The 55,423-nt window shown below is 67.9% G+C and carries 56 protein-coding genes, 1 tRNA gene and 1 other RNA gene (2 of these 58 running past the window's edge); 19 read left to right on the forward strand and 39 right to left on the reverse strand.

Going from position 1 to position 55,423, the window contains the following annotated elements; genetic code table 11:
• Positions 1-597, reverse strand: partial view of a tyrosine--tRNA ligase gene (tyrS, locus tag C996_RS0102080; RefSeq protein WP_018865813.1) — the 5' portion only. 618 nt of this gene lie to the left of the window's left edge; 597 of the gene's 1,215 nt are visible here — the first part of the coding sequence; it begins with the start codon at positions 595-597; its stop codon lies off the left edge, out of view.
• A gap of 131 nt (positions 598-728) precedes the next feature.
• Here tyrS and C996_RS0102085 point away from each other — a divergent pair, with 131 nt between their 5' ends.
• On the forward strand, positions 729-1,877 hold the full coding sequence (locus C996_RS0102085) for an anhydro-N-acetylmuramic acid kinase (protein ID WP_018865814.1): 1,149 nt from the start codon (positions 729-731) through the stop codon (positions 1,875-1,877).
• 56 nt (positions 1,878-1,933) lie between these two features.
• Here the strand turns inward: C996_RS0102085 and erpA are convergent, their stop codons facing one another.
• The 4 genes from erpA to argC are packed head-to-tail and all read right to left on the reverse strand — an operon-like array spanning position 1,934 to position 4,636.
• Positions 1,934-2,308, reverse strand: a complete 375-nt coding sequence (gene erpA / locus C996_RS0102090; RefSeq protein WP_018865815.1) for an iron-sulfur cluster insertion protein ErpA — start codon at positions 2,306-2,308, stop codon at positions 1,934-1,936.
• A 57-nt stretch (positions 2,309-2,365) separates the two neighbouring features.
• A complete protein-coding gene (locus C996_RS0102095; protein WP_018865816.1) occupies positions 2,366-2,800 on the reverse strand; it encodes a polymer-forming cytoskeletal protein in 435 nt (144 codons plus the stop codon).
• A complete protein-coding gene (locus tag C996_RS0102100) occupies positions 2,797-3,552 on the reverse strand; it encodes a DUF6776 family protein (protein ID WP_018865817.1) in 756 nt (251 codons plus the stop codon). Before C996_RS0102100 ends, C996_RS0102095 begins: the two co-directional genes overlap by 4 nt.
• Positions 3,553-3,580: 28 nt before the next feature.
• A complete protein-coding gene (gene argC / locus C996_RS0102105) occupies positions 3,581-4,636 on the reverse strand; it encodes an N-acetyl-gamma-glutamyl-phosphate reductase (protein ID WP_018865818.1) in 1,056 nt (351 codons plus the stop codon).
• Between the two features lie 95 nt (positions 4,637-4,731).
• Here argC and C996_RS0102110 point away from each other — a divergent pair, with 95 nt between their 5' ends.
• Both C996_RS0102110 and C996_RS0102115 read left to right on the forward strand, forming a co-directional pair.
• Positions 4,732-5,247, forward strand: a complete 516-nt coding sequence (locus C996_RS0102110) for a peroxiredoxin (RefSeq protein WP_018865819.1) — start codon at positions 4,732-4,734, stop codon at positions 5,245-5,247.
• A 30-nt stretch (positions 5,248-5,277) separates the two neighbouring features.
• The gene (locus tag C996_RS0102115; protein WP_018865820.1) at positions 5,278-5,793 is read left to right on the forward strand and encodes a CopD family protein; all 516 of its coding nucleotides are present in this window, start codon (positions 5,278-5,280) and stop codon (positions 5,791-5,793) included.
• Between the two features lie 46 nt (positions 5,794-5,839).
• Here C996_RS0102115 and ptsP read toward each other — a convergent pair whose 3' ends face one another.
• Entirely contained in the window at positions 5,840-8,107 is a 2,268-nt protein-coding gene (ptsP, locus tag C996_RS0102120) for a phosphoenolpyruvate--protein phosphotransferase (protein WP_018865821.1), read from the reverse strand.
• A 20-nt stretch (positions 8,108-8,127) separates the two neighbouring features.
• Entirely contained in the window at positions 8,128-8,688 is a 561-nt protein-coding gene (locus C996_RS0102125) for an RNA pyrophosphohydrolase (protein WP_018865822.1), read from the reverse strand.
• Positions 8,689-8,852: 164 nt separating this feature from the next.
• Between C996_RS0102125 and C996_RS0102130 the strand changes: the two genes are divergently transcribed.
• On the forward strand, positions 8,853-9,530 hold the full coding sequence (locus C996_RS0102130) for an HAD family phosphatase (RefSeq protein ID WP_018865823.1): 678 nt from the start codon (positions 8,853-8,855) through the stop codon (positions 9,528-9,530).
• 293 nt (positions 9,531-9,823) lie between these two features.
• Here C996_RS0102130 and C996_RS0102140 read toward each other — a convergent pair whose 3' ends face one another.
• Complete coding sequence (locus C996_RS0102140; protein ID WP_018865825.1) at positions 9,824-10,270, reverse strand: hypothetical protein; 447 nt, start codon at positions 10,268-10,270, stop codon at positions 9,824-9,826.
• 83 nt (positions 10,271-10,353) lie between these two features.
• On the opposite strand from C996_RS0102140, the gene thiD reads away from it, so the two are divergent.
• The 4 genes from thiD to C996_RS0102160 all read left to right on the forward strand — a co-directional run bounded on the left by thiD (position 10,354) and on the right by C996_RS0102160 (position 14,045).
• Entirely contained in the window at positions 10,354-11,142 is a 789-nt protein-coding gene (gene thiD, locus C996_RS0102145; RefSeq protein ID WP_018865826.1) for a bifunctional hydroxymethylpyrimidine kinase/phosphomethylpyrimidine kinase, read from the forward strand.
• Positions 11,132-11,776 carry a thiamine phosphate synthase gene (gene thiE / locus C996_RS0102150; protein ID WP_018865827.1) on the forward strand — a complete coding sequence of 215 codons (645 nt, stop codon included), beginning with the start codon at positions 11,132-11,134 and terminating at the stop codon, positions 11,774-11,776. Before thiD ends, thiE begins: the two co-directional genes overlap by 11 nt.
• A gap of 81 nt (positions 11,777-11,857) precedes the next feature.
• The gene (gene hemL / locus C996_RS0102155; RefSeq protein WP_018865828.1) at positions 11,858-13,135 is read left to right on the forward strand and encodes a glutamate-1-semialdehyde 2,1-aminomutase; all 1,278 of its coding nucleotides are present in this window, start codon (positions 11,858-11,860) and stop codon (positions 13,133-13,135) included.
• Between the two features lie 91 nt (positions 13,136-13,226).
• Positions 13,227-14,045 (forward strand): sulfite exporter TauE/SafE family protein, encoded by an 819-nt coding sequence (locus C996_RS0102160; protein WP_018865829.1) that lies wholly within the window; start codon positions 13,227-13,229, stop codon positions 14,043-14,045.
• Between the two features lie 877 nt (positions 14,046-14,922).
• On the opposite strand, the gene C996_RS0102165 is transcribed toward C996_RS0102160, so the two are convergent.
• The 13 genes from C996_RS0102165 to aceE form a co-directional block, all read right to left on the reverse strand.
• Positions 14,923-15,864 (reverse strand): AEC family transporter, encoded by a 942-nt coding sequence (locus C996_RS0102165; RefSeq protein ID WP_018865830.1) that lies wholly within the window; start codon positions 15,862-15,864, stop codon positions 14,923-14,925.
• A 193-nt stretch (positions 15,865-16,057) separates the two neighbouring features.
• Positions 16,058-16,444 carry a thioredoxin gene (gene trxA, locus C996_RS0102170; RefSeq protein WP_018865831.1) on the reverse strand — a complete coding sequence of 129 codons (387 nt, stop codon included), beginning with the start codon at positions 16,442-16,444 and terminating at the stop codon, positions 16,058-16,060.
• 57 nt (positions 16,445-16,501) lie between these two features.
• Complete coding sequence (locus C996_RS0102175; protein ID WP_018865832.1) at positions 16,502-17,104, reverse strand: LON peptidase substrate-binding domain-containing protein; 603 nt, start codon at positions 17,102-17,104, stop codon at positions 16,502-16,504.
• Entirely contained in the window at positions 17,101-17,736 is a 636-nt protein-coding gene (locus tag C996_RS0102180) for a flavin prenyltransferase UbiX (RefSeq protein ID WP_018865833.1), read from the reverse strand. The genes C996_RS0102175 and C996_RS0102180 overlap by 4 nt, the downstream gene beginning before the upstream one ends.
• The gene (mpl, locus tag C996_RS0102185; protein ID WP_018865834.1) at positions 17,733-19,121 is read right to left on the reverse strand and encodes a UDP-N-acetylmuramate:L-alanyl-gamma-D-glutamyl-meso-diaminopimelate ligase; all 1,389 of its coding nucleotides are present in this window, start codon (positions 19,119-19,121) and stop codon (positions 17,733-17,735) included. The genes C996_RS0102180 and mpl overlap by 4 nt, the downstream gene beginning before the upstream one ends.
• On the reverse strand, positions 19,118-19,642 hold the full coding sequence (locus C996_RS0102190; RefSeq protein WP_026279165.1) for a hypothetical protein: 525 nt from the start codon (positions 19,640-19,642) through the stop codon (positions 19,118-19,120). The genes mpl and C996_RS0102190 overlap by 4 nt, the downstream gene beginning before the upstream one ends.
• Positions 19,639-20,427, reverse strand: coding sequence for a VacJ family lipoprotein (locus C996_RS0102195; RefSeq protein ID WP_018865836.1), 789 nt, complete (start codon positions 20,425-20,427; stop codon positions 19,639-19,641). Before C996_RS0102195 ends, C996_RS0102190 begins: the two co-directional genes overlap by 4 nt.
• 92 nt (positions 20,428-20,519) lie before the next feature.
• Positions 20,520-22,436: a diguanylate cyclase gene (locus tag C996_RS0102200; RefSeq protein ID WP_018865837.1), complete on the reverse strand. Its 1,917-nt coding sequence runs from the start codon at positions 22,434-22,436 to the stop codon at positions 20,520-20,522.
• A gap of 118 nt (positions 22,437-22,554) precedes the next feature.
• Positions 22,555-23,778: an argininosuccinate synthase gene (locus C996_RS0102205; protein ID WP_018865838.1), complete on the reverse strand. Its 1,224-nt coding sequence runs from the start codon at positions 23,776-23,778 to the stop codon at positions 22,555-22,557.
• A gap of 57 nt (positions 23,779-23,835) precedes the next feature.
• Positions 23,836-24,807 (reverse strand): OmpA family protein, encoded by a 972-nt coding sequence (locus tag C996_RS0102210; RefSeq protein WP_018865839.1) that lies wholly within the window; start codon positions 24,805-24,807, stop codon positions 23,836-23,838.
• A 6-nt stretch (positions 24,808-24,813) separates the two neighbouring features.
• On the reverse strand, positions 24,814-26,598 hold the full coding sequence (lpdA, locus tag C996_RS0102215; RefSeq protein WP_018865840.1) for a dihydrolipoyl dehydrogenase: 1,785 nt from the start codon (positions 26,596-26,598) through the stop codon (positions 24,814-24,816).
• A gap of 24 nt (positions 26,599-26,622) precedes the next feature.
• Complete coding sequence (gene aceF / locus C996_RS0102220; RefSeq protein ID WP_081618648.1) at positions 26,623-28,029, reverse strand: dihydrolipoyllysine-residue acetyltransferase; 1,407 nt, start codon at positions 28,027-28,029, stop codon at positions 26,623-26,625.
• Entirely contained in the window at positions 27,971-30,634 is a 2,664-nt protein-coding gene (gene aceE / locus C996_RS0102225; RefSeq protein ID WP_018865842.1) for a pyruvate dehydrogenase (acetyl-transferring), homodimeric type, read from the reverse strand. The genes aceF and aceE overlap by 59 nt, the downstream gene beginning before the upstream one ends.
• Before the next feature lie 297 nt (positions 30,635-30,931).
• On the opposite strand from aceE, the gene rnt reads away from it, so the two are divergent.
• On the forward strand, positions 30,932-31,618 hold the full coding sequence (gene rnt / locus C996_RS0102230) for a ribonuclease T (protein ID WP_018865843.1): 687 nt from the start codon (positions 30,932-30,934) through the stop codon (positions 31,616-31,618).
• 299 nt (positions 31,619-31,917) lie between these two features.
• Here rnt and grxD read toward each other — a convergent pair whose 3' ends face one another.
• From grxD to C996_RS0102280, 10 genes are all read right to left on the reverse strand, one after another.
• Positions 31,918-32,247: a Grx4 family monothiol glutaredoxin gene (grxD, locus tag C996_RS0102235; protein WP_017940669.1), complete on the reverse strand. Its 330-nt coding sequence runs from the start codon at positions 32,245-32,247 to the stop codon at positions 31,918-31,920.
• A gap of 81 nt (positions 32,248-32,328) precedes the next feature.
• Positions 32,329-33,423, reverse strand: a complete 1,095-nt coding sequence (ychF, locus tag C996_RS0102240) for a redox-regulated ATPase YchF (RefSeq protein ID WP_019592956.1) — start codon at positions 33,421-33,423, stop codon at positions 32,329-32,331.
• Positions 33,420-34,043, reverse strand: coding sequence for an aminoacyl-tRNA hydrolase (gene pth, locus C996_RS0102245; RefSeq protein WP_018865845.1), 624 nt, complete (start codon positions 34,041-34,043; stop codon positions 33,420-33,422). The genes ychF and pth overlap by 4 nt, the downstream gene beginning before the upstream one ends.
• A gap of 25 nt (positions 34,044-34,068) precedes the next feature.
• A complete protein-coding gene (locus C996_RS0102250) occupies positions 34,069-34,770 on the reverse strand; it encodes a 50S ribosomal protein L25/general stress protein Ctc (RefSeq protein WP_019592791.1) in 702 nt (233 codons plus the stop codon).
• Between the two features lie 152 nt (positions 34,771-34,922).
• On the reverse strand, positions 34,923-35,861 hold the full coding sequence (locus tag C996_RS0102255) for a ribose-phosphate diphosphokinase (RefSeq protein ID WP_196799341.1): 939 nt from the start codon (positions 35,859-35,861) through the stop codon (positions 34,923-34,925).
• 143 nt (positions 35,862-36,004) lie between these two features.
• Positions 36,005-36,128: non-coding RNA, RtT sRNA (locus C996_RS13945), on the reverse strand.
• A gap of 32 nt (positions 36,129-36,160) precedes the next feature.
• Positions 36,161-36,235 (reverse strand) — tRNA-Gln (locus tag C996_RS0102260).
• A 229-nt stretch (positions 36,236-36,464) separates the two neighbouring features.
• Positions 36,465-37,346: a 4-(cytidine 5'-diphospho)-2-C-methyl-D-erythritol kinase gene (ispE, locus tag C996_RS0102270; RefSeq protein WP_018865848.1), complete on the reverse strand. Its 882-nt coding sequence runs from the start codon at positions 37,344-37,346 to the stop codon at positions 36,465-36,467.
• The gene (gene lolB / locus C996_RS0102275; protein ID WP_018865849.1) at positions 37,343-37,987 is read right to left on the reverse strand and encodes a lipoprotein insertase outer membrane protein LolB; all 645 of its coding nucleotides are present in this window, start codon (positions 37,985-37,987) and stop codon (positions 37,343-37,345) included. The genes ispE and lolB overlap by 4 nt, the downstream gene beginning before the upstream one ends.
• Positions 37,988-38,001: 14 nt before the next feature.
• Entirely contained in the window at positions 38,002-39,747 is a 1,746-nt protein-coding gene (locus C996_RS0102280) for a tetratricopeptide repeat protein (protein ID WP_018865850.1), read from the reverse strand.
• A 128-nt stretch (positions 39,748-39,875) separates the two neighbouring features.
• Between C996_RS0102280 and hemA the strand changes: the two genes are divergently transcribed.
• From hemA to prmC, 3 genes are read left to right on the forward strand one after another with little or no spacing between them, the layout of a single operon-like run.
• Positions 39,876-41,174 (forward strand): glutamyl-tRNA reductase, encoded by a 1,299-nt coding sequence (hemA, locus tag C996_RS0102285; protein ID WP_018865851.1) that lies wholly within the window; start codon positions 39,876-39,878, stop codon positions 41,172-41,174.
• Positions 41,171-42,256: a peptide chain release factor 1 gene (prfA, locus tag C996_RS0102290; protein WP_018865852.1), complete on the forward strand. Its 1,086-nt coding sequence runs from the start codon at positions 41,171-41,173 to the stop codon at positions 42,254-42,256. Before hemA ends, prfA begins: the two co-directional genes overlap by 4 nt.
• Entirely contained in the window at positions 42,256-43,110 is an 855-nt protein-coding gene (gene prmC / locus C996_RS0102295; RefSeq protein ID WP_018865853.1) for a peptide chain release factor N(5)-glutamine methyltransferase, read from the forward strand. The genes prfA and prmC overlap by 1 nt, the downstream gene beginning before the upstream one ends.
• A gap of 95 nt (positions 43,111-43,205) precedes the next feature.
• On the opposite strand, the gene C996_RS0102300 is transcribed toward prmC, so the two are convergent.
• Positions 43,206-43,568 (reverse strand): hypothetical protein, encoded by a 363-nt coding sequence (locus tag C996_RS0102300; RefSeq protein ID WP_018865854.1) that lies wholly within the window; start codon positions 43,566-43,568, stop codon positions 43,206-43,208.
• Positions 43,569-43,747: 179 nt separating this feature from the next.
• Between C996_RS0102300 and C996_RS0102305 the strand changes: the two genes are divergently transcribed.
• Positions 43,748-44,503 carry a molybdopterin-synthase adenylyltransferase MoeB gene (locus C996_RS0102305; protein ID WP_018865855.1) on the forward strand — a complete coding sequence of 252 codons (756 nt, stop codon included), beginning with the start codon at positions 43,748-43,750 and terminating at the stop codon, positions 44,501-44,503.
• 18 nt (positions 44,504-44,521) lie between these two features.
• Here C996_RS0102305 and C996_RS0102310 read toward each other — a convergent pair whose 3' ends face one another.
• From C996_RS0102310 to gatC, 5 genes are all read right to left on the reverse strand, one after another.
• Positions 44,522-44,938 (reverse strand): hypothetical protein, encoded by a 417-nt coding sequence (locus C996_RS0102310; RefSeq protein WP_018865856.1) that lies wholly within the window; start codon positions 44,936-44,938, stop codon positions 44,522-44,524.
• Between the two features lie 147 nt (positions 44,939-45,085).
• The gene (gene hslO / locus C996_RS0102315) at positions 45,086-45,982 is read right to left on the reverse strand and encodes an Hsp33 family molecular chaperone HslO (RefSeq protein ID WP_018865857.1); all 897 of its coding nucleotides are present in this window, start codon (positions 45,980-45,982) and stop codon (positions 45,086-45,088) included.
• 18 nt (positions 45,983-46,000) lie between these two features.
• A complete protein-coding gene (gene gatB, locus C996_RS0102320; RefSeq protein ID WP_018865858.1) occupies positions 46,001-47,434 on the reverse strand; it encodes an Asp-tRNA(Asn)/Glu-tRNA(Gln) amidotransferase subunit GatB in 1,434 nt (477 codons plus the stop codon).
• Positions 47,435-47,444: 10 nt separating this feature from the next.
• Positions 47,445-48,899, reverse strand: coding sequence for an Asp-tRNA(Asn)/Glu-tRNA(Gln) amidotransferase subunit GatA (gene gatA / locus C996_RS0102325; protein ID WP_018865859.1), 1,455 nt, complete (start codon positions 48,897-48,899; stop codon positions 47,445-47,447).
• A gap of 81 nt (positions 48,900-48,980) precedes the next feature.
• Entirely contained in the window at positions 48,981-49,268 is a 288-nt protein-coding gene (gene gatC / locus C996_RS0102330) for an Asp-tRNA(Asn)/Glu-tRNA(Gln) amidotransferase subunit GatC (protein ID WP_018865860.1), read from the reverse strand.
• Positions 49,269-49,678: 410 nt separating this feature from the next.
• Between gatC and C996_RS0102335 the strand changes: the two genes are divergently transcribed.
• From C996_RS0102335 to rnd, 5 genes are all read left to right on the forward strand, one after another.
• Positions 49,679-50,725, forward strand: a complete 1,047-nt coding sequence (locus C996_RS0102335; protein WP_018865861.1) for a rod shape-determining protein — start codon at positions 49,679-49,681, stop codon at positions 50,723-50,725.
• Between the two features lie 222 nt (positions 50,726-50,947).
• The gene (gene mreC / locus C996_RS0102340; RefSeq protein ID WP_018865862.1) at positions 50,948-51,799 is read left to right on the forward strand and encodes a rod shape-determining protein MreC; all 852 of its coding nucleotides are present in this window, start codon (positions 50,948-50,950) and stop codon (positions 51,797-51,799) included.
• The gene (gene mreD, locus C996_RS0102345; RefSeq protein WP_018865863.1) at positions 51,796-52,287 is read left to right on the forward strand and encodes a rod shape-determining protein MreD; all 492 of its coding nucleotides are present in this window, start codon (positions 51,796-51,798) and stop codon (positions 52,285-52,287) included. The genes mreC and mreD overlap by 4 nt, the downstream gene beginning before the upstream one ends.
• 98 nt (positions 52,288-52,385) lie before the next feature.
• Entirely contained in the window at positions 52,386-52,688 is a 303-nt protein-coding gene (locus C996_RS0102350; RefSeq protein WP_018865864.1) for a DUF1244 domain-containing protein, read from the forward strand.
• Positions 52,681-53,829, forward strand: coding sequence for a ribonuclease D (gene rnd / locus C996_RS0102355; RefSeq protein WP_018865865.1), 1,149 nt, complete (start codon positions 52,681-52,683; stop codon positions 53,827-53,829). Before C996_RS0102350 ends, rnd begins: the two co-directional genes overlap by 8 nt.
• A gap of 28 nt (positions 53,830-53,857) precedes the next feature.
• On the opposite strand, the gene C996_RS0102360 is transcribed toward rnd, so the two are convergent.
• The gene (locus C996_RS0102360; RefSeq protein WP_018865866.1) at positions 53,858-54,304 is read right to left on the reverse strand and encodes a hypothetical protein; all 447 of its coding nucleotides are present in this window, start codon (positions 54,302-54,304) and stop codon (positions 53,858-53,860) included.
• Between the two features lie 386 nt (positions 54,305-54,690).
• On the opposite strand from C996_RS0102360, the gene C996_RS13960 reads away from it, so the two are divergent.
• Complete coding sequence (locus C996_RS13960; RefSeq protein ID WP_231366510.1) at positions 54,691-55,254, forward strand: SprT-like domain-containing protein; 564 nt, start codon at positions 54,691-54,693, stop codon at positions 55,252-55,254.
• A gap of 73 nt (positions 55,255-55,327) precedes the next feature.
• On the opposite strand, the gene C996_RS0102370 is transcribed toward C996_RS13960, so the two are convergent.
• Positions 55,328-55,423 carry the 3' end of a 3-deoxy-D-manno-octulosonic acid transferase gene (locus C996_RS0102370; RefSeq protein WP_018865868.1) on the reverse strand. It continues 1,167 nt past the right edge of the window, so only the last 96 of its 1,263 coding nucleotides appear in the window; its start codon lies off the right edge, out of view — the gene reads right to left on this strand; the stop codon is at positions 55,328-55,330.

Below are 55,423 nucleotides of genomic sequence, written 5' to 3' on the forward strand. Positions count from 1 at the left end.
TTCGCGGCCCACCAGGAGATTGAACTTCTGGTCAGTCCCCCCGAGCTCCATGTCCGCCTTCAACGCCACGGAGTCGTAGCCCTGGATGAGGGGGTACAGGAACTCGTGGATCGCGATCGGCTGGTGTTCGGTGTAGCGCTTGTGGAAGTCGTCGCGCTCGAGCATGCGCGCCACGGTCTGGCGCGAGGCAAGCTGGACCATGCCTGCGGCGCCCAGCGGTTCCATCCAGGTGGAATTGAAGACGACCTCCGTACGCTCGGGATCGAGGATGCGGAACACCTGCTCGCGATAGGTCGCGGCATTGCGCTCGATATCCTCGCTGGACAGCGGCGGGCGAGTGGCGTTCTTGCCCGAGGGATCGCCAATGCGGCCGGTGAAATCGCCGATCAGGAACAGGATATGGTGCCCCAGATCCTGCAGCTGGCGCAGCTTGTTGATCAGCACCGTATGGCCCAGGTGCAGGTCCGGGGCGGTGGGGTCGAATCCCGCCTTGATCCGCAAGGGGCGGCCCGTCTTGAGACGCTCGACGAGATCGTCCTCGAGCAGGATTTCATCGGCGCCGCGACGAATCACGGCCAGCTGGTCTTCGAGTTCCATGTCGCCCCTTGTTCGAGATCGGAGAACCGGCCGGGCGGGCCGGACGCGCGCAAGGATACCGCGAGGCCCGGACAGACGCGAAACACGGCCGTGGTCCAGAATGGGTCCAACACGGCCTGAGGAACACGCGCATGACACAACGCTTTATCGGATTGATGTCCGGCACCAGCCGGGACGGCGTGGACGCCGTCCTCACCGAGATCCGCGAGGACGGGGCCGTCACCGTCGTGGATCACTGCCAGCTGGACTACCCCGACGACCTGGCCCTGGAACTGGCGACCGCCGCCACCAGCGAGGCCCTGCAATACCGGCACCTCGGGATGCTGGACGCACGTCTGGGGATGCTGTTCGCCCGCGCGGTCCAGACCCTGCTCGACCAGACCGGCCTGGCACCCGGCGGGATTCGCGCGATCGGCAGTCACGGACAGACCGTTCACCACGCCCCGGACGCCGAACCGCCCTTCACCTGGCAGATCGGAGATCCGTTCCGTATTGCGGAGGCCACAGGGATCGACACCGTGGCCCAGTTTCGCCCGCGCGACATCGCCGCCGGGGGCGAGGGTGCCCCGCTGGCCTGCGGCTTTCATGCGATGCAGTTCGGCGCACCGGACGAGACGCGCGCGGTGCTGAACCTCGGAGGCATCGCCAACGTCACCTGGCTGCCACCCGGGGCACCCGTGATCGGCTTCGACTGCGGACCCGCCAATACCCTGATGGACGACTGGAACCGGCGCCACCACTCGACCTCGTTCGACCGGGATGGTGACTGGGCACGCAGCGGAACACCCGACCCCGAGCTACTGGCCCGACTGCTGGAGGACCCGTTCTTCCGGCGCCCCCCGCCCAAGAGCACGGGACCCGAGTACTTTTCCCCCGCGTGGCTGCGCCATGTCGCGGGTGACCGCCTCGACCAGCTCCGGCCCGAGGACCTCCAGGCCACCCTGGCCGAACTGACGGTGGAAGGCGTACGCCGCGCCCTGACGCATCTGGATCCGCAGCCGCCCGCCCGCCTGCTGGTGTGTGGCGGCGGCGCGCACAACCGCTACCTGATGCAGCGCCTGGCGCAGGCTCTGCCCGATACCCGCGTGGAGTCCACCGAACGCCATGGCATCCCTCCGCAACAGGTGGAAGGCGCCGCATTTGCGTGGCTGGCGGCCCGCACCCTTGCGGGGGAGCCCGGCAACCTTCCCGAGGTAACCGGTGCACGTGGGCCGCGGGTACTCGGCTGCATCATCCCCGGCCACGCCCGCCCCACCGATCCCGCGGACCAGGGCCGGTAACAAAAAAGGCCCGATCCACCGGATCGGGCCTTCGCCTGAGTCGCTTGCGGTCGGCTTCAGACCGAGAAGCTGGAGCCGCAGCCGCAGGTCGTGGTGGCGTTCGGGTTGCGGATGACGAACTGCGCGCCCTCCAGGCCCTCGGTGTAGTCGATCTCGGCGCCGGCCAGATACTGGAAGCTCATCGGATCGATCAGCAGGGTCACCCCGCCATTCTCGACCACGGTGTCGCCATCACCCACGGTTTCGTCAAAGGTGAAGCCGTACTGGAAGCCGGAGCAACCGCCGCCGCTGACGAACACGCGCAGCTTCAGGTTGTCGTTGTTCTCTTCCTCGATCAGCCCCTTCACCTTGGTGGCCGCGGCATCGGTAAAGATCAGCGGGCTGGGGATTTCGATGTCCATCTCCGCTTCGGACGTCATGGGCTCGGACATTCGGGGCCTCCTGTAATAATCATTTTCATTCACGCTACGGAAGACTGAGCCCCAGAGTCAAGAATGCCCACCTTCCGTGGGATTGGTCAGGGCCTGGGTCTCGCCAGGCCCCTCCAGTTCACCCTGGAGCGGGTGATCCACCCGCTTGAGCAGGCCGTCGATCTGCGCGCCTTCCGCCATCTGCAGCATGGTGTAGTAGAGATTGCCCACCAGACGGGCCGTCTCGCCGAGTTCCACATGCTCGCCTACATGGACATCGCCCTGCACCTCTCCGTTCATCAGCAGGTGCGGGACCGCGATATGGCCCTCGATCACGCCCCCGTCCGCCACCACCAGAACGGCGGCCGGATCGGTGGTGGCCCGGATATCGCCGATCACGCGACCCTCGATGTGCAACCCGCCCCCGAACTCGACATCGCCATGGATCACCGTATTGCGCCCAACCAGCGTGTCCACCTTGCCCGCCCGGCGGCCCTTCTTGCGTCCCATCATTGCATGCCCTCCAGCAGGCGATCCCAGTCGGCCCGTTCGGAAACCGGATCCAGTTCCTCGTCATCTTCGGCGCTCGCGCGCAGCGTCAGGTGTCGCGGCTCGAAGCCCTCCGGCAGCCGGATCCGGACGCGCTGATGCCGCAGCAACCGCAGCTCTTCCAGCGTACGCCCGGAATCCAGCCCCAGCGCCTCGGCATCCAGGGTGCTCGGCTCTTCCGCGTCCGCCGCGAGGCCGTCCACCTCCAGCGACCAGCGCAGATCCACCGAGCGGCCCAGCCCCGGACGGTAAAGCTGAAAGCTGACATCGAACACACCGGACTGCCCGGTCGGCTGCAACCGGAGGGCCCGGATGCCCAGACCGTCCTCGCCCGAGCCTTCCGCGAGACGCTGATAAAACGCCAGTTCGTCGCGCAACGTCTGCAGTTCTTTCTCCTGGCGCTCGATGTCACCGGCATAGGCCGCCAGCTCGGCCTCCTTGATTGCCAGGTGCTGCTCGGCGCGGCGCAGCGCCTCCTCGGCGCTCTGGCGCGCGGCGACCTCCCGCTCCAGGTCCGCCCGCAGGGCGTCGATCCCTGCCTGCGGTTCCACACCCGCCGTCCCGTCGTGTCGCTCGCTGGCCAGCCAGCCCAGTCCCCCGGCAACCGCAGCCAGGACCAGCGCGATTGTCAGCAGGCCGGCCCACCACGTTCCGCGGCGCCGTCCGGACGCCCGCCGCCGAGCCGGGATCCGCGGCCGCCGGGGCAGACGCGGCACCGGAATACTCATGCGGCCAGACCCGGCATCAGGGGAAGACCGGCAGCGCGTCCAGGCCTGCGGTTTCCGGCTGGCCAAACATCAGGTTCATGTTCTGCACGGCCTGCCCGGCCGCGCCCTTCACCAGGTTGTCGATCACCGAAAGCACCATCAGTCGACCGGAATGCGGCGGCTGCGCCAGCGCCACCCGACAGACATTGGTGCCGCGCACACTGGAGGTCTGCGGATGGGCCCCGGGCGACAGCACGTCGACAAACGGCTCGTCGCGGTAGCGCTGCTCGAAACAGACCTGCCAGTCCGCATCCGCCGCCAGCGGGCGCAGATAGAGGGTCGCGTGAATCCCGCGCGTCATGGGCACCAGATGCGGCTGGAAGATCAGCCCCACGGACTGCCCGGCCACCCCGCTCAGCGTCTGATGGATCTCCGGCCAATGCCGGTGCCCGCCGCTGGCGTAGGCACGAAAGTCCTCCTGCACCTCGGCGAACAACCCGCCGATCTGCGCCTTGCGCCCAGCCCCGCTGACACCGCTCTTGGCATCCGCGATCACGTCCGCCGGATCGATCAGGCCGGCCTCCAGCAGGGGCAGCACCGCAAGCGTCACGGCCGTCGGATAACAGCCCGGCACCGCAATCAGGCGGGCATCGCGGATGAGCGCCCGGTTCAGCTCCGGCAGGCCGTACACGGCCTCGCCCAGATACTCGGGCGCGCCATGGGCCTGCCCGTACCACTGCGCCCACAGATCGGGATCGCGGATGCGGAAATCCGCCGACAGATCGATGATGCGCGTGCCCCGCTCCAGCAGGGGCGCGGCCAGCGCGTGGGCCACCCCGTGCGGGGTCGCGAAAAAGACCACGTCGCACTCGCCCAGGGTCGCCTCGTCCGGCGCCTGAAACACCGCGTCGACCGCGCCACGCAGGCTCGGGAACAGTTCGGCCACGGGCGTGCCCGCCTCGCCCCGCGAGGTCACCACCTGCAGATCGGCCGCCGGGTGCCGCGCCAGCAGGCGCAGCAATTCCACACCGGTATAGCCGGTGGCACCGACAACCCCGATGCGGATGGGTTTGCTGTTGGTTGCATTCGTCATGCTGCGGCATGATACCGCCTTGGCCGGGGCCACGGAACGCACGCCCGCCCTGCCAGTCCACATTTGCAGGCTATTCGATCAACGGATCACACCTCATGAGCAAAGTCAGGATCGACCGCAAGGCCATCTTCGGAGGCATCTTCATCATCGCGCTGGTCGCCATTGCCGCGACCATCTGGCTGACCGACGACGGCATGCGCCCGGCGCCCGCCTTCGCCGCCACCACACTGGATGGCGAACAGGTGTCGCTGGAGGACTACGAGGGACGGCCGGTGATGATCTCGTTCTGGGCCACCAACTGTCCCTCCTGCATTCGCGAGATCCCGGAACTGATCCACCTGCACGAGACCTACGCGGACAAGGGATTCGAGCTGCTCGCGGTCGCGCTGTCCTACGACCCGATCAACCGCGTGGAGGCCATGCGCGAGGATCGCGGGATGCCCTACAAGGTCATCCACGACAGCGACGATGCCTTTTCCCAGGCCTACGGCGGCGTACGCCTTACGCCGACCACCTTCCTGATCTCGCCGAATGGCCGCATCGTCTATCAGAAGCTGGGCGACCCGGACTTCGAACAGATCGAACGCCACCTGGAACGCTGGCTCTCGTAAGCCCGGCACCGCCCGACGAGAAGGACCTCCATGCAAGCGTACAACTGGTTCCTAAGCCTGCACGTGATCTTCATGGTCACCTGGTTCGCCGGGCTGTTCTATCTGCCCCGCCTGTTCGTCTATCACGCGATGACCGAGGACGCCCTGGGCCACGAGCGCTTCAAGATCATGGAGCGCAAGCTGTTCTACGGGATCATGACCCCCGGCGCCCTGATCACCATTGCCTTCGGCGTGGCCATGCTGGTGGATCGCTCGTTCTACCTGGCCGAGCCGTGGATGCACTTCAAGCTGACCCTGATCGCGATCCTGGTCGCCTATCACGTCTGGTGCGGCAAGATCGTGCGCGACTTCCGCGACGACCTGAACCGTCGCGATCACACCTGGTATCGCTGGTTCAACGAGGTGCCGGTCCCCATCCTGGTGGGCGCGGTGGTGTTGGTGATCAACCGCTCGATCCCCGACGCCCTGATCGCCATCGGGGTGGTGCTCGGGATCTTCCTGCTGAGCGCGCTGATCGCGCTGTGGCGGACCAGCCGCAACGGATAGCGGGCCCCCCGGACAACCGCGGGCGCCGGAACACGGACTCCCGGCGTCAGGTCTTGCCGGCGCGCACCAGGCCGCCCAACCCCGCCTGGACCAGGGCGTTATTGAGCAGCGAGCGGATCTGGTCGGCGTTCTCCAGCAGCCGGCATTGCGCCAGCAGCGCCTCGGCGCGGTCGGTGGAGAAGCTGCGGATCACCCATTTCACCCGCGGGATCGAGGAAACGCTGACGCTCAGGCTGTCGATCCCCATCCCCAGCAGCAGGATCACTGCGGCCGGGTCGGCCGCCATCTCCCCGCACACGCTGACCGGCTTGCCGGCCCGGTGGGAGCCCTCGGTGATCGTCTCCAGCGCGTGGATACAGGCCGGGTGCAGGGTGTCGTAGAGGTGCGCCACGCGGGCGTTGTTGCGATCCACCGCCAGCAGGTACTGGACCAGGTCATTGGTGCCCACCGAAAGAAAATCCACCCGCCGGGCGAGCATCTCCGACATGTAGACCGCCGCCGGCACCTCCACCATGACGCCGATCCGCGGCATCGGGATGCGGAAGCCCTCGTCCAGGAGTTCCTCACGCGCCCGGTTGAGCAGGCTCATCGAACCCTTCAGTTCATCCAGCGCCGAGATCATCGGGAACAGGATCTGCAGGTTGTCGTGTGACCGGCTCGCCTTGAGCATCGCCCGCAGCTGGGTCAGGAAGATCTCCGGGTGGTCCAGCGAGATGCGGATGCCGCGCCAGCCGAGGAACGGGTTGTCCTCCTTGACCGGGAAGTACGGCAGGGCCTTGTCGCCGCCGATATCCAGGGTCCGCAGGGTCACCGGCATGGGATCGAAGGAGGCGAGCACCTGCTCGTACAGCTGGACCTGCTCCTCCTCGCCGGGGAAGCGGTCGCGGATCATGAACGGGACCTCGGTGCGGTACAGCCCCACCCCCTCGGCCCCGGATTCCAGCGACGGCTTGATATCCGCCAGCAGCCCGGAATTCGCCAGCACCGGCACGGCGACCCCGTCCCGGGTCTCGGCCGCGTCCTTGGCCAGCGCACGCAGGTCCTCCGCCAGCTCGCGCTCCTCGCGCACCAGGCGCTCGAACTCCGCGCGCAACTCGGCGTTGGGGTTCACGAACAGCCGGCCGCGATAGCCGTCGACCAGGATCTCGCGCCCCTCCAGGCGGCCCACCGGGAGCTCGGACACCCCCATGACCGCCGGGATGTTCAGCGCGCGCGCGAGGATCGCGATATGCGAGGAACCGGTCCCCTTGGCCGAGACCATCGCCCCCAGCCGCTCGATCGGCACCTCCGCCAGGTGCGACGCGGTCAGGTCGTCCCCGACCAGGATGCCGCCCTCGGGAAACTCGTCCTGGCTGCGATCCGCCGGCAGCAGGTGCGACAGCACGCGCCGACCGAGGTCACGCACGTCGGCCGCGCGCTCACGCAGGTACGGGTCCTCCATGTCCTCGAACACCCGCACGCTCTCGCGCACCGTGTCGCGCAGCGCGGCGGGCGCCCACTGGCCGTTGCGGATGCGCGCCTCGGTCTTGTGCACCAGCGAGTCGGACCCCAGCAGCATCAGGTAGGCATCGAACAGCACCTGCTCGTCCGGCCCCAGGGCCTCGCCCATACGCTGCTTCAGGTCCTCGATCTCGGTGCGCGTCTCCGCGACCGCCTGCTTGAAGTGCTCCAGCTCGCCGTCCACCCCGGCACTCTCGCGATCCGGGATGGAATCGAGATCGGCCAGCCGGTAGGCCACCACGGCGCGCCCGATGGCTACGCCGGGCGAGCCGGCGATGCCGGTGGCCTCGACGTTCACATGACCGATCAGCGGGGTCTCGGAGGATATCTCGTCGTTGAACTCGGCGTAGGCGATCGCCCCGGCCAGCTGCGCGGCCAGGGTGATCAGGAAGGAGACGTGTTCGTCATCGAACTTGCGCGCCTGGTGCTGTTGCACCACCAGCACGCCCAGCAGGCTGCGCTGATGGATGATCGGCACGCCCAGGAACGCGAGGAAGTGCTCCTCGCCGGTCTCCGGGAAGTAGCGAAAGCGCGGGTGATCCTGGGCGCTGTCGAGGTTGACCGGCTCGGCGCGCGAGGCGACCAGACCGACCAGGCCTTCCGACGGGTCCATCTCGACCTGCCCCACCGATTCCGAACGCAGACCTTCCGAGGCCATCAGCACCAGGCGCCCGGACTGTGGCGACTTCAGGTAAATCGAGCAGACATCGATCTCCAGCGCCGCCTTCACCCGCGTGACGATGATGTGCAGTGCTTCGAAGAAATCGGCCGCACCATTGACCTCCTGCACCACGCGGCGCAGGACCTCGAGCATCGAGGGCTGCTTCGGGACCGTCAACGCGAGGACACCGACGGGCGGTTCAGCGAGGGTTCCGGGGTGCGGCTATCGGAACCGCGGGCGCGCCCCTGATCCAGCTCGGGGAACATCAGCGGCACCAGTTCGCACAGCGCCCGGCGGTAGACCTGGCGCTTGAAGTGCACGACCTCGCGCGCCGGGCGCCAGTAGTCGATCCAGCGCCAGTCATCGAATTCCGGGGTTTCCATCGCATCCAGCACCACGTCGTTCTCGTCTCCGACCATGCGCAACAGGAACCAGCGCTGCTTCTGGCCGATACAGACCGGGCGCTGATGACGCCGGACCATGCGCTCCGGCAGGCGATAGCGCAGCCAATGGCGGGTAGCGCCCAGCACCTCGACGTGCCGGGGGAACAGGCCGGTCTCCTCGCGCAACTCGCGGTACATCGCCTCTTCCGGCGTTTCTTCCGCGTGCACGCCCCCCTGGGGGAATTGCCAGGCCTCCTGACCGACCCGCTTGCCCCAGAACAGCTGTCTTTCCGCGTTGCACAGGATGATGCCTACGTTTGCGCGATACCCGTCACAATCAATCACTTGCATCAGCCAGACGCTTTTCTATTACTGGCATTGTTCCACAGCCGGCGCCCTGGCGGCAAAGCCCCTACCCGGCCTCCGGTGCCGGCCCGACGGGGGATGCGAGGCTGCAGGCTGCCACGCCCGCCGGTACACTTTCGCCCGACTCATGCCAACCCGAGAATCACCTCATGGCCCTGGCCCTGTTCGACCTCGACAACACCCTTCTTGCCGGCGACAGCGATCACGCCTGGAACCAGTTCCTGGCCGAGGTAGGCGCCGTGCACCCGACCTGCCACGCCGAGACCAATGACCGCTTCTACCAGGAGTATGTCGCGGGCGTGCTCGATATCCACGAGTTCTGCCGCTTCGCGTTCAGCCCGCTGGCCGAGCACCCGCGCGCGCAGCTGGAACAATGGCGCGAGCAGTTCCTCGAGACGCTGATCCGGCCGATGATCGCCCCCGGCGCCCAGCGTCTGCTGGACAAGCACCGCGAGGCCGGAGACGAGCTGGTCATCATCACCGCGACCAACCAGTTCGTGACCCAGCCGATTGCCGACCTCCTCGGCGTGGACCACCTGATCGCCACCCTGGCGGAGGAACGCGAAGACGGGGAGTTCACCGGCGAACTGACCGGCGTGCCCTGCTTTCAGGAGGGCAAGATCGAGCGCCTGCGCCAGCACCTCGCCGATCACCCGGACCCCGAGGGCACCATCACGCAGGCCAGCTTCTACAGCGACTCACGCAACGACATCCCCCTACTGGAGCAGGTCGGCCGCCCGGTGGCCGTGGATCCGGACCCCACCCTCGCGGAACATGCCCGCAACAAGGGCTGGCCGGTCATCTCGCTGCGCGACACCACGGCTTAAGGCGACACCCGAGCCACTGGCTCGGGTGAGTTGATTGCACCACGAAGCCCACGAAGGCACGAAGAAAGGCAAGGTCAAGGGCGTTTTCACCACGGAGGGCACAGAGATCACGGAGAAAGACAGGGGGGGGTTCGGGATGATTGTTCAGGATGACCCGTAGGCTGGAACCAAGCCATTCGGCGCCAGCAAGGCTTGCAACAAAAGGATTTTCTTCGAGCCTTCGTGCGCTTCGTGGTGCAACCGCCCTTGACCTTTACAGTGCTGACGCCGCCTGGCGCGCAGAGCGATCTGCGTTACTCAAAGACCGCCGCGATCTGCGCCAGGCGCTGGCCAGCCGGGGTATCCCCCTTGCCGGCGGCCACGACCGCATCGCGGTAGCCCGTCACCAGCTCCGGCACCACGGCTGTCACCTGCTTGCGGCGCAGACGCCCGGCGCCGGTGACCGGCCAGGTCGCGCGGAAGTCGCAGTTATCCAGCGCATCGCAGACCCACAGGCTCCACTCGTGCCGCGTCACGTCGATCTCGTGCTGGCGGATCACCAGGCGATAGACATGCTCGGCATTCATGTCCGCCATGCCCACCCCGGGACCCACGTGCTCCACCTGCAGCTCGGCGGCGATCCGGTTGATCTCCTGCTCCAGCGCGACCAGGGCCTGGTCGACCTCCGCATTCAGCGTACCGCCGGCCTTGGCGGCGGCGACCAGGGGACGGATGGACTCGACTTCGAACTCGTGGCTCATGCTGCGTACACTCCCGGGATTCGTAACAAGAACGCCCCGGGGGTGCCGGGGCGCGCGCAACCTTAGCACGGGAGCCCCCCTTCATGAATCATCCTCCGATCGCGCTGAGCATTGCCGGCTCCGACCCCGGCGGCGGTGCGGGTCTGCAGGCCGACCTGACCACCTTCACCCGCCTCGGCGTACACGGGGCCACGGCGGTGACCGCGATCACCGTGCAGGACACCCGCAACGTGGTGGATTTCACCGTGCTCCCGCCGGAGCAGCTGCGCGCCCAGATCGAGGTCACCCTCGCGGATCTCGAGGTCGCGGCGATCAAGATCGGCATGCTCGGCTCGGTGGAGAATGTCACCGTCGTCTCCGCACTGCTGGGCGCGCACCCGCATATCCCGGTAGTACTGGACCCGGTAATGGTCGCCGGCGGCGGCGGCGCGCTGGCGACCGAGGCGGTCGTCGACGCCACGCGCGAGGCCCTGCTGCCGCGGGCCACGCTGATCACCCCGAACGGCCCCGAAGCCGCCCGCCTGGCCCGCAGCGAGGACCCCGCGCAGTGGGGCCACCAGCTGCGCCAGCTGGGCGCGCGCAACGTGCTGGTCACCGGCGGGCACGAGGGCACCGAACAGGACCCGATCATCAACCGCCTCTACCGCGAGGACGACCACGTGCGCCCGTTCGAGCTGCCACGCCACCCGGCCGGCTTCCACGGCTCCGGCTGCACCCTGGCCGCGGCGATCGCCGCCTTCCTCGCCCGTGGCCGCGATATCGAGCCAGCCGTAATCGAGGCCCAGGCCTTCATGAACGATGCCATCGCCCGCGGCTACGCCCCCGGTCACGACCAGCACATCCCCAACCGCCTGTGCCCGCATGACGACTGACAGCCGAGCGCCCCTGCGCGGGCTTTACTTCATCACCCCCGCGGTACCGGAGAGCGCGGACCCGCGCGCGACCCACCTCGCCCGTGCCGCGGCCGCACTGCGCGGCGGCGCCAGCCTGATCCAGTTCCGCGACAAGCAGCTCGCGGGCGACGCGCGCGAGGCGATCGCCCGCGAGCTGGTCGCCCTCGCTCACACGCACGGTGCGCGCTGCATCATCAACGACGACACCAAGCTGGCCGCGCGCACCCAGGCCGACGGCGTGCATCTGGGCCGCGACGATCCGGACCCGACCGCGGCCCGCGCGCTTCTGGGACCAAACGCGATCATCGGGGTCTCCTGCTACAACGAACTGGCGCGCGCCGAAGCTGCCGCCCGGGCCGGTGCGAGCTATGTCGCCTTCGGCACCATGTTCGCCTCCCCGACCAAGCCAGAGGCCGCCTTCGCCGGGCCGGAGCTGATCCGCCAGGCGCGCGCGGCCCTGGACCTGCCGATCTGCGGCATCGGCGGCATCACCCCGGACAACGCGGGCGAGGTGGTCGCGGCCGGGGCGGATCTGGTCGCCGTGATCCAGGGCATCAGCGCCGCGCCTGACCCGGAGGCCGCCGCCCGGCGCATCAGCACACTGTTCGACTGACCACTTTGCACGCGCCCGCGGCCGTCGCTATGGTTGCCGGGCCTACCGAATTCCGAACTCAACGAAATACAGGACACCGTCATGCAGGAAACCGAGCGTCTGTTCGAGGCCGCCAAGCAGCACATCCCCGGGGGCGTGAACTCCCCGGTCCGCGCGTTCAAGGGCGTGGGCGGCACCCCGATCTTCATGGACCGCGCCAACGGCGCCTACATGTGGGACGCCGACGGCCAGCGCTATATCGACTACATCGGCTCCTGGGGCCCGATGGTCGCCGGCCACGCCCACCCCGAGGTGATCGAGGCGGTGCGCGAGGCCTGCAACAACGGCCTGTCCTTCGGCTGCCCGACCCGGCTGGAGAACGACATGGCCGCGAAGGTCTGCGAACTGGTGCCGTCGATGGACCTGGTACGCATGACCAACTCGGGCTCCGAGGCCACGATGAGCGCGATCCGGCTGGCGCGCGGCTACACCGGGCGCGACCGCATCGTGAAGTTCGAGGGCAACTACCACGGCCATGGCGACTCGCTGCTGGTGAAGGCCGGCTCCGGCGCCCTGACCCTCGGCCAGCCGAGCTCCCCCGGCGTGCCGAAGGAGCTGGCCGCCCTGACCAGCACCCTCACCTATAACGACGCCGACGGCGTGCGCGCCTTCTTTGCCGAGAAGGGCGACGAGGTCGCCTGCATCATCGTCGAGCCGATTGCGGGCAACATGAACTGCATCCCGCCGGAACCGGGCTTCCTGGAAGCCCTGCGCGAGGTCTGCGACCAGCACGGGGCGGTGCTGATCTTCGACGAGGTGATGACCGGCTTCCGCGTCTCGAAGAACTGTGCACAGGGCTATCTTGGCGTCACCCCGGACCTGACCACGCTGGGCAAGATCATCGGCGGCGGCATGCCGGTGGGGGCCTTCGGCGGCAAGCGCGCGATCATGGAACACCTCTCGCCGCTGGGCCCGGTCTACCAGGCCGGCACCCTGTCCGGGAACCCGATCGCGATGACCGCCGGGCTCAAGACCCTGGAGATCCTGTCCCGTCCGGGCTTCCACGACGAACTGGAGCAGCGCACGAAGAAGGTCGTCGCGGGCTTCGAGGACGCCGCGCGCGAGGCCGGGGTCGCCCTGACCACCAACCAGGTGCCGGGCATGTTCGGCCTGTTTTTCTCGGACCAGAAGGTCACCGACTTCGCCGGGGCCACCGCCTGCGACACCGCCGCCTTCGGCCGCTTCTTCCACGCGATGCTGGGCGAGGGCATCTACCTGGCCCCCAGTGCCTTCGAGGCCGGCTTCATGTCCAACGCCCACTCGGACGCGGACCTCGACGCCACCATCGAGGCCGCCCGCAAGTGCTTCAAGGCGCTCTGAGCGCGCTTTCTCCCCCCTGAACAGTGGGCCGGCAACCCCAGCGGCTTGCCGGCCCACTGTGTCCTGACTCACGACCCGGCACCACGCACGAATGATCGACACGCTCATCCAGTCACCGTTGGCGCTGGGGCTGCTATTTGTGCTTCTGGGGCTGGTCGCCGGTATCCCGGCCGGGATGTTCGGCATCGGCGGCGGGCTGATCCTGGTGCCGGTATTTGTCGCCATCTTCAGCCTGTTGGCCTTCGACTCGGCCAGCCTGGTGCAGCTCGCGGTCGGCTCCTCGCTGGGCGCGATCATCCACACCGCGATCCTCTCCGCCCGCGCCCACCACCGCCGCGGCGGAGTAGACGGCACGGCCGTGCGGCGCCTGCTGCCGGGGATCATCGTCGGGGCCCTGCTCGGGGCCTGGCTGGCAACGCGCATCGACTCCGACCACCTGGGGCGCATCTTCGGTGCCTTCGAGGTCGCGATCGGGATCTGGATGCTGCTGAACGTTCAGCCGCCGAAGGCGCCCGTGCCGAGGCGCAGCGTCTGGCTGGGCGGCGGCACCGTGATCGGGGCCGTCTCCTCGCTGATCGGCATCGGCGGCGGCACGCTGACCACGCCGTTCCTGGTCAGCCAGGGGCTGGAACTGCGCCGGGCGATCGGCTCGGCCGCAGCCCTCGGCGTGCCGATCTCCATCGGCGCGAGCCTGGTGTTCGCCCTGCCGCAGTGGACCGATCCAACCTACCAGGCGCCCGAGTGGGCACTGGGCTATCTCTATCTGCCGGCCATCCTCGGCGTGGTGATCGGGACCGCCATCAGCGTACGCGCAGGCGTCTGGCTGACCCACCACCTCCCGGTGGCCATCCTCCGCCGCGGCTTCGCCGGCGTGCTGATCCTCGCCGGCATCCTGATGCTCCTGCGCTAGCCCCCACGGGTCAGCGCTCCCCTGTGCGTGAACGGCCGGTTGCGCCATGGCGGTGGCAGCGACTGTTTCGCCATTCGGTGTTTACGGCGCCTTCGGTCCACCGCCTGCCTGATGGTGGCTGGCCCTGGTTTAGCATCGGGTGTTTACGGTGGCTCCGGTCCACATACTGCCCGGCGCTGACTCGCCAGCGCGCCCCGAGGTCCTTTCTTTCTTGCCCAATAAAGGACCCAAAGAAGGGCACCCGGATTTCGCCCGGGAACCTTGCTCCAGGGTCCTCGGGCCGGCGGCGCTGAACTCGCTACGCTGCGCTTCGCTCAGACATCCAGCGCCTTCTCCCGGCCCGAGAACCCTCCGCAAGGGGCTCCATACGGGGGAGGAAGGTCAAGACAGAAGGCACTCCGACCCCACGGCACAACAACGGCCTAGCCGTCCGACAGCCCCCCGGCGCCCGCTCGCGGGCGCGGCACGCAACGGCCGAGGGCCGAGCGTGCCCAGGATGTCGGAAGACCTAGCCTTAATCCACTGGCAAGACCATCGGGACGGCCGTTGTCTTGACCTTAAGCCCCCCGTTGTCGTCGCGCCGAGTGGAGAGGGTTTTCGCGGGGAAAAAGGCGCTGGATGTCTGAGCGGAGCCGAAGGCGTAGCGAGTTCAGCGCCGCCCGCGAAAATCCTCGGAGCGAGGGAAACCCCGGCCCGCGCAGCGGGCCGGGGTCGCGGCAGTCGGGCGTGTTTCTTGGTGACTTCTTTGCACGAGCAAAGAAGTCACTCGGGGCGCGCTGGCGAGTCAGCGCTCGGCAGTATGTGGACCGAAGCCACCGTAAACACTGGATGCCGAACCAGGACCAGCCACAGCCAGACGGCGGGGGAAGCCCCAAAGTCAGGCGATAAGATGGGTGGCGAGAGCAAACCACAGCGGCAGGGTGATCAGCGACAGCGCCGTCGTCAGCGTCACCGCCGCCGCATAGAGCCCGGTATCCAGCCGGAACCGATCACAGAACACCAGCCCCAGCACCATCGCCGGCATCGCCGCCTCCAGTACCGACCCGACACCGGGCACCCCCTCGAGCCCCGTCCACAACACCAGCCCGAGGGCAGAGACGGGAGCCAGGACCAGCTGGACCACGGCCACCACCGCCAGCGGCCGGGCATCGTGCCCGCGAAAGCGGTTGAACACCAGCGCCAGCCCCAGCGAGAACAGCATCAAGGGCGCCACACTGTCGGCCAGAAACCCGAGAAAGACATCCAGCCAGTCGACCAGCGGGACACCGGCAAGATTCAGCACCACGCCGACCACCGCCGCCCAGATGGACGGCACCGCCGCCAGGGCCCGGAGCGGGCTGCCGCCCCCGTACAGGCGCACGGCCTCGGGATCCCCGTAGCGCCGCGCCAGCAGCACCCCCAGGGTCAGTACCAGCGGAAGACAGGCGAACAGGTCGTACTGGATCGCCACCGCGCGCCCAGGGTCGCCAAACAGGCTGTCGAGTACCGGCAGGCCCAGATAGGTCGCGTTGGGCCAGGCCGCCGCCAGCAGCATCGCGCCAATGGCAGCCCGTTCGGCCATGCACACGCGGCAGGCCAGCAACGTGACCCCGACCATCGCCAGGACCGTAAGGCCCGCCACCAGCGCGATCCGCAGGGAGTCGAGGCCCAGCGGCGCGACCCACAGCACCTGCAGGACCAGCGCCGGCAGCAGCAGGTAGTACACCAGGGTGGTCAGGACCCGGCGGGTGTTGTCGGCGTCCAGGCCGCCGGGCTGCAGTGCGCGCCATACCACGCCGGCGACGATCAGCGCCCCCATCTGGGTCATCACGCTCAGCATGACGGGCCGGCATCCTGGGGAGAGGAGGGCATGGTGAAGGCATCCTTTCGCGCCTGGAGGCGGGGTCGGGGCGGTCAGCGCCCATTCTACGGCGCCGGCACACGCCCCACACGAAAAAACCCGGCGGGGCGGGCACCCGGCCGGGTTCGGTCCTGCGGGCCAGGGCCCGCTGGAGACAGTCGTCCGGGGCGGTTTACGCGCCGCCGGCCTGCTGCTGTTCCTGCTGCTGGCGCTCGACGTCGGCGCGCACCTGTTCCATGTCCAGCTCGCGGACCTTGCCCAGAACCTCGTCCAGCTGGCCGGCGGAGAGCACGCCCGGCTGCGAGAACACGATGATCTGCTCGCGGAAGATCATCAGGGTCGGGATGGAACGGATCTGGAAGGCGCCGGCGATGCCCTGCTCCTCGTCGGTGTTCACCTTGGCGAAGACCACATCGGAATGCTTGCCGGAGGCCTCTTCGAAGGTCGGGGCGAACTGCTGGCACGGGCCGCACCACGGGGCCCAGAAGTCCAGGATGACGATGTCATTCCCGGTGATGGTGGATTCGAAATTGTCCTGCGTGAGTTCCTGAACGGCCATGGAAGAGGCTCCGGTTAAGAATTTGATCCGAAACCTTAACAGCCCCGCCGCCGGGTTTCAGGATTTCGACGCTGCGAGCATGGCCGCTCGCAGCCGCTCCAGGCGTTCGATGGGGTCGTCGGCCTCCAGCAACTGCTGCTTGATCTCGAGATCGATCGGCAGCAGCTCGGTCAGGCGGGCGGCCACCCAGGTCGAGTCGTCAAAGCGCCGTTCCAGGTGGGACCAGGGTGTCCCCAGCTGGTCCAGCAGGCGCTCCAGCAGGTCCGCCAGCGAGGCATAATCGACCGGGAGGCTCACCTCGGGGTATTCCGGCAGCGACTCCACCTCGCCCAGCCACAGGCCGTCGTCGGCGCGGCGGGGGTTGTGGATCACGCGGCGACCCTCGCCCTTCACCAGGATGCCCAGCAGGCCATCCGGCCGCTGATCCCAGTCCACGATGGCCGCCTCTGTCCCTACGCCGTAGAAACCCGCGGAGGGATCGGTCTCGGCCGGGAGCGCCCCGGATTCCGGGGCGGGCTCCGTCGCGACGATCACGAAGCGGCCATCGTCGCGCAGGCAGCGGCGCACCATGTCGAGATAGCGGGTCTCGAAGATGCGCAGCGGCAGCAACCCCTCGGGGAACAGCACCGTGTTCAGCGGAAACAGCGGCAGCGTGGTCATGCATCCTCTCCCGGCGGCGTTGCCGCACCCCAGCGCGGCACCAGGGCATGTTCGACAGCAAGATGATCCAGCACACGGGCCACCATGAAGTCGATCAGGTCGTCGATGGACTGGGGGCGGTGATAGAAGGCCGGGTTGGCCGGCATCACCACCGCGCCCATGCGCGCCAGACGCAGCATGTTTTCCAGATGGATCTCGGAGAACGGGGTCTCGCGCACCACCAGCAGCAGCCGGCGCCGCTCCTTGAGGACCACGTCGGCGGCGCGCTCGATCAGGCCGCGCGAGGCCCCGGTCGCGATCGCCGATACGGTCGCCGTAGTACAGGGGCAGACCACCATCGCCTCCGGGACGGCGGAGCCGCTGGCCACCGGTGCGGTCCACTGCTCGGCCCCGTAGCAGTGGATCTGGTCCGGGGCCGCGCCGTAGAGTTCGGTGAAGTAGCGCGCGATCTCCACCGGACGGCCCGGCACGTCCAGGTCCGTCTCCAGACCGAGGACGACCTGGGCCGGCTTCGACAGCATCAGATGCACCTGAACCCCGGACTCCACCAGACACTGCAGCAGGCGCAGGCCATAGGGGGCCCCGGAGGCACCGGTCAGGGCCAGAGAGATGCTGCGCGGGCGTTCACTCATGCGGGCGTTCCCTGCAGGGCTTCGATCAGGCGCAGGTGCAGCCCGTCGAAGCCTCCGTTGCTCATGATGACCAGCGTATCGCCGGCGCGCGCCGTGGCAAGAATCCCCTGCAGCAGGGACTCGATATCGCGCGCCACGGACAGCCGCTCGCCGAGTTGCCGCTGCAGCCCCTCGGTGGACCAGTCGATCTCCGGGGCATGGTACAGGTGCACCGCATCCGCCTTTTCCAGCGCGGTGCCCAGGGCCTCCGCGTGCACCCCCATGCGCATGGTATTGGAGCGCGGCTCGAGGATCGCCACCAGGCGCCCACCCGGGGCCACCTGTCCGCGCAGCCCCTCAAGGGTCAGGCGGATCGCGGTGGGGTGATGGGCGAAGTCGTCGATCACCCGGATGCCGTCGATCTCGGCGCGGACTTCCTGGCGCCGCCGCACCCCCCGAAACTCCGGAAGCGCTTCAATCCCGGCGGCCAGGGGCACACCGGCATGGCGCGCCGCGCCCAGGGCGGCCAGGGCATTGGCCAGGTTGTGCCGGCCGCTCATGGACCAGGCGACCCGCCCGATCACGGCGCCATCCGCCAGCACCTCGAACTCCGAGGCATCGGCCTTCAGCGGGCGCGCGGCCAGCGCGGCGGACACCCCCGAATCGGGATGGGTGCTCAGGTACTCCACCGGGGTCCAGCAGCCCATCTCCAGCACCCGTTCCAGCGCGGCATCGCCGGCCGGCAGCAGGATGCGCCCCTGGCCCGGCACGGTGCGCACCAGATGATGGAACTGCCGCTCGATCGCGGCCAGATCCGGATAGATGTCGGCGTGATCGAATTCGAGATTGTTCAGCACCAGGGTCCGCGGGCGGTAGTGGACGAACTTGGCTCGCTTGTCGAAGAAGGCGCTGTCGTATTCGTCCGCCTCGATCACGAAGAACGGCGCATCCCCCGGGCGCGCGCTGACCCCGAAATTGCCCGGCACCCCGCCGATCAGGAAACCCGGGGCCATGCCGGCGTATTCCAGAATCCAGGCCAGCAGGCTGGCGGTGGTCGTCTTGCCGTGGGTACCGGCCACCGCCAGCACCCAGCGGTCGCGCAGCAGGTGCTCGGCCAGCCACTGCGGCCCCGAGGTATAGTCCAGCCCGCGCTCCAGCAGCGCCTCGACCACGGGCATGCCCCGCCGCATCACATTGCCGACCACCACCGGGCCGCGGTCGGGCAGCGTGTCCGGATCATGGCCCTCGTGCCAGGTGATCCCCGCCTGCGCCAGCTGGTCACTCATGGGCGGATACAGCTTCTGGTCGGAGCCGGTGACGGTGTAGCCACGGGCCCGGGCGAGCTGGGCCAGCCCGCCCATGAAGGTCCCGCCGATGCCCAGGATGTGCAGGTGCCCGGCGCTCACTGGAACAGCCCGATCGCGGTCTGGGTGAGCACACTGGAGATCACGATGTAGCCCAGCGCAATGAGCATACCCACCAGTCGCATGCCCAGCCCGAGCGCCTGCTGCAGGATGTGGCCGAACACCAGCAGCAGCCAGGCGAAGAGCACCAGCATCCCGAGCACGACGCCGGTGGCCACGTCCTCGGGTTCGCGCGCCGGATCGGGGCCGCCTGCCAGCAGCATCAGCAGCGCCATCAACAGCCCCAGCACCGCGCCCGTGCCTGCCATGGCGGTGAAGGTCTGGCGCCAGCGGTCCGGCACCCCGCGCAGACTGAGCACGATGACGACAAAGGCGTACAGGACCACCAGGTCCATCACGTTCAGCGCCAGCGCCTGGCCGAAGCCGTACAGCGGGATGCCGATCACCATCCCGGCGATCAGCGCGATGCCGACCCAGAAGATCAGGGTGCCGTTATCCGCCGGCAGGTCCTGCGGTCCGCTGTGCAGGCGCAGGATGTTCAGCATCGGAGTCAGACCGTTCAACGCCCCTGCTCCTCGGCCTCCATGGCCTCCAGCGCCTCGAGCTCTTCCAGCTCGTCCAGCATCGCATCGGCCTCCTCATCGCCCATACCGCCGCGCACCAGGAAGTCGCGGCGCTGCAGGTAGCCCTGGCGCATCGCGATATAGGGGTCATCGGACAACTGCGCCAGCATGCGCTCGGTGGAGATCAGACCGGCGCGCATGTCGACCACGTCCAGCGCGATCAGGCCGATCCACCACCCCGTGTGATCGTCGCGCAGGTTAGTGTGATAGAGCGGGCTGGTGTAGCCATCCACCAGCCGCGCCGGGGCATCCCGCGCCGTGCTCGGTCCGAGGAAGGGCAGTTGCAGGTAGGGGCCACGGGCCACGCCCCAGGCGCCCAGAGTCTGGCCGAAGTCCTCGTTGTTCTTGTCCAGCCCCATTGGCGACGCCACGTCGATCAGTCCGAACAGCCCGAAGGTCGTGTTGAACATGATGCGCCCAGTGTCCGACGCGGCATTCTCCAGGTTGCCCTGCAACAGGTTGTTGAACAGGACCGTGAAGTCGTTGAGATTGGAAAAGAAGTTGCCAACCCCGGTCTGTACCGGTTGCGGAAGACGCCGGTACTGTACCGCCGCGGGCCGCAGCAGGGACTCGTCGAAGTCCTGGTTGAACTCGAACACGGCGCGGTTGTAGGACTCCCAGGGATCATCCGGGTGACGGTCCTCGCTGGGCACCGTGGCGCAGCCGGTCAGGCCAAGAAGCATCAGGGCCAGCAGGCCCAGTCGCAAGCGGGAGACAATGGACATGTAATTCCTTTCTTTCGAACCGGCGCCGCACCGGTGTCGCAGGGACCGCGCCGGCACGAAGCCGTTCCGCGCAGGCCGGGACCGGATCGCCCTCAGGATCCGGCAATCGGATGGATATCCGCCTTGCGCGCGAGCCCGACCTGGCCGCGACCCTGGTCCTTGGCGTGGTAGCAGGCCCGGTCGGCGGCGACGAACGCCTCGTCCACGCCGGGGATATCGGGCCCCAGCTCGACTACGCCCACCGATGCGCCAATGGTGACGTCACGTGCTTCGACCTGCAACGGCCGGTCGCCGAGGGCCGAACAGATGCGCTGACCAAGAATACGCCCATACTCGGCGTTGGTGTCACGGGCAATGATCGCAAATTCGTCACCCCCGATCCGGGCCACGGCATCATGGCCGCGGGTCAACTGGCGCAGGACATGGGCCACCTGACGCAGCAGGTCGTCGCCCACGCGGTGTCCATGACGGTCGTTGACCTCCTTGAAGTAGTCGAGGTCCACCAGCAACAGGCTGGCCACCGCGCGATTCTCGCGGGCCGCGTGCATCGCGATCTCCAGTTCACGCTCGAAGGCGCGCCGGTTCAGCAGGCCGGTCAGGCCATCGTGGCTGGCCTCGTGCACCAGGCGGTCGACCAGCCGGCGCTCCTCGGACACGTCCGTCAGCACCAGCAAGGTACGGACCGAACTGCCGGCGACCGGATCCAGGGCCGTGCGGGCGATGCGCACGATCAGTTCATGCCCGTCGCGCCGGACCAGGCGCGCATCCGAGCGTTCTCCCAGGGCCTGGTCGAGCCGTTCGCCCCGGGCATTGTCCGGTAACAGCGGGCGGCCCGTCCCGAGCTCGCGCAGGTCGAGGAGCTGGTCCAGCGAGCAGCCCAGGACCTGATCGCGGGTCAGTCCGGCCAGATCCCGGGCCGCCGGGTTCACGTAGGAGATGCCACCATGCGCATCGAGGGTGATCACCGCATCGGGGATCGCGTCCATGCTGCGTTCCAGGTTGTGCCCGGAGCGCCGCACCCGGGCATGGACCCGGGACACATACAGCAGTGCCAGCAGCGCAACCGCCGCCAGCACCGACACCAGCCACAGGAGATGGCCGCGCAGCCAGGCCAGGACATCAAACGGCTGCGGGGCGTACAGACCCACCCCTAGTTCGTACATCAGGCCGTGCACGTCCTCGTAGGAACGCGGCGCGGCCCAGCCCCCGATACCGGCCGCCCGACTGGCCGGGTGCCCCTCGTCCAGCGAGAGGCTCGCCAGCAGGATCGCGTGGGCGAGCCCGGCGTCCAGGTCACCGCGCATGGCCAGCGGCCACTCGGGATACAGCCGAGTGCTGGCGCGGTAGGTAAACGAGGGAAAGGCGCGTTCGCCGACCACACGGACCTGGTCCACCCGCGGATCCCCGCGGGCTGCGAGATCTTCCAGGATGCCGGTGCGAAAGGTCGCGGCATCGACCTCGCCCTGCAGCACCCAGTCGAGCCCGCGACCGACCGGGAAGCCGGTGAACACCAGCGCCGCCAGGTCGCTTTCGACATCCAGACCGGCCGCCTGCAGCTCGCGCCAGGTCATCCACCAGCCCCCGAAGGCATCGGGGTGCACGGCCGACAGTCGCTGCCCCCGCAGGTCGTCCAGCTCTACCAGGTCCTCACGATCGGCCCGCGTGATCACCACCGCGCCGAAACGATCCTCGTCACGGCCGACCTGGCGCGGCTGCATGGTAGCGATGCGGGAGATGCCGTGCTGCTGCTCCAGCATCACGTAGGAGCCGCTGTTGGTCAGAACCAGGTCAAAGCGACCTTCCGCTACCGCCGCCTGCAGCCCATCGTTGTCCACGGGTTCAAGTTCGAAGGACGCGCCGTCCACCTGCTCCGACAGGTACTCGGCGAACGGGGTCCAGCGGCTGCGCGCGACCTCGTCCCCGCGGTGCGCGAGGATCCCCAGCACCAGCCGCTGTTCGGCGGGGGCGTCGGCGTCGCCCGCTCCCGCGGCCGGCAGCGCACCGGGCATCCACCACCCGAGCAGCACAAGAAGCAGCAGACCCGCCCCTCCCAGCCCCCACGCCACGCCGGTGCGCCCTGCCAGGGTACATCGGGACCGCGAAGGCTGGTGGTCGCGGTCCGTCATCTCATGTGGGCTTCCGATTGCGGCTGGCGGCGATGCGCAGGCGCAGTGCGTTCAGGCGGATAAAGCCCTCGGCGTCCTTCTGATCGTAGGCGCCGGCATCGTCCTCGAAGGTGGCGATCGCGTCGTCGAACAGGGTGTCCTCGGAGCGGCGGCCGGCGACGATCACGTTGCCCTTGTACAGGCGCAGGCGCACCTCGCCGTTGACCACGCCCTGGGTGTCGTCGATCGCGGCCTGCAGCATGCGCCGCTCGGGGCTCCACCAGTAGCCGTTGTAGATCAGGCTGGCGTAGCGCGGCATCAGCTCGTCCTTCAGGTGCGCGGCCTCGCGGTCCAGGGTGATCGACTCCAGCGCACGGCGCGCCTTGAGCAGGATGGTGCCGCCCGGGGTCTCGTAGCAGCCACGCGACTTCATGCCGACATAGCGATTCTCGACAATATCCAGACGGCCAACACCGTGGGCCCCGCCACGCTCGTTCAGCTTCGCGAGCAGTTCCGCCGCACTCAGGCGCTCGCCATTGATCGAGACCGGGTCGCCCTTCTCGAAGCCGATGGTCAGCGTCTCGGATGCATCCGGCGCCGCCTCCGGGGAGACCGACCAGCGCCACATGTCCTCCTCGGCCTCGGTCCACGGGTCTTCCAGCGGCCCGCCCTCGTAGGAGATGTGCAGCAGGTTGGCATCCATCGAATACGGCGACTTGGTGCCCTTCTTGGCATAGTCCACCGGGATACTGTGCTGCTCGGCGTAGGCCATCAGGCGCTCGCGGGAATTCAGGTCCCACTCGCGCCAGGGGGCGATCACCTGGATGCCCGGCTTCAGCGCATAGGCCCCGAGCTCGAAGCGCACCTGGTCGTTGCCCTTGCCGGTGGCGCCGTGGGCGATGGCGTCGGCGCCGGTCTCCTCGGCGATCTCCACCATCCGCCGCGCGATCAGCGGCCGCGCAATCGAGGTGCCCAGCAGGTACTCGCCCTCGTAGATGGTGTTCGCGCGGAACATCGGGAACACGTAGTCGCGCACGAAGGTCTCGCGCAGGTCCTCGATGTAGATCTGCTTGACCCCCAGGGCCTCGGCCTTGGCGCGGGCCGGCTCGACCTCCTCGCCCTGGCCCAGGTCGGCGGTGAAGGTGATCACCTCGCAGCCATAGGTCTCTTCCAGCCACTTGAGGATGACCGAGGTATCCAGACCGCCGGAATAGGCGAGGACGACGCGATTGATCGAGGAGCTCATAAAAATGCCAATCCTTGTCTTAACGTGAAGATATAGTCGTTTTGGTGAACGGCGTCACTACCACGCCGGGGTACCGGAGGGCGCCGACGGCGCGGATACCGGGCGTTCGAGCGCTGCTGGGGCCGCCTCCGCCGAGGGCCCCTCCAGGCCCTGGCCCGGCTCCTGGGGCGCGCGATCTCGATCCAGCCACCAGATATCGCTGCGCCGCGACGCCGGGCGGGCACCTTCGGCGACCGGATCCACACCGGCCGCTTCGATCTCGATTCCCCGGGCCGGCACACCCGCTTCCACCAGGGCGTCCCGCACGGCCTCGGCCCGGCTGCGGCTAAGGCGACGGTTGAACGCCAGCGGCCCCGTGGCATCGGTCCAGCCCACGACCCGAACCCGGGGATTCTCTTCCGCCGTCAGGGTCCGCGCGGCCGCCTCCAGCTCCGCGCGTGCCTCGGCATCCAGACGATCACTGGCGGTCTCGAAGTAGACGCGCCAGCGATCCAACGCAGCCATTTCGGGGGCGGCGGCCGGGTCGGCCTGCCCCGCGCGGCAGGCGCGAAAGTCCTGTGCGCGCAGGGCAAACCGGATGCCGCGGAAGTGGACCGACCCGTCACCATCGGGAAAATCGATACGGACGTCGTGCCCCGCCAGCAAGCGTGCCTTCAGGGGCTGGACCATGCCCTGAGGGACCCGGAACAGCCGGGCTCCCCGGGCCTGCAGACGCAGATCCAGCGGGGCATGTGTAGCCGGCCGCAGCCATTCCGGAGCACCCGTGCGCAGACGCGGCGCGGCATCCTCCGGCATCGCATACGGGGCCTGCCAGAAGGCCGCGGTCACCAGCCCGGGGCGCTGATCGAGACGCAGCACCCCTCCGTGGCGCACGGTCTGCTCGATACGACAGGTGGCATCGTCCTCGACGAGTTGCCAGTCACTGCGCTCCAGCGGATCGCTGTAGGGTTCGGCGCCGGCCGTCGCCACGCCGACACCCAGCGCCAGGATGGGGAGTGCACGACGCAGCCACTGGCTCGGGCCGGCCATGAAGGTCTAGCGCTTCTTCGGCGGCAGGATATCGGTGATCGAGCCGTGCGCGACCTCGGCGGCGAAGGCCACCGTCTCGCTGAGGGTCGGGTGCGGATGCACGGTCAGGCCGATATCTTCCATCTCCGCCCCCATCTCCAGCGCCAGCATCGCCTCGCCGATCAGATCGCCGGCGGAGGGCCCAACCAGGCCGGCACCGATCACCCGACCCTCGGCGTCGAACAGCAGCTTGGTCATGCCGTCCTCGGCGCCCAGCGCGATCGCGCGACCGGAGGCGGCCCAGGGGAACACGCCCTTGGTGTATTCGATGCCGTCGGCCTTCGCCTGTTCCTCGGTCACGCCCATCCAGGCGACCTCCGGATGGGTATAGGCCACCGACGGGATCGCGCGCGCGTCGAAGTGCACCTTGTGCCCGGCGATCACCTCGGCCGCCACCTTGCCCTCGTGGGTGGCCTTGTGCGCCAGCATCGGCTGGCCGACCACGTCACCGATGGCGAAGATGTGCTCGACATTGGTGCGCTGCTGGCTGTCGACCTCGATAAAGCCGCGGTCGGTTACCTGCACGCCCGCCGCCTCGGCCTTGATCTTCGCACCGTTCGGGCTGCGCCCCACGGCGACCAGCACGCGGTCGAAGGTATCCTCTTCCGGCAGGCCCTTGGCCTCGCCCTCGAACTGGCAGACGATGCCGGCCTTGGTGGCCTTGGCCTCGGTCACCTTGCTCTTGAGGAAGATGTTCTCGAAACGCTTCTTCGCGCGCTTCTCGAACGGACGCACGATGTCGCGATCCGCCCCCGGCATCAGGGTGTCGGACAGCTCGACCACAGTCACCTTGCTGCCCAGCGCCTCGTACACGCAGGCCATCTCCAGACCAATGATGCCGCCGCCGACCACCAGCATGCGCTCGGGGATCTCCGCGAGATCCAGGGCGTCGGTGGAGTCCATCACCCGCTCGTCGTCCCAGGGGAAGCCGGGCAGCTTGATCGCCTGTGAACCGACCGCGATGATCGCGTGCTCGAAACCGATCACCTCGCGACCGTCATCGCCCTCAACCGCGATGCTGTTGGCGCCGACAAACTCGCCGACACCCTGCACCACGCGCACCTTGCGCTGCTTGCACAGCTGCTTGAGCCCGCCGGTCAGCTTCTTGACCGCGTTGCCCTTGTAGCCACGCAGTCCGTCGAGGTCGATCTCCGGCTCGCCGAACTTGATGCCCAGCGCGGCGAAGCGCTCGGCCTCGTGCAGCACCTCGCCGGCATGCAGCAGCGCCTTGGACGGGATGCAGCCAACGTTCAGGCAGACCCCACCGATCTGCGGGTAGCGCTCGACCATCACCACGTCCAGCCCCAGGTCCGCCGCACGGAAGGCGGCGGTGTAGCCGCCGGGGCCGGAGCCCAGCACCAGCACCTGGCACTGGCTGTCGGTATTCGGGTCGGCGGCCGCCTTGGGCGCGGCCTTCTGCGGCTCGCTCGCGGCGCCGGATTCCGCTTTGTCGGACTCGGTCTTGTCGCCGCCGGACACGGGGGCGTCATCGCTTCCGCCCGCGGCCTCGCCGCTGGCCTCAAGATCGAGGAGCTTGCTGCCCTGGGAGACCTTGTCGCCGACCTTCACGTGCAGCTTCTTCACGGTGCCGGCCTCGGGGGCGGGAACGTCGATGGTCGCCTTGTCGGACTCCAGCGTGATCAGCGGATCCTCCGGCGCAATCTCGCTGCCCGGCTGTACCAGGACCTCGATGATCTCGACGTCCTTGAAATCCCCGATATCCGGGACCTCGATGGTCTTGGTCTGGCTCATCCAGTCACTCCGGTTCGAATTGGCTTACAGCAACATGCGGCGCATGTCGGACAGCAGCGCGCTCAGCGTGGTGGCGAAGCGGGCGCCCAGGGCGCCGTCGATCACCCGGTGATCGTACGACAGCGCCAGCGGCAGGATCAGGCGCGGCTCGAACTCCTTGCCGTTCCAGACGGGCTTCATGCTGGAGCGCGACACACCGAGGATCGCCACCTCGGGGGCGTTCACGATCGGCGTGAACTGGGTGCCACCGATCCCGCCGAGGCTGGAGATGGTCAGGCAGCCGCCCTGCATGTCCGCGGGCTTGAGCTTCTTGTCGCGGGCGCGCTGAGACAGGTCCATCAGCTCGGAGGCGATGTCGACCAGGCTCTTGCGGTCGACGTCACGCACCACCGGGACGACCAGACCGTCCGGCGTGTCCACCGCGATGCCGAGGTTGTAGTACTGCTTCAGGATCAGGTTCTCGCCGGTCGCATCCAGCGAGGCGTTGAAGCGCGGGTACTGCTTGAGCGCGGAGACCACCGCCTTCATCAAAAACGGCAGGAAGGTGACCTTCACGCCCTTCTTCTCGTACTCGGCCTTCAGCGACTTGCGGAAGTCCTCGAGCTCGGTGATGTCCGCCTCGTCGAACTGGGTGACGTGCGGGACGGTGACCCAGTTGCGATGCAGGTTCTTGCCGGTGAGCTTGTTGATCTTCGACAGCGGCTGGGTCTCGATCGGACCGAACTCGGAGAAGTCGATCTCCGGCATCGGCTCCACGCCCAGGCCGCCGCCGGCACCCTGGCTCAGGGCGCGCTTCACAAAGCCCTGCACGTCCTCACGCAGGATGCGGCCCTTGCGCCCGGAACCCTCGACCTTGCTGAGGTCCACGCCCAGCTCGCGCGCGAACTTGCGTACCACCGGCGAGGCATGGGCCTTGCGGAAGGCCGACTCGTCACGGATGTGTTCGGTCGGCGACGGCCGCGGATCGGCCCGGTCGGCGGCCTTCGGGGCAGGCTGCGACTTCTCGGCCTCGGGGGCCGGCTCGGCCGGGGCCTCCGCGGAAGACGGCGCTTCCTGCTTCGGTGCCTCGTCCTTGGCGGAGGTGTCCTCGGCGGCACCCTCGTCGGAGGGCTCCAGTTCCAGGATCGGGTCGCCCTCGTTCACGCGGTCGCCGGCCTTTACCTTCAGCGCCTTCACGGTGCCGCCCTGCGGGGCGGGGATCTCGATGGAGGCCTTGTCGGATTCCAGCGTGATCAGCGGGTCCTCGGGGGAAACGGTGTCCCCCGGGCTGACGATGACCTCGATGATCTCGACGTCCTTGAAGTCGCCGATATCCGGGACGTGCACAGTAGTCGTGTTGCTCATGTCTGCTCCTGCCTCGGGTCCGGCGGCCTCAGGCCTGCAACGGGTTGGGCCGTTCGACGTCGATCTTGTACTTCTTGATCGCGTCACTCACGGTCTTGACCTCGACGGTCCCGGCATCGGCCAGGGCCTTCAGGGCCGTGACCGCGATGTGGTAGCGATCCACCTCGAAGTGGCGGCGCAGCGCGGCGCGGGTATCCGAACGGCCGAAGCCGTCGGTCCCCAGCACACGGTAGTCGGCCGGCACAAAGGCACGGATCTGGTCGGCATAGGCCTGCACGTAGTCGGTCGCGGCGACCACCGGCGCATCCGAATCACCCAGGCATTCCTCCACCCAGGATGTGCGCGGTTTGGCGTCCGGGTGCAGGCGCGCATGGCGCTCGGCATCGCGGCCGTCGCGGGCCAGTTCGTTGAAGCTGGTCGCGCTCCAGACCTCGGCGGCCACGCCGAAGTCCTGGTCCAGCAGTTCGGCGGCGGCAATGGCCTCGCGCAGGATGGTACCGGAGCCCAGCAGGCGCACCTTCTTTTTCTTGCGCCCGCCGGCCTGCAGCCGGTACAGGCCGCGGCGGATGCCTTCCTCGGCGCCCTTCGGCATGGCCGGCTGCGGGTAGTTCTCGTTCATCACGGTGATGTAGTAGAAGACGCTTTGCTGCTCCGCGTACATGCGGCGCATGCCGTCCTGCACGATCACCGCCAGCTCAAAGGCGAAGGTCGGGTCGTAGGCGATGCAGTTGGGCACGTTGGCGGCCATCATCAGGCTGTGGCCGTCATCGTGCTGCAGGCCCTCGCCGGCCAGCGTGGTGCGCCCGGCAGTCGCCCCCATCAGGAAGCCGCGGGCACGCATGTCGCCGGCGGCCCAGATCAGGTCGCCAACGCGCTGGAAGCCGAACATCGAATAGAAGATGTAGAACGGCACCATCGCCACGCCATGCGTGGAATAGGACGTGGCCGCCGCGATCCAGGAGGACATGGAGCCGGCCTCGTTGATCCCCTCTTCCAGGATCTGGCCCTTCTTGTCCTCCTTGTAATACATCACCTGGTCCTTGTCCTGCGGCTCGTAGAGCTGGCCGACCGAGGAGTAGATCCCCAGCTGACGGAACAGCCCTTCCATGCCGAAGGTGCGCGCCTCGTCGGGCACGATCGGGACGATGTTCTTGCCGATCTTCTTGTCGCGCGCGAGCAGGGTCAGCAGACGCACGAAGGCCATGGTGGTGGACATCTCGCGCTCGCCGGAGGCCTCCAGCAGACCATTGAAGGCATCCAGCCCCGGGATCTCCAGCGGGGTGGCCAGCGGGCGGCGCACCGGCAGGTAGCCGCCGAGGTCCTTGCGCCGCTCGTGCATGTACTTCATCTCGTCGGAGTCGGGGTCCGGCTTGATGTACTCGGCCTTCTCCACCTGCTCGTCCGACAGCGGGATATTGAAGCGGTCGCGGAACTGCTTCATGTCGTCCGCGTCCATCTTCTTCTGGCTGTGGGTGCGGTTCTGCGCCTCGCCCGCCGCGCCCATGCCGTAACCCTTCACCGTGTGCGCGAGGATCACGGTCGGCTGGCCCTTGTGCTCGGCCGCCGCCTTGTAGGCCGCATAGACCTTGACCGGGTCATGGCCGCCGCGATTCAGGCGCCAGATGTCCTCGTCGGACATGTTGGCCACCATGCGCTTGAGCTCGGGGTACTTGCCGAAGAAGTGCTCGCGCACGTAGGCGCCGTCGCGCGACTTGTAGTTCTGGTAGTCGCCGTCGACCGCCTCCATCATGCGTTTCTGCAGCAACCCGTCGGTATCCTTGGCCAGCAGCGGGTCCCAGTAGCGACCCCACAGCACCTTGACCACGTTCCAGCCGGCACCGCGGAAGATCGCCTCCAGCTCCTGCACGATCTTGCCATTGCCACGCACCGGGCCGTCCAGACGTTGCAGGTTGCAGTTCACCACCCAGGTCAGGTTGTCCAGCTTCTCGCGCGAGGCCAGCGTGATCGCGCCCAGGGTCTCCGGCTCGTCCACCTCGCCGTCGCCGACAAAGCTCCAGACGCGACGGTTCTCGGTCTGCGCCAGGCCGCGATCCTGCAGATAGCGCATGAAACGCGCCTGGTAGATGCTCATGATCGGGCCCAGGCCCATGGACACGGTCGGGAACTGCCAGAAGTCCGGCATCAGCCACGGATGCGGGTAGGAGGACAGGCCCTTGCCATCGACCTCGCGACGGAAGTGGTCCAGCTGCTCCTCGCTCAGGCGGCCCTCCATGAACGCGCGGGCGTAGATCCCCGGCGAGGAATGCCCCTGGGCAAACAGCAGGTCGCCACCATGATCGTGCGACGGGGCATGCCAGAAGTGGTTGAAGCCGACGTCATACAGCGTGGCGGCGGACGCGAAGGTCGCGATATGCCCGCCCAGCTCGGCCGAGGCACGGTTGGCCTTGACCACCATCGCCATCGCGTTCCAGCGGATGTAGGAACGGATGCGGTGCTCCACCGCGCCGTCGCCCGGATACTCGGGCTCCAGGTGGGTGGGGATGGTGTTCACATAGGCGGTATTGGCGGAGTACGGCAGGTAAGCCCCGCTGCGGCGCGCCTTGTCGACCAGCCGCTCGAGGAGGGCATGCGCCCGCTCGGGGCCATCCGTCTCCAGCACGGAGGCCAGGGCGTCGATCCACTCCTGGGTCTCCTGCGGGTCGATATCGTGTTCGGTCGCGTTCGGGTCCATGCGCTCTACCCCTGAAAACGGGTTGGAAATCGGGTTGCCACTAAAGGGCCGGGCCACCGGGCGGTCGGGCATTTGCTACCATGCGCCGGTGTCGGGCGGGCATAAAAGGCGCAAGTATCCCGACTGTGCCGCCAACAGGTCAAGCGAAAGCCTTCTATGGCGCCGATCGTCGGGGAAAACTGAGGGAACGTGCGCAATCCGCACCCATTCCGCCCGAACCTATGGAAGCTGGACCCGTACCCGACCCGGCACCGTCCACATCCCGAACCAACGCCCCGCGCGAAACCGAGTACCCCAATGCCCGAATCCCTGCAGCTGGACCCCAACCACCGCCCGATGGCGAACCGCTTCCGCGGCTTTCTTCCGGTGGTCGTCGACGTGGAAACCGGTGGTTTCGACTGCCGCCGGCATGCCCTGCTGCAGATCGCCGCGGTGTTCCTGCGTCGCGACGCGAACGACCACCTGGTGCGCGAGCGCACGGTGAGCCTGCATGTGCGCCCGTTCGAGGGCTCGGAACTGGACCCGAAGTCACTGGAAGTAAACGGGATCGACCCCTACCACCCGCTGCGGGCGGCCTGGCCGGAGGATCAGGCCATGGGCAAGCTGTTCAGCGAGGTACGCCGGGAGGTCAAGGTGAACCACTGCAAGCGCGCGGTCCTGGTGGGGCACAATGCCCACTTCGACCTGGGCTTCGTGCACGCGACGGCGGAACGCTGCGGCATCAAGCGCAACCCGTTCCACCCGTTCTCCAGCCTGGACACGGTATCGCTGGCGGCCCTGGCCTTCGGCCAGACCGTTCTGGCGCGCGCGGCGGATGCCGCGGGGCTGGGATGGGATACGGAGGCCGCCCACAGCGCCTCCTTCGACGCGGAAAAGACGGCGGACATCTTCTGCCAGATCGCGAACCGCTGGCAGGACGGGGTCGGCGTACCGGCGAACGCCCTGCGCCTGCCCGATCCGGAAGAACTGCCACCAGGCAGCTGAGCCCGACGTCGCCCCCGTCATGACGAGGCGCCGCAGGGTCGGTGGCACAAAAGCGCGAAGGGCATTGAAAGGCCGCGGGGGCCACCCACGGAGATCGCCACGCCGCTGCGCGGCTCACGATGACACAACCGCAACCCCGTCATTGCGAACCCCGAAGGGGTGAAGCAATCTCCCGGCGCGCGGGCACGAAGCGGGAGCAGGTGGCCACGTCAGGAGATCGCCACGGCCCCGGACGGGGCCTCGCGATGACGGATCTCGGGTGTGCCGCAGCCAGCGGAGCGGCTGCGGCACAAGCCGCTTTAGCTCGCGGCGCGCTTGGCGTGGGCCTCGTCGACCATCTTCTTCAGCTCGCCGCTCTCGAACATCTCGAGGGTGATGTCGCAGCCGCCGATCAGTTCGCCGTCGATATAGACCTGGGGGAAGGTCGGCCAGTCGGCGAAACGCGGCAGGTTCTGCATAACCTCCTGGTCCGCGATCACGTTCACGTAGCCGAATTCCTGGTCGCAGCGCTTCAGCGCCTCCACTGCACGGCTGGAGAAGCCGCACATGGGGAACTGCGGGGTGCCCTTCATGAAGATCACCACCGGGTTGTCTTCCACCTGCTGGCGGATACGATCCATTACGTCCATTACTGTACTCCGAGATTGGGTGCCGAACGGGGCGCCAGGCGGCAGGGCCCGGCGCCCCCGGGTCAATTCCTAGTATAACGCTCAGACATTGAAGCGGAAATGTACCACGTCGCCTTCCTTGAGCACGTATTCCTTGCCCTCGAGGCGCCATTTCCCCGCGTCCTTCGCGCCCTGCTCGCCGTTGTGGGCCACGAAGTCGTCGTAACCGACCACCTCGGCACGGATGAAACCGCGCTCGAAATCGGTGTGGATCACCCCGGCCCCCTGCGGCGCGCTGGAGCCCTGGCGCACGGTCCAGGCGCGGACTTCCTTCTCGCCGGCGGTGAAAAATGTTTGCAGGCTCAGCAGGCGATAGGCGGTGCGGATCACCCGGTCCAGCCCCGGCTCTTCCAGCCCCAGATCGGCCAGAAATTCCGCGCGCTCCTCCGGGTCGAGCACCGCGATCTCCGCTTCGATGGCAGCGCAGACACTGACTACCTCGGCACCCTCCTCGGCCGCGCGGGCCTGCACTGCCTCCACCATCGCGTTACCCCCGGCAAGCGAGGCCTCGTCGACATTGGCGATGTACATCAGCGGCTTGAGGGTCAACAGATGCAGGTCGTACAGTGCCCGGCGCTCGTCCTCGTCCAGATCCTGGGCCCGCGCAGGAATCCCCTGATCCAGGCCGGCCCCGACCTTCTCGGCGGCCTTGAGCTGGGCGATCGCGGTCTTGTCCTGCGACTTGGCCGCCCGTTCCAGACGCTTCAGCGCCTTGTTCACGGTCTCCAGATCCGCCAGCATCAACTCGGTGCTGATGGTCTCGATGTCGGCGATCGGATCGACCTTGCCGGCGACATGCACAATGTCGTCGTCCTCGAAGCAGCGCACCACCTGCGCGATGGCGTCGGTCTCGCGGATATGCGCCAGAAACTGGTTGCCCAGCCCCTCGCCCTGGGCCGCCCCGGCCACCAGCCCGGCAATGTCCACGAACTCGACCGTGGTGGGAAGCGTGCGCTGGGGCTTCACGATCTCGCTCAGCCGGGTCAGGCGCGGATCCGGGACCTCCACCACACCCACGTTCGGGTCGATGGTGCAGAAGGGATAGTTCTCCGCGGCGATCTCCGCACGCGTGAGGGCATTGAACAGGGTGGACTTGCCGACGTTCGGCAGACCCACGATCCCGCATTTAAGACTCATCGGGTTTCCTCGGAATTCGTGGCCGGCTTCGTGCTGCCGCCATGCAGATTGCGCACCGCCTCGTCCCAGCGCCCGGCTACCAGCGCAGGCACCTGATCCAGGGCCTTGTCGATGGCTTCCTCGATCGCCTGCGTGTCGGCCTTGCCGGGACGATCCAGCACGAAGGGCACCACATCATCGCGATGCCCCGGGTGGCCGATGCCGACCCGCAGCCGAGCGTAGTTCGGGCCGCCCAGGTGTCGATGCAGATCCCGCAGGCCATTGTGGCCGCCATGCCCGCCACCCATTTTCAGCCGCACCACGCCCGGATCGAGGTCCAGTTCGTCGTGGACGATCAGGATAGCCTCGGGGGGTATACGGTAGAAATCGGCGCACTTGCGCACCGGCAGGCCGCTCTTGTTCATGAAGCTCATGGGCTTGAGCAGCCAGCAGTCGCCCGTGGGCAGGTTGAGGCGGGCCGCCTCGCCATCGAAGCGGCTCTCGGGGCGAAAGTCCACGCCATGCCGGCGGGCCAGGGTGTCCACAAACCAGAAACCCGCGTTATGCCGGGTTTCGGCATAACGCGGGCCCGGGTTGCCCAGCCCGACCACCAGACGGATCGGTTCGGGTTGGATCGCCATCGTTCAGGCGGCAAGCCGCAGGGGCTTACTCCTTGTCCCCGGACTCCGACTCGTCGCCGGAGGCCTCTTCGCCACCCGCGGCTTCCTCGCCACCTTCGGCCTCGGCAGCCTCGCCTTCCTCGACCTCTTCTTCCTCGGTCTTGGCGGCGCGCGGCAGCAGGACGCTGACCACGGCGTAGTCGTATTCCTCGCCATGCATCAGCGCGACACTCTGCACGCCTTCCGGCAGCTTCAGCTCGGAGATATGCAGGGTGTCGCCGACATCCATCTCGACGACATCGATATCGATGGACTCGGGCAGATCGCCCGGCAGGCACTCGACCTCGAGCTCGTTGATCATGCGGCTGACCATGCCGCCGCCCAGCTTCACGCCCTTGGCCTCTTCCTCGTTATGGAAGTGCAGCGGCACGCTGACGCGGATCGGCTGGTTGGCGCTCACGCGCATCAGGTCGACGTGGTAGATGGTCGGCTTGAACGGATGGCGCTGCACGTCGCGCAGGATCGCCTTCTCGGTCTTGCCGTCCAGCTTCACGCTGAGGATGTGCGAGTAGAACGCGTCTTCCTTCAGGTTATGGACCATCGCGTTGTGATCCAGCGTGATGGCCACGGCGTCCTTGTCCGCCCCGTACAGGATGGCGGGCAGCTTGCCGGCGCGACGCAGGCGGCGGCTCGCACTCGAACCCTGTTCGTCACGCTTCTCGGCTTCAATGGTAAAGCTCATGCTCATTGCTACAGTCTCCAAAATGAAAGGCGCTTCACCCGAAGCGCCCTGAACACACCCCGCCCGCGACCAGGCGGGGCGCTGAAGGGAGGCGAACCTCCCGAAATCTTCCGGCTAGCTCAAGACGGCTAGGGAGACGCTGAAAAATCAGCGTCTCCCTAGTCCATGAACAGCGAACTGACGGATTCCTCGCGGTTGATGCGGCGGATGGTCTCCGCCAGCATCTCCGCCACCGACAACTGCCGGATCTTGTCGCAGCTCTGCGCGTTGGGCTGCAGGGCCAGCGTGTCGGTCACCACAAGCTCGTCAAGCGCCGAACCGTTTATGTTATCAATTGCCGCGCCAGAAAGCACGGGGTGCGTGGCGTAGGCCATCACCGAGTGCGCCCCGTGTTCTTTCAGGGCCTTTGCGGCCTGGCACAGCGTGCCGGCGGTATCCACCAGGTCATCGATGATGATGCAGGACTTGCCGCGCACATCACCGATGATGTGCATCACCTCCGACTCGTTCGCGCGCGGGCGGCGCTTGTCGATGATCGCCAGGTCGGCGTCGTCCAGCCGCTTGGCGATCGCGCGGGCGCGCACCACCCCGCCGACATCCGGCGACACCACGGTCAGATCGCCCGAGACATGTCGCCAGACATCGCCCAGCAGTACCGGCGAGGCATAGATGTTGTCTACCGGGACGTTGAAGAAGCCCTGCACCTGGTCGGCGTGCACGTCGATCGTCAGCACACGGTCCGCGCCGACCGCCTCGATCATGTTCGCGACCACCTTGGCCGAGATCGGCACCCGCGCCGAGCGCACGCGCCGATCCTGGCGCGCGTAGCCGAAATACGGGATCACCGTGGTAATGCGGCCGGCCGAGGCGCGGCGCAGCGCATCCACCATGATCACCAGCTCCATGATGTTCTCGTTGGTTGGCTGGCCGGTCGGCTGGATCAGGAACACGTCGCGACCGCGGACGTTCTCCAGCAGCTCGACCTGCACCTCGCCATCACTGAAACGTCCGACGATGGCCTTGCCCATGGGCAGCCCCAGGTGCTCGGCAACGGCCTGGGCGAGACGCGGGTTCGCATTGCCCGCGAAGATCATCATGCGATTCTTGTCGACCACGGTTCGTCCCGGTCTGGATGGAGTGGGGCGGGCTGCGATATCGCCCGGGCCCCAGTATAGACCCCGGTGCTGGGCCGGGGTCTTGGTAGCTGATGACCCGTACCAACGGCGCGGATCAGGTTGTATGGCTGGGCCGGCAGGATGATGGCGCTGCGCGCCACCCTTCGGGCGCCACCTGCGGTGGCGTGCTCTCGCGGCTACGCCGCTCGAGTCGAACCCGGTTCTCATCCTGTCGGCCCTTTGGCCGGTGCCGCGGCGCCATGCGCCGCGGTTTCGTTGTATGGCTGGGCCGGCAGGATTCGAACCTGCGCATGGCGGGATCAAAACCCGCTGCCTTACCGCTTGGCTACGGCCCAATAACTCGCTGGACTCTATTGTACTGCCTGGCCGGCATCGTGCCCGGTCCATCCCGCGGATCGGCGGCGCCGATCCGGGCCGGCAGGATGATGGCGCTGCGCGCCACCCTTACGGGCCGTCACCTTCGGCGACGGTCGGTCGCGGCTGCGCCGCTCGCGTCGAACCTGGCGCTTAGCGGGATCAAAACCCGCTGCCTTACCGCTTGGCTACGGCCCAATAACTCTGGACTCATTCTGTCTCCACACCGCCTGGAGGCAGCCAGGCCCGCAGGGGCGACACGTTTACCAGCGGTGTCACCCAGCTGCGCCACGGAGCCGGCTGCGCGGACTGCGCCGCCCCAGCTGCCGCTTCGTCGGGGAAGACCCCGAACACGCAACCGCCACTCCCACTCAGGCGCGCCCGCGGCGTCTGCTCCGCCAGCCAGTGCAGCGCCCGATCCACCTCGGGATAACGAGCCCGCACAACCGGTTCGAACACGTTGACGAACCGGCTGGCGTCGACGGCGGACGAAATTGTCTCGGTGGGGCAGTCGCGTGTCAATTCCGCACACCCGAACATCGTCCCGGTGGCGACCGAAACCCCAGGGTCGATCAGCAGGATCCAGCCGGTATCCGGGGCCACGGCCGTGAGCCGCTCGCCCACACCCTCGGCCCAGGCTGCCTGGCCGACCACGAACACCGGTACGTCGGCACCCAGCTCCAGGCCGATCCCCACCAGCTGCTCGACATCACACCCCAGCTCGAACAGGGCATTCAAGGCCACCAGCGTGGTGGCGGCATCGGAACTGCCGCCCCCCAGGCCACCGCCCACCGGGATCCGCTTGTCGAGATGGATACGCACGCCAAATGGGGTCTTCGCCACCCGGGCCAGGCGCCGGGCCGCGCGCAGGCACAGGTTGTCGGCCCCGTCGATGGCCGCGCCCGCCATCTCGAAGCGCCCCGCCGGCAGGGGCTCGAAGCGCAGGCGATCCTCCAGCCCGAGGAACTGGAACACCGTCTGCAGCTCGTGATAGCCGTCCGCCCGCCGGCCGGTGATATGCAGGAATCGATTGATCTTGGCGGGCGCGGGAAAAGTGGTGTCGAAGGCCCCGCCCGCGACGGCAGCGGTCATGACGGATCACCACCAAGCTGCCAGCGACCGATGCGGGCCCGCAATTCCACCCCTTCGCGCTCCAGCACCATGGTGACCGGCATCGCCAGGCCGTCGATTTCCTCGAACTCGTTGTACTCGATGGTCCAGCCGGACTGGTGGATCTCCAGTGGCCGGCCGTCCGCGTCGACATCCAGCTGGTACGAGGCCTCGGGGTGGAGCAGGCCACGCACCCAGTAGACCATGCCGCTGACCGGGATCGACTCGCCCAGGACCCGCGCGACGAGCGCATCCGGGTCCTGCGCCTGGAAACGCTCGCCGGACCGGGTCACCAGCAGCGCGCGCCCGCTTTCGGACAGCGTCAGCCGACCACCACCGCGCCCCATCGGGCCGGACAGGTCCAGCACGTGCTGACCTTCCTGCACCCGCCAGTTGAGCTGGGCGGACCAGTATTCCTCGCCGGAGGCCAGCCCCAGGCGCGCGACCAGTCGCCAGCTGTCCAGCGCCTCCAGCTGTGCGGTGCGGGCCTCGAAAGCGGCCTCGGCGGCCGGCGAGGTATCCGCCTCTGGCAGGGGCGCGGCACAGCCACCCAGCAGAAGACCCAGGCCGACCAGCAGACCGGCCAGCCTCGCCCCGCCCGCAAGATCCCCGGGCTTCCGCATCCCCGCAGCCCGGATCATTCGATCAGGTCGTTGCGTACGCGCTGCAGGCGTTCATGATCGGGCTCGCGCTCCAGCGCAGCCTCGAGGATCTCCCGCGCCTCGTCGCGCGCACCACGTTCCCAGAGGACGACGGCCAGATTGCTGGCGATCTCGCCGTCGTCCGACAGCGAGTACGCCCGGCGAAGCTGCGTCTCGGCCTCCTCCAGCCGGCCCAGGCGGTACAACACCCAGCCGTAGCTGTCGATGATGGCGGCATCGTCCGGCTCCTGCTCGTAGGCACGCAGGATCAGGTCATAGGCCTCTTCATACCGCTCGGTGCGATCCGCCAGGGTGTACCCCAGCGCGTTCAGGGCCGCGACGTTCTCGGGATCGGACTCGAGGATCGTGCGGAAATCGGCCTCGGCGGCCGCGATGTCGTCTTCGCGCTCGTGGACCAGACCCCGCAGGTACAGCAGCCGGGTATCCCCGGGGAACTGCACCAGCCCGCGATTCAGCCGGGCGCGTGCCTCGGCATAGTCGCCGATCTCGCGCAGTGCGTTCGCCTCCGCCAGATAGGCGCGCCGGGCCAGATCGTCGTCCACGCCCTGCTGCATCGGCGCAAACAAGTCGCGCGCCGCTTCCTGGCCGTCGTGCCGCAGCGTCAGGCGCGCACTGCGCAGGCGTGCATCATCGGCGTGATCGCCCCCCTCTACACGACCATAGGCGGCCAGGGCGGCGTCCGGCTCGTCGGCCATCTCGTGCAGCCGACCGAGGTAGTACGCGACATCGTTCTCGCGCTCCCCCAGTGCGTCCAGACGTTCCAGGTAATCCCGGGCCGGCCCCAACTGCTCCGCCTCCAGGTTCATCAGGGCCAGCGCCAGCAGGAGCTGGGTATCCTCCGGCGCCAGCTCCACCAGGCGATCCATCTCCTCGCGGGCGAAGGCGTCATCCTCCATTTCGGTCAGGACGCGCGCATAGCCCAGCCGGGCCTCGCGGCTCTCCGGGTGCGCCTCCACCGTCGCGCGCAGGGTCTCGATTGCGGCGTCCTCCTGCCCGGCCTCGCTCTGGGCCCGCGCATGCAGCAGCTGCAGCGGCACCGAATCCGGGAAGCGCTCGCGGGCCGGCCCGGTCACCGCCAGCACCTCCTCGCCCGGCTCGCCGAAGCGGAGCGCGGCCTCGGCCAGTACACGGTGGACACCGACATCGTCGCTGCGCCGCTCGGCGAGCAGCCGCATGGTCTCCAGGGCGGCGGCCTGATCCTGGGCCTGGCCGATCACGCCGCCCAGCGTGGCGTTGGGGTCGCCACCCTGCACCACCACCCGATTCATCAGCGAATCCAGCTGTTCGGCCGCCTGTTCGGCATCCCCCGCATTGATCCGCAGCACCGTCGAGACCTGGCTGGCCTCCATGCTCTCCGGCGCGAGCCGCAGCCAGCGGTCGGCCGACCGCTGGGCCTGCTCGTGATCGCGCGCAAACAGCGCGATGCGCGTGGCGCGTTCGGCAATGGCGGGGTCGTCGCTCAGCAGAGCCGCCGCCCCGTAGTAGCGCGCGGCCTCGGCATGCTCGCCGGAACGCACCGCGATCTCGGCGGCCAGCACGCTGAACATCAGCGCGGCCTCCGGATCCTCGGTCTGCATCAGCGGGAGCACCTCGGGGCGATCCGACTCCGGCGGTTCCGAGGCATCCAGTTGGGTGTGCGCGCAGCCCGCCAGGGAAAGCACGGCGGTCAGCGCGAGCAGGCTTCGAATCATCTTGTATCCAGTCGGCATCAGCACGGGCATACCGGGTGGGACGGGCCAGGCAGCTGCGGGGTTCCATCCCCGCCGCAATCCAACGCAAGCCTACAGCACAGTACACTATCGGGAAATTCGGCCACGCGCCCGCGTTTTCCGGCACAATACGCGCCAGCATGCTGTTCACTCTCGGGATCAATCACAAGACGGCACCGGTCGCCATTCGCGAACGGCTCTCCGTCAACGAGCACGAGCTCGGCGAGGCCCTGCACTCGCTGCGCTCCGGCGTGCTGCTGCCGGAAACCGCGATCCTGTCGACCTGCAACCGCACCGAGGTCTACTTCCGCGAGGGCGACCCCCACAGCGAACAGCGCGTGCTCGACTGGATCGGCGGCTACCACGGCATCGACCGCGACGAACTGAAGCCCTACCTCTATCTGCACCACGACGGCTCCGCCGTGCGCCACACCCTGCGCGTGGCCAGCGGGCTGGACTCCATGGTCCTGGGCGAGCCGCAGATCCTGGGACAGATGAAGACCGCCTACCAGCATGCCCACGACGCCGGCACGCTGGGGCGCTCGCTGGAACGGCTGTTCCAGCACGCCTTCGCCACCGCCAAGGACGTACGCACCCAGACCGCCATCGGCCAGAGCGCCGTCTCGGTCGCCTTCGCCGCGGTCTCGCTGGCACGCCAGATCTTCGGCGACCTGAAGCCCCTGACCGCGCTGGTCATCGGTGCCGGCGAGACCATCGAACTGGCCCTGCAGCACCTCTCCGGTGGCGGCATTGGCAACGTGATCGTGGCCAACCGCACGGTCGAGCGCGCCCGCGCGGTGGCCGGGCGTTTCGACGCCGAGGCCATCAGCCTCGACCAGCTCCCGGACCGCCTGGCCGATGCCGACATCGTGATCTCCTCCACCGCCGCGCCGCTGCCCATCCTGGGCAAGGGGGCGGTGGAACGCGCCCTGCGCAAGCGGCGCCACAAGCCGATGTTTATGGTGGACATCGCCGTGCCGCGCGACATCGAGCCCGAAGTCGGCCAGCTCGAGGACGTCTACCTCTACACCGTCGACGACCTGCAGGAGGTCATCGACGAAAACATGGCCTCGCGCCAGGCCGCGGCCGAACAGGCCGAAGAGATCATCACCCAGCGCGCCGGCGAATTCATGCGCTGGCTGCGGGCCCGCGACTCGGTGGACAGCATCCGCCAGCTGCGCCAGCGCGCCGACAGCGTGAAGGCGGAAGCCCTGGCGAAGGCCGAGGCGATGCTGCGCGCCGGCAAGTCGCCGGAGGAGGCGATGCAGCTCCTGGCGCACAACCTGACCAACAAGCTGATGCACGCCCCCTGCAAATCGCTGAACACCGCGGCCCACGAGGGCGACGCCCGCCTGCTGGAGGCCGCGCACCGCCTGTTCCAGCTACCGGCCCCGGAAGACGACCCCGGCAACGATCCCGACTCCGGCACCCATTCGTGAAGGCCTCGTTCCGCACCAAGCTCGAGGGCCTGGCCGAGCGCCACGCCGAGATCGCGCAACTGCTGGCCACCCCGGATGCCGCCGAGGACCCGGACCAGCTGCGTCGTCTGTCCCAGGAATACAGCCAGCTGGAGCCGGTCGCCGAGGCCTGGAAGGCCTGGCACGAAAACCACGCCGCACTGGACGAGGCGCGCGCGATGCTCGCGGAGGACGACCCCGAACTGCGTGCGATGGCCGAGGCCGAGATCGAGGCCCTGACCGAGCAGACCGAGGCCCTGGAGGCCGAGCTCTACCGCCACCTGATCCCGAAGGACCCGCACGACAACGCCAACGTGTTCCTCGAGATCCGCGCCGGCACCGGCGGTGACGAGGCCGCGCTGTTCGCCGGCGACCTGCTGCGCATGTACACCCGCTACGCCGAGCAGAAGAACTGGAAGCTGGAGATCCTCAGCGCCAGCGAAGGCGAACATGGCGGCTACCGCGAGGTGATCGGGCGCCTGGCCGGTCAGGGCGCCTACTCGCGACTCAAGTTCGAATCCGGCGCCCATCGCGTGCAGCGCGTCCCCGAGACCGAATCCCAGGGCCGCATCCACACCTCCGCCGCGACCGTCGCCATCCTGCCGGAACTGGAGGAGGTCGAGATGCCGGAGATCAACCCGGCCGACCTGCGCGTGGACACCTTCCGCGCCTCCGGCGCCGGGGGCCAGCACGTCAACAAGACCGACTCCGCGGTGCGCCTGACCCACCTGCCCACCGGCATCGTGGTCGAGTGCCAGGAAGAACGCTCGCAGCACAAGAACCGCGCCAAGGCCATGACCTACCTGGCCGCGCGCATGTTCGAGGCCGAACGCGAGGCCCAGGCCACCGCGCAGAGCGCGGAACGCAAGGGCCTGGTCGGCAGCGGCGACCGCTCCGAGCGCATCCGCACCTACAACTTCCCGCAGGGCCGCGTAACCGACCACCGCATCAACCTGACCCTGTACAAGCTGGAACAGGTGATGGCCGGTGATCTCGACCCGGTCATCGACCCGCTGATCCACGAATACCAGGCCGAGCAGCTCGCCACCCTCTCCGAAACGTAATGGAAACCCCGGCCACGCTGGACAGCCTGCTGCGGGACCTGCGTGCCCGCCTGGAGGCCGCCGGGATCGAGGCGCCCGGACTCGAGGCCCGCATGCTGCTGGGCGCCGCCACCGGCCTGGACACCGCGCAGCTGATCGCCCACGGCACCGACCCCGCCACGGCCGAACAGGCCGCCCGCGCCGACACGCTCTGCCAGCGCCGCTGCGCCGGCGAACCGATGGCCCACATCCTCGGCCGACGCAGCTTCTGGACACTGGACCTGGGCGTCTCCCACGCCTGCCTGATCCCGCGCCCCGAAACCGAGCTGCTGGTGGAACAGGCCCTCCTGGCCATCGACACGCTCGCAACCGACACCCCCTGGGTGCTGGACCTCGGCACCGGCCCCGGTACCATCATCCTGGCACTGAAAAGCGAACGCCCGCGCATCCGGGCCTTCGCCAGCGACCGCAGTCATGCGGCGCTGCAACAGGCGCAGACCAACGCGCGCGACCTGGGGCTGCCGGTCGGGCTGTGGCAGGGCGACTGGCTGGACGCGCTGACGCCAACGGCAGGGCTGGACATCATCACCTGCAACCCGCCGTACATCGACCCGGATGATCCGCACCTGACCCGTGGCGACCTGCGCTTCGAACCGCGCTCGGCCCTGGCGGCGGACGCCCATGGCCTGGCCGACCTGTACCGGGTGATCGATACCGCCCGGCCCCACCTGAATCGCGGCGGATGGCTGCTGCTGGAACACGGCTTCGATCAGGGCCCGGCCGTGCGGGACCGCCTGCAACAGGCGGGCTACCGGGCGATCCGGACCTTGAGGGACCCCGCCGGCCAGGAACGGACCACGCTGGGGATGCACTGACCTTGGGCGACCACTGAATCAGTTGGCGCTTGCAACCATCACGAAAAAGCCCCGGCCAGGGGCCGGGGCTCGCGTTGCATCAGGCTGCGTCCGGATCAGAGCGGCAGGCGCAGGTGCAGGTTGACCGAGCCGCTGGGCGAAGAACGGTGGCGGTAGCGGCTCGAGCGGTTGTCATAGTAGTGGTAGTGATGATGCTCGTAGCTGCGCGAGTGCTTGTGGTGGCCGCGGCCGCGGTGTTTCGCGCGCTTGGCCTGCTTGTGGCCGTGGGCACCCGGGTGGCCGCGGTAGTGCTTGTACCCCCGAGAATGTCCATGCCGCACAGGCTGCAGCGCGGCGGCATCGAAGCTGGCGGCACCCGCCGCCTGCATCGGGCCGGTGACCGGATGGGCCGCATGGGTGGGGGCGGCCAGGGCAAGCGCCAGCAAAGCCGCAGGTACCAGAATCGTGAGTCGCTTCATAAGTGATCCCTCCTTCCATTCGGGTCGTCCGCGCGCTCCTCAGGAGCGTCGACCGACCCGTGGTTGTGGCAGGATTGCCAGGATTCAGCCTATTCCGCGTTCCTGAACGGTACCCAACTGAGGCCGCCGGCGAGCGTGACGCCGGTTACAATTTCGGCCTTTCTCCGGAGACCTGCTCCATGGATGACGACCAGCTCCTGCGGTACAGCCGCCAGATCATGCTCCCCGGCGTGGGGGTGGAGGGTCAGGAGGCCCTGCAGCAGGCGCATGCGGTGATCATGGGACTGGGCGGGCTGGGCTCTCCGGTCGCCGCCTATCTGGCGGCGGCCGGCGTGGGCCGCCTGACCCTTGTGGACCCGGACCACGTCGAGGTGACCAACCTGCAGCGCCAGATCCTGCATACCGATGCCGACATCGGCCGCGACAAGGTCGCCTCGGCGACCGACCGCATCGCCGCGATGAACCCCGCCTGCCGGGTGGAGGCGCGCGCCGAACGTCTCGACGACGCGGCCATGCGCCGGCTGTTCGCCGACGCCGACGCGGTCCTGGACGGCACGGACAACTTCGCCGCCCGCGGGGCCATCAACCGGGCCGCGCTGGCAGCCGGCACGCCACTGGTCTCCGGCGCCGTGATCCGTTTCGAGGGGCAGCTGACCACCTTCGACTACCGCGATCCCGAGGCGGCCTGCTACCACTGTCTCTACGGCGAAGGGGGCGGCGACGAGGACACCTGCGCCGCAAACGGGGTGCTGGCCAGTCTGCCCGGCGTGGTCGGCAGCCTGCAGGCCACCGAGGCGCTGAAGCTGCTGATGGGCCTGCCGACCCTGAGCGGCCGGCTGCTGATCCTCGACGGACTGGCCATGCAGTTCCGGGAGATTCGCCTGCGGCGCGACCCCGGCTGCCCCGCGTGTGGCCACCGCCACGCCCCGTCCTGAACCCGGGGCAACCCCGATTCAGGCGCAGGAGCGCGGATTAAACGGCAGGACCTTGCCGGAGGCCGCCGGCGGCCCGGCCTCGGCCAGTGCGGCCGCGAGCTCCGGCTCCATCGCCGACAGGGTGCGGTTCATCACCATGCTGGCCATGGCGTGGAACAGCAGCAGTTCGCAGGCCACTGGGCGATGCAGGCTGCGCCGCCCCCGGGAGTGAAAGGCGGTCCAGGCGACCACCGGCATATCGTTCAGCACCCGGTCGACCACAATCCACGCATCGCGCTGGAGGATCAGGTCGAGATGCTTCAGCCCCGGCGGCGACAGGCGCACCTCCGGCCCCAGACGGGCCAGGGCACGCCGCACCTGGTTGAAGTAACGCGCCTCCACCAGCCAGCCGGGGCGGACATCCAGGGTCGGGATTTCGGTATGCCGGGAATACATTGCGCCCCCGTCTGCGAACGCTTCTAGATCAGTCCTGCTTCTATAGCAAGACCACGGGCGCTCGGGGGCTCGGCCCGCGCCCGGCCGGCGACCGGGGGTCACGGCGGGCTAACGAGAGGGTGCGGCGGGAGGGCCGCAAAGGGCTGACTACTGACGGGTGTCCGGGGTCGGGGGCTGGGTACCCTCGGCGGCGCAGAGGGCCTCGGCATCGACCGGGTCGAAGTGGTAGTGGGCGTTGCAGAATTCGCAGGTCACATCCACCGCGCCCTGCTCCTCGATGATGCCGCGGATCTCGTCACGGCCGAGGCTGCGCAGGGTCTCGCCGATACGCTCACGGGAACACGGGCAGTGAAAACTGACGCCCGTGCCGTCGAACAGGCGCACGCGCTCTTCGGCGAACAGCCGGCCCAGCAGCGTGCCGGCATCCAGCTCCAGCAACTCCTCGGCGGTGGTGGTCTCGGCCAGGATCGTCGCGCGGTTCCATGCCTCCGAGTCCCGCGTGACCGCATCGCCGCCCTCGCCCGGGAGCGCCTGCAACAGCATGCCGGCCGCGGACTCCGACCCGCTGGCCAGCCACAGCCGGGTCGGCAGCTGCTCCGAACGCTCGAAGTAGACATTCATGGCATCCGCGAGGGTCTCGCCCTCCAGCTCGACCACGCCCTGGTAGCGCTCGCCACCGTCGCCGGGGTCCAGCGTCAGCATCAGCCGCGCGTCCTCGCCGGCGCACTCGGCCAGTGTGGCGCCCTCGGGCGGCGTCTCGCGAAAGCGGGCGAGCCCGCGCAGCCGGCCCTGGCCATCGGCCTGGGCCACGATCATGTGCACGGGGCCGGGACCGGTCACCTGCAGGATCAACGAGCCATTGAACTTGAGCGTGGCCGCGGTCAGGGCCACGGCCGCATAGGCCTGGCCCAGCAGATCGCGCACCACGGGCGGGTACTCGTGGCGCTGCAGCAGGGCCTGCCAGGCGGCGTCGAGGTGCACCCATTCACCACGCACCCCGGCCTCCTCCAGCATGAAGCGATGCAGGGTGTCGGCCTCACGCATGGGATTGCGGTCCGCGCATCAACCGTCCAGCTTCGCCTTCAGGCGCTCGTTGACCTGGGCCGGGTTGGCCTTGCCCTGGGTGGCCTTCATCACCTGGCCGACGAAGAAGCCGAACAGCTTGTCCTTGCCGCCGCGATACTGCTCGAGCTGCTGCGGGTTGCTGGCCATGACCTCGTCGATGATGGCGTCGATCGCGCCGGTGTCGGTGATCTGCTTGAGGCCCTTGGCCTCGATCACCGCGTCGGCGTCGCCCTCGCCGTTCCACATCGCCTCGAAGACCTCCTTGGCGATCTTGCCGGAGATGGTCTCGTCCTGGATGCGCGCGATCAGTCCGGCCAGGCCGTCGGCGTTGACCGGGGCCTCCCCCAGTTCCACCTCGGAGCGGTTGAGCGCGGCGGAGAATTCGCCCATCACCCAGTTGGCGGCCAGCTTGGGTGCATCGCAGCCGGCGGCCACGGCCTCGTAGAAGTCGCCCATCTCGCGGGTCGCGGTCAGCACGCCGGCGTCGTAGTCCGACAGGCCGTACTGCTCGACGAAGCGCGCGCGCTTGGCGTCCGGCAGCTCCGGGAGCTTTTCGCGCACGGTCTCGATGAAGGCGCTGTCCACGACCAGTGGCAGCAGATCCGGATCGGGGAAGTAGCGGTAGTCGTTGGCCTCTTCCTTGCTGCGCATGGAACGCGTCTCGTCGCGGTCCGGGTCGTACAGGCGGGTCTCCTGGACCACCGTGCCGCCACTCTCGATCACGTCGATCTGGCGTTCGGCCTCGAAGTTGATCGCGCGCTCGACGAAGCGGAAGGAGTTCAGATTCTTCAGTTCCGCGCGGGTACCGAACTCGGTCTGTCCCTTCGGTCGGATCGAGACGTTCGCGTCACAGCGGAAGCTGCCTTCCTGCATGTTGCCGTCGCAGATATCGAGATAGCGCACCAGCGAGTGCAGCTTCTTCATGTAGGCGACGGCTTCCTTCGCGGAGCGCAGCTCCGGCTCGGAGACGATCTCGATCAGCGGGGTACCGGCGCGGTTGAGGTCGATACCGGTCATCGCCTCGAAGCCCTCGTGCAGGCTCTTGCCGGCGTCCTCCTCGAGGTGCGCGCGGGTCACCCCGATGCGCTTGGTCGTGCCGTCTTCCAGCTCGATATCCAGGTGCCCCAGGCCCACGATCGGCAGCTCGAACTGCGAGATCTGGTAGCCCTTGGGGAGATCCGGATAAAAGTAGTTCTTGCGCGCGAACACCGAGCGCGGGGTGATCTCGGCGTTGATCGCGAGCCCCAGCATCACGGCCCGTTCGACCGCGCCCTGGTTCAGCACCGGCAGCACGCCCGGCATGCCCAGATCCACCGGGCAGGCCTGGCGGTTGGGCTCGGCGCCGTAGGCGGTGGGCGCCCCGGAGAAAATCTTGGAGACGGTATTGAGCTGGGCATGAATCTCCAGCCCGATGACGGTTTCCCATTCCATGCGGCGATCCTCAGGCGAAGGCCGCCGGCACACGCGTGTGCCAGTCGGTCTCTTGCTGATACTGGTGGGCGACGCCGAGCAGGCGCGCCTCGTCGAAGTAGTTGCCGATCAGCTGCAGCCCCACCGGCAGACCATCGATCTCGCCGGCCGGCAGGGACATCGCCGGCAGCCCGGCGAGGTTCGCGGCGATGGTGTAGATGTCCGACAGGTACATGCTGACCGGATCGGCCTTGGCACCAAGTGCGAACGGCAGCTCCGGGGTGGTCGGGGCCAGCAGCACGTCCACGTCCGCAAACGCGCGGCGGAAGTCGTCGGCGATGATACGGCGGACCTTCTGCGCCTTCAGGTAGTAGGCGTCGTAGTAGCCGGCGGACAGCACGTAGGTGCCGACCATGATGCGGCGCTTCACCTCGTCGCCGAAGCCCTCCCCGCGCGAGCGGGTGTAGAGGTCCATCAGGTCCTCGGGGTTCTCGCAGCGATAGCCATAGCGCACGCCGTCGAAACGCGCGAGGTTGGAGGAGCATTCGGCCGGGGCGACCACGTAATAGGCCGGCACCGACAGGTGGCTGTTGGGCAGGCCGACCTCGCGCACCTCGGCACCGCGGCCCTTGAGCACCTCGATGGCCGCGTCGATTACGCCGCGCACGCGCTCGTCGAGGCCCGCCTCGCCGAAGAACTCGGTCGGCAGCCCGATGCGCAGGCCCTTGAGGTCCTGGTTCAGACCGGCGGTGAAGTCCTCAGCCGGGCGTTCGACGCTGGTGGAGTCGCGCTCGTCGAAGCCCGCCATCGCGTTCAGCATCCGGCCGCAGTCCTCGGCGGTCGCGGCCATCGGCCCGCCCTGGTCGAGACTGGAGGCGAAGGCGATCATCCCGTAGCGCGAGACGCGGCCGTAGGTCGGCTTAAGCCCGGTAATGCCGCAGAACGCGGCCGGCTGGCGGATCGAGCCGCCGGTGTCGGTGCCGGTGGCCCCCGGCACCAGGCGCGCGCCCACCGCGGCGGCGGAGCCCCCGGAGGAACCACCCGGGACCCGCCCGGTATCCCAGGGATTGCGCACGGGCCCGTAGAAACTGGTCTCGTTGGACGAACCCATCGCGAATTCGTCCATGTTGGTCTTGCCCAGCATCACCGCCCCGGCGGCATTCATGCGCTCGACCACGGTGGCGTTATAGGGCGAGACGAACGGATCCAGCATGCGCGAGCCGCAGGAGGTGCGCACGCCCTCGGTGCAGAAGATGTCCTTCTGCGCGATCGGCACCCCCAGCAACGGCGCTTGCTCGCCCTGGGCCAGACGCGCATCGGCGGCGTCGGCCTGCGCCAGCGCCTGCTCGGCGGTCACGGTGATAAAGCTGTTCAGTTCCGGATCGAGGCGCTCGATCCGGTCCAGATACAGCTGGGTCAGTTCGCGCGAACTGATCTCGCGGGCCTGGAGCTTGCGCACCCAGCCGGACAGGGTTTCCTGGGCCATGGTTTCGGGGACTCTTGCTGGCTAGAAGCGTGACGGATTCAACAGAACGGTGACAACGTGGAGTGGATCACGCGCGGGGGATCACTCGATCACGCGCGGGACCAGATACAGTCCGCCCTCGACGGCCGGGGCGATCGCCTGGTAGGCCTCGCGCCGGTCCGGCTCGGTGACCGCGTCCGGGCGCAGGCGCTGCTCGGCGTCCAGCGGGTGGGCCATCGGCTCGACACCCTCGATGGCCGCCCCATCCAGTTGTTCGACAAAGGCAAAGATATCGCTCAGCCCTCCCGCGAAATCCCGGGCCTGATCGTCGTTCATGGCCAGACGGGAGAGATGGGCGATGCGCCGGACTTCGGAGGTATCGACGGACATGGCGGGAAGGGTCCTGTTGCGTTCAGATTTTAGGGGAACACTGATCAATGAACACGCTCGCGCTCGAGTCGCTTTTGTGTGCGAACAAGGCGCGGCGACTGCCGTGCAGTCATTCTGCACAAGGGAACCGCAACGCCGTTCCCGCGCAAAAGCGGCCGAGCCCCTCGGGGTTGGCACCCCAGGTTCCCCGATCCGGCGTTGCGCCGCTTGCGGGTAGAACCACTACCCGCTGCGCGCCGCGCCTGGTCTCGGAAAACCTGGGGTGCCAACGCGAGCGTGTTCATTAATCAGTGTTCCCCTGAGGGCAAAACGGAGCGCAAACTTACCACAAAGCCGTTGTTGCCCAAACCCCGGGCGCTTGCTAGAGTCGACGGCTTTCCCGCCCGCCCACTCAAGCAGGTTTCTTCTTCATGTTCAAACGCCTCCTGGGGTTGTTCTCCAACGACATCTCCATCGATCTCGGCACCGCCAACACCCTTATCTATATGCGCGGCCAGGGCATCGTCCTGAACGAACCCTCCGTGGTCGCCATTCGTCAGGACCGCGGCCCGGGCGGCCCGCGCTCCATCGAGGCCGTGGGGATCGAGGCGAAGAAGATGCTCGGCCGCACGCCGGAGCACGTGGTAACGGTGCGCCCGATGAAGGACGGCGTGATCGCCGACTTCACCACCACTGAGAAGATGCTGCAGTACTTCATCAAGAAGGTGCACGAACGCCGGATCTTCCGGCCCAGCCCGCGCGTGCTGGTCTGCGTGCCCTGCGGCGCGACCCAGGTGGAACGCCGCGCGATCCGCGAATCGGCCTTCGGCGCCGGGGCGCGCAAGGTCTACCTGCTGCAGGAACCGGTGGCCGCGGCCATTGGCGCCGGCATCCCGCTGGACGAGGCGGTGGGCTCGATGGTGCTGGATATCGGCGGTGGCACCTCCGAGGTCGCCGTGCTGTCGATGAACGGCATCGTCTACTCGGAATCCGTGCGCATCGGCGGTGACACCTTCGACGAGGCCATCATGGCCTACGTGCGCCGCAACTACGGCGTGCTGATCGGCGAGGCCACCGCCGAGCGCATCAAGCACGCGGTGGGCTCCGCCTACCCGGGCAAGGAACTGCTGGAGATCGAGGTCAAGGGCCGCAACCTGGCCGAGGGCGTGCCGCGCTCGTTTACCCTGAACTCCAACGAGATCCTCGAGGCCCTGCAGGACCCGCTGTACGGCATCGTCTCCGCCGTGCGTACCGCGCTGGAACAGACCCCGCCGGAACTGGGCGCGGACGTTGCCGAGCGCGGCATCGTGCTGACCGGCGGCTCCGCCCTGCTGCAGCAGCTGGACCGCCTGCTGATGGAGGAAACCGGCATTCCGGTGGTCATCGCCGACGACCCGCTGACCTGCGTCGCCCGCGGCGGCGGCCGCGTGCTCGAGATGCTCGACGAAAAGCGGGTCGACTTCCTGGCAATGGAATAACCCCCACTCCGGCCACGGGAGCCCTGACTCTCCCGCGGCCGGTGACTCGGGTTACACTCCGGACCGCAACTGGTCGGCAGGATCGCGGGTACAACACGCCGCAACCCTGCCTCGTCGACGCGATCCGCAACCGGAGGTCACGCCATCAGCAAGCCGCTGTTCAGACTGGGTGTCTCGCCCACTCTGCGCCTGCTCGCGGTCATCCTGCTGGGCCTGGCGCTGATGGCGCTGGACCACCGCGTCAATGAACTGCAGTTTGTCCGCAGCACCCTGGCCACCGTGACCTACCCGCTGCAAGTCGCAGTGGACACACCGGTCCGTGCGGTCAGCCGGGTGTTCGAGTCGTTCACCCGCCGCGAGGACCTGATCACCGAGAACCGCATCCTGCGCAGCGAGAACGCGGAACTGCGCGCCCGCCAGCTGCGTTTCGAGGCCCTACAGCAGGAGAACGACCGCCTGCGGGCCCTGCTCAATACCGCGCAGCAGGCCGAGGAACGCGTCGAGATCGCCAAGCTGCTGGCCGTGGACCTAGACCCCTTCCGCCAGCAGATCGTGCTCAACAAGGGGCGCGCGGACGACGTCTACGCGGGCCAGCCGGTCATCAATGCCGACGGCGTGATCGGGCAGGTCCTGTCCACCCGCCTGACCAGTTCCGTGGCCCTGCTGATCTCCGATCCCAGCCATGCCCTGCCGGTGCTCAGCGCGCGCACGGGCCTGCGGGGGCTGGTGGTCGGGACCGGCAACCCGCAGCGCCTCGAGATGCGCCACGTCCCGCTGCAGGAAGACGTGGAACCCGGCGACCTGCTGCTGACCTCCGGGCTGGGCGGCCGTTTCCCGGCCGACTATCCAGTCGCCCGGGTCACCTCCGTCGAGCGCCCGCAGGGCCAGCCCTTTCTGAGCATCCAGGCCGAGCCGCTGGCGGCGCTGGACCGTTCCCGCGAGGTCCTGCTGCTGTGGACCGAGGGCATCATGCCGGGCATCGCCCCCCTTGAACTGGATGAGGATGCGGAGGCAAGGCCGGGCGCATTCACGCCGGAACCCGAGCCGGACGACAACGCGCCGGCAACGCCATGACCCGCGCCATCGGCATCCCCTGGCCGGTGGCGCTGACCCTGCTGGCGGCCCTGGCCCTGGCCATCGTGCCAATCCCCGAGACCCTGCGCCCCGCGCGGCCGGAGTGGCTGGCACTGGTCCTGATCTACTGGGCCATGGCGTTTCCGACCCGCGTGGGCATCCTGACCGCCTTTGTCGCCGGCTTGCTGCTGGATACCCTGATGGGGCAACTGCTGGGGCAGAATGCCATCGCCCTGGCGGTGATCATCTACATCGTGCTGCAGATCCATCCGCGCCTGCGGGTGTACCCGGTCTGGCAGCAGATGATGGTGGTCGCGATCCTGATCGCCCTGTACAAGCTGCTGGCCCTGTGGCCCCAGGGGATTACCGGTTTTCCACCGGACCGGATTACGTACTGGGCCCCGGTGATCACCAGCGCCTTGCTCTGGCCGCTGATCTTTTTCCTGCTGCGCGACGTGCGCCGGCGCTGGCTCCTGCACCTGACCTGAGGGAGACGCCGATTCGTGCACATACCCGCGCCCGGCTCGAAGCAGCGTGAACGGTCACGCATACTGTGCCCCGCCAACCCGAAACAAGGAGCCCTGCCATGGACACGAACAAGCAAACCGAGATCGAGGCCGCCGTATTCCGCCGCCTGCTGCAGCATCTGGACGAGCGCAAGGACGTGCAGAACATCGACTTGATGAACCTGGCCGGCTTCTGCCGCAACTGCCTGTCCAAATGGTACGTGGCCGCCGCCGAGGAACGCGGCGAGTCGATCGACTACGAAGGGGCGCGCGAGATCGTCTACGGCATGCCCTACAGCGAATGGAAGGCGCGCTACCAGCAAGAAGCGACCCCCGAGCAGAAGGCGGCATTCGAGGCCAGCCAGAAATCGCACGATGCATGATCATGGCCTGATCGAGACCCCGGAGGCCCTGCAGGGCTTTCTCGACACCATTGCCGGGACCGACTGGATCGCGCTGGACACCGAGTTCATGCGCGAGAAGACCTACTACCCGCGCCTGTGCCTGATCCAGCTGGCCACCCTCGACCAGATCGCCTGTGTCGACCCGCTGCGGCTGGATATGGGCCTGCTTGAGCCCCTGCTGTTCGATGCCGGCGTGACCAAGGTCTTCCATTCGGCATCACAGGATCTCGAGGTCCTGTATCGCGAGCTCGGGCGCGTCCCCGCCCCGGTATTCGATACCCAGATCGCCGCCAGCATGCTCGGCTACGGCGAGCAGATCGGCTATGCCAACCTGGTCAAGGCGATCCTCGACCGCGACCTCGACAAGAGCCAGACCCGCACGGACTGGTCACGCCGCCCGCTGAGCGAACAGCAGATCCACTACGCCGCGGACGACGTGCGCTTTCTGGCCACGGTGTTCATGCGCCTGCTGCATGAACTGGAGAGCCACGACCGCATGCACTGGCTGCGCCCGGAGATGGAGGCGCTGAGCAACCCCGCCCTGTACGAACCGGATCCCGACGGTGCCTGGCAGCGCGTCTCTGGCGTCAAGCGGCTCAAGCCGCGCGAGCGCGGCGTGCTGAAGGCCGTGGCGGCCTGGCGCGAACGCGCCGCACAGGCGAGTGATCGCCCGCGACGCTGGATCCTGGCCGACGATATCCTGATCGACATCGCCCGGCGCACCCCTCAGGACACCGCGGCCCTGCACCAGCTGCGGGGCTTTCCCGACGGCATGAAGCCGCCGCGTCAGGAAGAACTGCTGGAGGCGATCCGCGAGGGCCAGGCCCTGCCGCGTGAGGAATGGCCACAGCTCCCGGAGAAGGCGAAGCTCACCGAGGCCGAGGAGGTCCTGGCCGACATCGGCATGGCCCTGCTGCGCGAATGCGCGCGACGCAACCAGATCACCGCCGCCGCGATCGCCCAGCGCAAGGATGTCATCGAGTTGCTGAAGGGGGACGGCACAACCGGCCGCCTGGGCAGCGGCTGGCGCCACGAGATCGCCGGAAAGACCATCGCCCGCTGGTTTGCGGGCGATGGCGAACTGGCACGTACGGAGGAGGGCTTGCAGATCCGCCCGTGAGCATCGAACGGGCGGATCTGCGGGGCGGTCAGGCCGCCTTGTAGATCCCGCGACGCGGCGAGGTCAGCCGGCCCTGGCGCTTCAGGTAGGCCAGGGTCTGGCTGATGTTCTTGGTATCCAGACCGATCTTCTCGGCCTCGGCCTTGATCTCCTTGATACCCATCTCCGGCTTGTTCGCGACAATCTCGCACAGCTTCTGGCTGATCGACTCGCCTCCGGCGCGCCGCCCGCGACGCCCACCGCTGGTGCTGGCGGCTCGGCCCACACGGCCGCCCAGTTCGCGGATCTGGCGCTCCAGCTCGTTGAGCTCCTTGCGGTGGCGCGCCAGCATCTCCTTGCGCTTTTCCATCAGCTTCTCGCGCTTCTCACGGCGTTCGGCCTCCTTGCGCTCGGCCTCTTCCTTTTCCCGCTGGCGCGCGAGGGCGTACAGTTCTTCGGCTGAAAGATCGGAGGCCTTCTTGTTATCCATGCTCATGCAACACTCCCGGATTCTGAAAATCGATTCAATGACAGGTCTGGGCCACAGGGGGTTCATAACCCCGCCCCATTCTCTAAAACTAGGGAAACACTGGTTAATGTACACGCTCACGTTGGCTCCCCAGGTTTTCCGAGCCAAGGCGCGGTGTGCAGCCGGTAGTGGTTCTACCGGCAAGGGCGGCAACGCAGGATTGGGGAACCTGGGGTGCCAACCCCGAAGGGGCTCGGCCGCTTTTGTGCGTGAACGGCGTTGCGGCTCCCTTGTGCAGAATGACTGCACGGCAGTCACCGCGCCTTGTTCGCACACAAAAGCGACTCGAGCGTGAGCGTGAGCGTGTACATTAACCAGTGTTTCCCTTGGCCACGGCAGAATAATACGAACCCATGGAACGATGCCAGAAAGATTATAAGAATACGCAGGAAATACAAGCGTCCGCTCGCACTCTTTCTCCTGAAAAGAGAAAGCAGATATGTGACGAGGTGGCACGGCTGTATCATTTGATCGAAGGCACACCGGGCAAAGACCTCCCGGCCATTCGATTTGATCTGAAAGGCCGGGCAGCCGGGCAATGGCGCCTGAGCAAGAATGCGGAAACCCTGCGCTTCAATCCGGAAGCCTTCAGCCTGGAATGGGATCAGCATTTTCCCGAGACGGTGGCGCACGAGGTGGCCCACTCGCTGGTCTACCGCGCCCACGGCATACGAAGGGTTCGGCCCCATGGCCCCGAATGGAAAGGGCTGATGCGGGCGCTGGGTTTCCCCAATCCGAGTGTCACGCATGCGACGGCGCTGACCACTCGCACGATGCGCCAGTACGACTATGTATGCGGATGCGGTCCCCAGCCCCTGAGCGCCCGCCGACACTTTCTCATTAACAAGCGCGGCTATCGGTACCAATGCCGCCAATGCGGCCAGTGGCTGCGACGCTCCGGCAGGAGTTGCAGCTGATACCGCGCGCACCCACGATCAAGCACACGCATCCGGGCGCGCCGGGATCATATGAAAACCCGGCACCCCGCCGTCATCGTCCCGGGAAGGAATGTCGGTTCAGATACTCCAGTAAACGCGCCGTTGCACCCTGATTCTCTGCAATAAAAGCGGTTGCGCGCTGCCGAAT

Origin of the sequence: Thioalkalivibrio sp. ALE25, assembly GCF_000377285.1 — a bacterium.
In the GTDB taxonomy this organism is placed as follows: Bacteria; Pseudomonadota; Gammaproteobacteria; order Ectothiorhodospirales; family Ectothiorhodospiraceae; genus Thioalkalivibrio.

Bases quoted from the DNA above. Each gene is read 5' to 3' on its own strand.
- C996_RS0102085 (WP_018865814.1), top strand. From the start codon at position 729: ATGACACAACGCTTTATCGGATTGATGTCCGGCACCAGCCGGGACGGC.
- erpA (WP_018865815.1), bottom strand. From the start codon at position 2,308: ATGTCCGAGCCCATGACGTCCGAAGCGGAGATGGACATCGAAATCCCC.
- C996_RS0102095 (WP_018865816.1), bottom strand. From the start codon at position 2,800: ATGATGGGACGCAAGAAGGGCCGCCGGGCGGGCAAGGTGGACACGCTG.
- argC (WP_018865818.1), bottom strand. From the start codon at position 4,636: ATGACGAATGCAACCAACAGCAAACCCATCCGCATCGGGGTTGTCGGT.
- C996_RS0102110 (WP_018865819.1), top strand. From the start codon at position 4,732: ATGAGCAAAGTCAGGATCGACCGCAAGGCCATCTTCGGAGGCATCTTC.
- C996_RS0102115 (WP_018865820.1), top strand. From the start codon at position 5,278: ATGCAAGCGTACAACTGGTTCCTAAGCCTGCACGTGATCTTCATGGTC.
- ptsP (WP_018865821.1), bottom strand. From the start codon at position 8,107: ATGCTCGAGGTCCTGCGCCGCGTGGTGCAGGAGGTCAATGGTGCGGCC.
- C996_RS0102125 (WP_018865822.1), bottom strand. From the start codon at position 8,688: ATGCAAGTGATTGATTGTGACGGGTATCGCGCAAACGTAGGCATCATC.
- C996_RS0102130 (WP_018865823.1), top strand. From the start codon at position 8,853: ATGGCCCTGGCCCTGTTCGACCTCGACAACACCCTTCTTGCCGGCGAC.
- C996_RS0102140 (WP_018865825.1), bottom strand. From the start codon at position 10,270: ATGAGCCACGAGTTCGAAGTCGAGTCCATCCGTCCCCTGGTCGCCGCC.
- thiD (WP_018865826.1), top strand. From the start codon at position 10,354: ATGAATCATCCTCCGATCGCGCTGAGCATTGCCGGCTCCGACCCCGGC.
- thiE (WP_018865827.1), top strand. From the start codon at position 11,132: ATGACGACTGACAGCCGAGCGCCCCTGCGCGGGCTTTACTTCATCACC.
- hemL (WP_018865828.1), top strand. From the start codon at position 11,858: ATGCAGGAAACCGAGCGTCTGTTCGAGGCCGCCAAGCAGCACATCCCC.
- C996_RS0102160 (WP_018865829.1), top strand. From the start codon at position 13,227: ATGATCGACACGCTCATCCAGTCACCGTTGGCGCTGGGGCTGCTATTT.
- C996_RS0102165 (WP_018865830.1), bottom strand. From the start codon at position 15,864: ATGCTGAGCGTGATGACCCAGATGGGGGCGCTGATCGTCGCCGGCGTG.
- trxA (WP_018865831.1), bottom strand. From the start codon at position 16,444: ATGGCCGTTCAGGAACTCACGCAGGACAATTTCGAATCCACCATCACC.
- C996_RS0102175 (WP_018865832.1), bottom strand. From the start codon at position 17,104: ATGACCACGCTGCCGCTGTTTCCGCTGAACACGGTGCTGTTCCCCGAG.
- C996_RS0102180 (WP_018865833.1), bottom strand. From the start codon at position 17,736: ATGAGTGAACGCCCGCGCAGCATCTCTCTGGCCCTGACCGGTGCCTCC.
- C996_RS0102195 (WP_018865836.1), bottom strand. From the start codon at position 20,427: ATGTCCATTGTCTCCCGCTTGCGACTGGGCCTGCTGGCCCTGATGCTT.
- C996_RS0102200 (WP_018865837.1), bottom strand. From the start codon at position 22,436: ATGCCCGGTGCGCTGCCGGCCGCGGGAGCGGGCGACGCCGACGCCCCC.
- C996_RS0102205 (WP_018865838.1), bottom strand. From the start codon at position 23,778: ATGAGCTCCTCGATCAATCGCGTCGTCCTCGCCTATTCCGGCGGTCTG.
- C996_RS0102210 (WP_018865839.1), bottom strand. From the start codon at position 24,807: ATGGCCGGCCCGAGCCAGTGGCTGCGTCGTGCACTCCCCATCCTGGCG.
- lpdA (WP_018865840.1), bottom strand. From the start codon at position 26,598: ATGAGCCAGACCAAGACCATCGAGGTCCCGGATATCGGGGATTTCAAG.
- aceE (WP_018865842.1), bottom strand. From the start codon at position 30,634: ATGGACCCGAACGCGACCGAACACGATATCGACCCGCAGGAGACCCAG.
- rnt (WP_018865843.1), top strand. From the start codon at position 30,932: ATGCCCGAATCCCTGCAGCTGGACCCCAACCACCGCCCGATGGCGAAC.
- grxD (WP_017940669.1), bottom strand. From the start codon at position 32,247: ATGGACGTAATGGATCGTATCCGCCAGCAGGTGGAAGACAACCCGGTG.
- ychF (WP_019592956.1), bottom strand. From the start codon at position 33,423: ATGAGTCTTAAATGCGGGATCGTGGGTCTGCCGAACGTCGGCAAGTCC.
- pth (WP_018865845.1), bottom strand. From the start codon at position 34,043: ATGGCGATCCAACCCGAACCGATCCGTCTGGTGGTCGGGCTGGGCAAC.
- C996_RS0102250 (WP_019592791.1), bottom strand. From the start codon at position 34,770: ATGAGCATGAGCTTTACCATTGAAGCCGAGAAGCGTGACGAACAGGGT.
- C996_RS0102255 (WP_196799341.1), bottom strand. From the start codon at position 35,861: ATGATGATCTTCGCGGGCAATGCGAACCCGCGTCTCGCCCAGGCCGTT.
- ispE (WP_018865848.1), bottom strand. From the start codon at position 37,346: ATGACCGCTGCCGTCGCGGGCGGGGCCTTCGACACCACTTTTCCCGCG.
- lolB (WP_018865849.1), bottom strand. From the start codon at position 37,987: ATGCGGAAGCCCGGGGATCTTGCGGGCGGGGCGAGGCTGGCCGGTCTG.
- C996_RS0102280 (WP_018865850.1), bottom strand. From the start codon at position 39,747: ATGCCCGTGCTGATGCCGACTGGATACAAGATGATTCGAAGCCTGCTC.
- hemA (WP_018865851.1), top strand. From the start codon at position 39,876: ATGCTGTTCACTCTCGGGATCAATCACAAGACGGCACCGGTCGCCATT.
- prmC (WP_018865853.1), top strand. From the start codon at position 42,256: ATGGAAACCCCGGCCACGCTGGACAGCCTGCTGCGGGACCTGCGTGCC.
- C996_RS0102300 (WP_018865854.1), bottom strand. From the start codon at position 43,568: ATGAAGCGACTCACGATTCTGGTACCTGCGGCTTTGCTGGCGCTTGCC.
- C996_RS0102305 (WP_018865855.1), top strand. From the start codon at position 43,748: ATGGATGACGACCAGCTCCTGCGGTACAGCCGCCAGATCATGCTCCCC.
- C996_RS0102310 (WP_018865856.1), bottom strand. From the start codon at position 44,938: ATGTATTCCCGGCATACCGAAATCCCGACCCTGGATGTCCGCCCCGGC.
- hslO (WP_018865857.1), bottom strand. From the start codon at position 45,982: ATGCGTGAGGCCGACACCCTGCATCGCTTCATGCTGGAGGAGGCCGGG.
- gatB (WP_018865858.1), bottom strand. From the start codon at position 47,434: ATGGAATGGGAAACCGTCATCGGGCTGGAGATTCATGCCCAGCTCAAT.
- gatA (WP_018865859.1), bottom strand. From the start codon at position 48,899: ATGGCCCAGGAAACCCTGTCCGGCTGGGTGCGCAAGCTCCAGGCCCGC.
- gatC (WP_018865860.1), bottom strand. From the start codon at position 49,268: ATGTCCGTCGATACCTCCGAAGTCCGGCGCATCGCCCATCTCTCCCGT.
- C996_RS0102335 (WP_018865861.1), top strand. From the start codon at position 49,679: ATGTTCAAACGCCTCCTGGGGTTGTTCTCCAACGACATCTCCATCGAT.
- mreC (WP_018865862.1), top strand. From the start codon at position 50,948: ATGGCGCTGGACCACCGCGTCAATGAACTGCAGTTTGTCCGCAGCACC.
- mreD (WP_018865863.1), top strand. From the start codon at position 51,796: ATGACCCGCGCCATCGGCATCCCCTGGCCGGTGGCGCTGACCCTGCTG.
- C996_RS0102350 (WP_018865864.1), top strand. From the start codon at position 52,386: ATGGACACGAACAAGCAAACCGAGATCGAGGCCGCCGTATTCCGCCGC.
- rnd (WP_018865865.1), top strand. From the start codon at position 52,681: ATGCATGATCATGGCCTGATCGAGACCCCGGAGGCCCTGCAGGGCTTT.
- C996_RS0102360 (WP_018865866.1), bottom strand. From the start codon at position 54,304: ATGAGCATGGATAACAAGAAGGCCTCCGATCTTTCAGCCGAAGAACTG.
- C996_RS13960 (WP_231366510.1), top strand. From the start codon at position 54,691: ATGGAACGATGCCAGAAAGATTATAAGAATACGCAGGAAATACAAGCG.